The sequence below is a fragment of the Corynebacterium sp. TAE3-ERU30 genome (genome assembly GCF_019209925.1).
Lineage (GTDB): Bacteria > Actinomycetota > Actinomycetes > Mycobacteriales > Mycobacteriaceae > Corynebacterium > Corynebacterium megadyptis.
The window spans coordinates 288,358-346,028 of the sequence record NZ_JAHUTO010000001.1; the positions used below are offsets into that span (position 1 = coordinate 288,358).

A 57,671-nucleotide genomic window follows, 5' to 3' on the forward strand; every position below is an offset into this window, starting at 1 on the left:
CGGCGAAGGACCGGGAGGAATTGTCCTATAAGAAGTGGAGCAAGCGCGTGAGCAAGGTGCTCAACGAGTACGAGCGCTTGCTCAACCCGTCCATCTTCATCGTCGGCGGCGGCATTTCCCGCAAGGCCGATAAATGGGTGCCGCTATTGACCGTGAACACCCCCGTGATCCCCGCCCAGCTGCGTAACCGCGCCGGCATCGTGGGCGCGGCACTCGCGGCCGAGGACAACATCACTCCCTAAACGTAGCTCCCCACACTGCCGAGCCAGTACCACGCTTAGGGGGTGGGGCTAGTGGCAGTACGGAGGGATACTTCTATATACTGGGCGGTTGTTCTTAACCGATGGCCGAACTATGGCCTCTCTTTGCGCCGCTGGTACGCACTACCGGCTAGCGTTTTCGCTGGCCACTAGGGCGAAACCGGCGGTTGCGTTGGTTAGTGATTCAGCGACACCACCCCATGGCGTCGCCGGCAATGCACAACCGCACACGAAGACACAGCGCTCGACACACCGCACACTTTGGGGAGATCTCCGAGTGTCACGACGAGCGAGACAGACGAGAAAGGGCGTACGTGGCAGCCACTGATCCTTCGGACACCGGCACTCCGGCCGAGGCTGGTTCCAAAGCAACAACTGGGCGTGATAATGCCACGGGAGGCACGACTGTGAAGAAGGCAACCGCTAAGAAGGTCGCACGCAAGGCAGCACGCAAGGCAGCCCCGCGCGCGGCCCGCACCGCTGACACCTCGACCTCGGCAGACACCACCGCCGCACGCAGCGAGGCAACCGCCCCCGCATCGAGTTCGACCGCCGCCGGCGGCGAGACCACGGACGCCCCCACCGCCGCGACAGCGACGAAGAAGGCAGCCAAGAAGACGGCGAAGAAGACCGCCAAGAAGAGCGCCAAAAAGACCGCTCGGAAGGCTGCGAAGAAGACCGCCAAGAAAACGGCCAAGAAGACCGCGAAAAAGACGGCAAAAAAGACAACTAAAAAGACCACGAAGAAGACGGCGAAGAAGTCGACTCGCAAGGCCACCGCTGCAGAAAAGGCTGTGGTGGAGGAGGATCTCGAGGAGGATCAGCTCCACGAGCAGGACGTAGACACCGATCTCGACGATGCCGATGTGGACTACGATCCGGATAGCCCCGACTCCGAGGACGAACCCTTCGCCGAGGATGACGCCGATACCGACTCCGAGGACGAGAGTGCCGAGGACGAGGAAGAAGAAGATGATGGCTCCTCGGTGTGGGATGAGGACGAGTCCGCAGCCCTGCGGCAGGCCCGTAAGGATGCCGAGCTCACCGCCTCGGCAGACTCGGTGCGCGCCTATCTGAAGCAGATCGGCAAGGTGGCGCTGCTCAACGCCGAGCAGGAGGTCTCCCTCGCCAAGCGCATCGAGGCCGGGCTTTATGCCACCCACCGTCTTGAGCAGCTGACTGAGGCCTATGCCCAGGGCGATAAGGACGCCAAGCTCACCCCGGCTATGAAGCGCGACCTGCGCTCCATTGCCCGCGATGGCCGCAAAGCCAAGAACCACCTGCTCGAGGCCAACCTGCGCCTGGTGGTGTCTCTAGCGAAGCGCTATACCGGCCGCGGCATGGCGTTTTTGGACCTCATCCAGGAAGGCAACTTGGGCCTGATTCGTGCCGTCGAGAAATTCGACTACACCAAGGGCTATAAGTTCTCCACCTACGCCACGTGGTGGATCCGCCAGGCGATTACCCGCGCCATGGCCGATCAGGCCCGCACCATCCGTATCCCGGTGCACATGGTGGAAGTGATCAACAAGCTGGGCCGCATCCAGCGTGAGCTGCTGCAGGATCTGGGTCGCGAACCCACCCCGCAGGAGCTGGCGAAGGAAATGGACATCACCGAGGACAAGGTGATGGAGATCCAGCAGTACGCCCGCGAGCCGATCTCGCTGGATCAAACCATTGGTGATGAGGGCGATAGCCAGCTCGGTGACTTCATCGAGGATTCCGAGGCCGTGGTGGCCGTGGATGCGGTGTCCTTCACCTTGCTGCAAGACCAGCTGCAGGACGTGCTGCACACGCTCTCCGAGCGTGAGGCCGGCGTGGTGCGCTTGCGCTTCGGGCTGACCGATGGCATGCCGCGCACCCTCGATGAGATCGGCCAGGTCTATGGCGTGACCCGCGAACGTATCCGGCAGATCGAGTCCAAGACCATGTCTAAGCTGCGCCACCCCTCTCGCTCTCAGGTGCTGCGCGACTACCTCGACTAGACGCCCGCTTAAGATCAACGACTACGGCCCCTGCTGCTACTACGCAGCGGGGGCCGTAGTCGTGTGTTCGAGGCTTATAACACTAGGGCGCAGCTGGCCCCGAATCGCGTTGCTCTGGCTGCCCAGCATCACTGCGGGGCTGCTCCGGCTGCATCTGGGGCTGGTGGCTGAAACGTGGCGGCAGCACCGGTGGCGCCGGTGGCTGCTGCCCGAGCGCTGCTGGGGAACCAGCGGCCATCGCCCCCTGCGGCGGGACGCCGGGTTGCGGCTGCGGGTGGCAGGCCCAATAGTCTGCAGCCAAGCCCTGCTTGCCATAGGCCATGCGGCGGTGCAGCGTTTCCAGCGGGCCACGGCGCCCCATGAGCTGCAACGCATAGGCTCCAAGGACCGTCACCGCCCAGATCGCCGCCGCCAAGCCGGTGGCCACGGCGGCACCGTCGCTCTGCCCCCATCCCAGCCCATAAGAGGCGACGAAGATGGTGGCGAGGAGGGACTGGGCCACATATCCGGACATCGAGCGCTGCCCCAGCGCCACCACAGGCGCGATCCATATGGGCAGTGCGCGTTCATAGCTCATGCCCTGGGAAGTCTTGTCCGTGATCCGGCGCTGTATCGGGGCGCAGGCGAGAACGATAATCGCCACGATGCCCGGTCCGGTAATCACACCAAAACCAGTGTTGAGCACCATCCACGTCGCGAGACTCTCCTCGTTGCCCAATAGTCCGATCGCGTTGAGCCCCATGGGCAGCCCCACCGCGAGCATCACCACGATGCCCGCAGCCGCCGCGATCCAGAGCGTGCGCTGATGCTCCTCTGGATGGGTGAGCACCCCGCGGCGTGCCCAGACGAATCCGAGCAGCATCAAGGGAAAGAGCATGGGGATCTCGGTACCCAGGTTCAGCGGCTGCAGCACCAGGAAGAGCGCGCCACCGCCGAGCTGAGAAAGATAGCTGTCGAGGAAGTTCGAGGCGAGCGGCATCCCACCCGATGCCGTGGTGTCGGGGCCGAAGAGATCAAACTGGGAATCGGCAATCATTAAGACAATGGCGATAATCAGATTGCCTATCATCCACATTGCCGATAACACCCCGGCGATAATGAGCAGGGTTTTATCCCGGAAGTTAATCATCAATGCCAGCAATGCCCCAGCTATGCCATAAAAGACCATGATGTCGCCGAAGTAGAGAAACACCATATGCACGGCGCCGAAGATAGCGAGCCACACATAGCGCATCGCGATAGTTTTCCGGGCTGCGCCGAGTGGGTAGCGTCGTCGAGCTAAAGACATGGCGATCAGGCCCACGCCGAATCCCAGCATGGTGGAAAACATCGGCAAGCCGCGCACGTGGGCCAGCATGGATCCAGCGACCACAGCGACCTTATCCGCCGTAGAGCCATCCACCACTCCCCCGAGTTCTTGGACGCTGGCCCCAGCGGGTCCAGCAAGCCACGTGGTGGTGAGGTTCGCGATCGCAATGCCTAAAAGGGTGAATCCGCGGGCGAGATCGGGGGCGAGCATGCGCACTGTCGTCGCGCTGCGCAGGGGTGGATCTGTCGGAGAGGACGCCGCAGTAATCGGGGTACTCATCGCTGGTGACGCTCTTTCTGCTTCCTCGAAGGTGGGGGTTGGAAATAAGAAAAGCCGCGTGAGACGGACTCACGCGGCTGCTTCACGTACTTATTGATTCATGTAGTTCTCGATACAGGTTTCCATCTGATCCTCGGGAACATTCTGGCATTCTTCCACAACACCGCTGAGGAGGGTACCGAAGAAGATCGTGATCACGGCGACAATGACCAGCAGCAGCACGGAGATGACCACCGAAATGATGGACATGGTCACGCGGCGCTTCGGGCCCTGCATCTTGCGGCCCTTCACCCACGCGATAATGCCCAGCACGATGCCAGCAATGGCGAGGAATGGCGCAACCACTAGACCAACGACGGTGACCGCGAGAACCACGGCCGCGATGGACACACCCAGTGCCCACGGAGCGATCTTGTTCACCTGCTCCACGGGATAGCCGTAGTGGCCGCCGGGGTGAGCGCCCTGGTCAGAGTAACCACCCTGATTGGGATACGCGCCCTGATTGGGGTAGCCGCCCGGGCCGGGATAACTGCCCTGCGTGGGATAGCCACTGGGATAGCCACTCTGGTCCGTCTGGCCGGAGTTCTGCACATCCCCAGAGAAGGAGTCACTCGAATTCGGCATCCGGTGCTGTGGCTGGTTATTCGGCCACTCGCCATCATGCCAAGCGTTGTTGGAGTTGCGATCGTTGTTGTCTGCCATATGAGTGTTGTCCTTCCAGACTGTATGCGGCCCTAGCGACGGGAGTACTTCTGAGAAACTATTCCACCTAGGGCACTGTTATCTACAAAAGTTTATCATTGCCTCAGCATCGCGATGGCATATTCACATTAATCACAGCTTCACACTCGGACCCAGCGGGCGAAAGCTGCGCGGGGATTACCACTGGCGCAAGAAATTAATACGCGCCCGCAGCTGTTCCGCCGAACACAATGCCGTGGGCGGGCCGCCGCAGGCTCGCCGCGCCTCATTATGAATAGCGCCGTGGGGCCGGCCCGTGCGTGAACTGGTAATCGAGACCACCGCATTAAGCTGCTTGCGCAGCTCGGGGATCAAAGCGGCGTCCTCATCCGAGCTTTCTGCGCTGCGTGTCGACGCCTGCTCGCTGCCCTGCATTCGCTCTGCCGACGAGGAGGATGTCACCGGATGAGCAGCGGACTGCGCGGACTGGGACATCTCCTCGGCTTGGCGTTTTTTCAGCAACTGCCGCATCTGCTCGGCATCGAGCAGCCCTGGGAGGCCAAGATAGTCTTGCTCTGCCTCGCCGATGCTGGCTGTGCCATAGGTGGAGCCGTCGAAGATGAGCGAGTCCAACTCGGCTTCGGCGCCGAGGGACTGGTAGGAGGGATCTTCCTCGCCGGGCTCGTTTTTTTCTTTATTGGCCTCGGCGAGCAGCTCATCATCCCAGCCCTCCTTGGGCCGGTCGGGCTTGCCCAGCACGTGATCGCGGGAGACCTCGAGCTTTGCGGCCAGGTCGAGTAGCACGGGCACGGAGGGCAAAAACACCGAGGCGTTTTCGCCCGGCATGCGGGAACGGACGAAACGGCCGATGGCCTGAGCGAAGAACAGCGGCGTGGAGGCCGAGGTGGCATAGACGCCCACCGCGAGGCGGGGCACGTCCACGCCCTCGGAGACCATACGCACCGCCACCATCCACTCATCGGTGGAGTTGGAGAATTCCTCGATGCGCTCGGAGGCGCCGGCTTCATCGGAGAGCACCACCGTCACCGGCGTGGAGGAGAGTTTTTCTAGGGCGCGGGCATAGGCGCGTGCCGCAGTTTTATTGGAGGCGATTACCAGCCCGCCGGCATCCGGCATGTTCTGGCGCAGCTGGCCCAACCGGGTGTGCGCCGCCTGCAGCACCGCGGGGATCCAATCACCCTTCGGGTCGAGGGCGGTGCGCCAGGCACGGGCGGTCTGCTCCGCATTCAGTGGCTCGCCGAGCCGGGCAGCGTATTCCTCGCCGGCACTATCGCGCCAGCGGGCCTCGCCCGAATAGGCCAAGAACACCACTGGGCGCACCACGCCGTCACGCAGCGCATTGGAGTAGCCATAGGTGTAATCCGCCGCCGATTTCAGGTTTCCTTCGCCATCGTCTTCGTAGCGCACGAAGGGGATGGCGGCATCGTCGGAGCGGAAGGGAGTACCGGTGAGGCACAGCCGCCGCTCCGCGTCGCGGTAGGCGGTGGCGATGCCATCGCCCCAGCTTTTCGCGTCGCCACCGTGGTGCACCTCGTCCAGAATCACCAAGGTGCGCTTATTGGTGGCCAGTTGATAGTGCTTATAGGGGTGCATGGCCACCTGGGCATAGGTAACCACGATGCCCTGATAGGAGGGGTTAATCGCGCCGCTATTGGAGAAGGCGGGGTCTAAGGTGATGCCATTACGTTGCGCCGAGCCCGCCCACTGCACCTTGAGGTGTTCGGTAGGAACAACCACGATCACGCGATCTACCGTGCGCTTATTGAGCAGCTCTGTAGCGAGCCGCAGCGCGAAGGTGGTTTTACCGGCACCCGGGGTTGCGACCGCAAGGAAGTCCTTGGGCTGGGTGCGCTCATATTTGGTGAGGGCGGCCTGCTGCCAGGCGCGAAGGTTAGCACTCACTTGCGGCGCAGACCTCGGAAAATCTGCTCGCAGTCGGGGCACACGGGAGAACCCGGCTTGGCTTGCTTGGTCACGGGAAAGGTTTCCCCGCACAGGGCCACAACCATTTTGCCGCTCACGGCGGAGTCGACAATCTGATCCTTCTTCACGTAGTGGAAGAACTTCGGCGTGTCGTCGTCGGTGCCGGTGTTCTCCCTGATGTCGGGACGCTCGATGGTAGTTGTCTGAGTACTCACCTGAACCATCATGCCCGAAAAGTGTCGTCTTCTCATCCTCCCCCGTAGGAGGAAGGGCTAGGCTTGAACACGATGACTGAAGATGAGGGAAACGTTGCTGAACCGGCCGAGGATCGCTCGGCCGAGGAGACGGCGTCGACACGCGGCCGCCTCAGCGCTCTGCGACGCCGCATGCGCAAAGCAGAGCTCATCACTGATGCCCGCCGCACCCCGGCACAAAACTATCGCCACCGTAAAACCGTGTACGCGATTTTGCAGGGTTCTCGTATCCCTTTTTTGTTCCTCAGCGCCGCCACCTATTTCTTTTGGGAGAATATGGTGGTCTCCGGTGTGCTTTTTGTGATCTCTACCCTGCTGCCGTGGGTGGCGGTGGTGATTGCCAATGGTGCCGGTGAGCCGGAAGATAAGCGGCATCCGCGCCAGTACAAACCGGAGGTGCGCCGCGCCCAGCGTGCCGCCGAACACCAGGCGCTGAATCAGCATTCTTCGCGCCGCGAGTTGGGCCAGGGCACCGGCGAGTACATCATTATTGACGCAGACGACGACTAGACAAGGCCTTTTTTAGTGACTACCTCTCTCGCCGCGCGCGTGGGTGCCGATCTGGGCGATGTATGCGCCCGCATCGGCTATAGCCACGCCGGTATTGCCAGCTCCCTCGGCCCCGCCGCCTTCGCCGCCCTTGGCCGCGGCGAGCCTGCCGCGGTGCGCCGCGTATTAGCCTCCACCGCGCTGCACGACGCCATCCGGCTCTTTATTCTGCACGATCCCCTACCCCGCGCACGCTGCGAGACTCTGCTTGGCGGGGCGCTTATCGACGCCCTCCTCGAGCTGTCCTGGGCCGAAGAGGACACCGCTGGCCTGCGGGTGCTCATTGATGTCCGCCCCATCGACCGCGGCAAGCGTGGCGGGCTGGTGTTTTCCGATATGGATGCCTCCATGGTGGAGCACATCCCCGGCAAGGATCATGTGCTCGGTGTGGGTGCGGCCTCTTTGTCTCTGGCGGAGGCCGTGCCGCGCTCAGCGGTGTCGAGCGTGCTCGATCTGGGTTGCGGCTCGGGGGTGCAGCTGGTGCTGCAGGCCGACTACGCAGCGAATCTCACCGGCAGCGATATCTCGGAGCGGGCGCTGCGCTTTGCCCACGCCACTCTGGCGGCATCGGGGGTGGATGCGGAGCTGCTGCAGGGGCCGTGGTTCGAGCCGGTGCAGCAGCGTCGTTTCGAGCGCATCGTGGCCAATCCGCCCTTCGTGGTGGGGCCTGCGGCCATTGCACACGTCTACCGTGATTCTGGCGCCGAGCTCGATGGCGCCACCGAGCTCGTGGTGCGCCAGGCCTGCGAGCATCTCGAGGAAGACGGCAGCGCCCACCTCGTGGGGGCATGGGTGTTGAATGCAGACAGCTGGGCGCAGCGGGTGAGTTCGTGGGTGCCGCCTACCGGCTATGCCGTGTGGGTGCTCGAGCGCGATCGCGTGGATGCCCCGCGCTACGTCTCCACCTGGTTGAAGGATGAATCCATCGACCCGCGCAGCGAGGAGGGGCAACGCCGCACCGAGCAGTGGCTCTCCCACTTCGATGCCCACGGCGTCACGGGAGTGGGCTTCGGCTTCATTCATATCCAACGGCTCGCGGAGGACACCCCGAGCGAGGTGATGTGTGAGGATTTCTCGGCCGCCTCCACCGCTGGTTTGGGCGAGGAGGTCGAGGAGTATTTCCTCCGCACCTCCTGGCTGCGCGAACAAGATGCCAGCTCCATGCTGTCGAGCCGCTATCAGCTGCGTCCCGGAGTCTGCATCGATCGCATCAGTCGCACCGACACCGAATCCGGTATCGGGATGAAGGCCGAAAGCATCCATATCGCCCGCACCGAGGGCCCCCGCTTTAGCCACGAAATCGACGAGGCCGTTGCCTCCCTCGTCGCCGGGCTGCACCCACAGGGTCTGCCCCTTGCGGAGATCGTGGAACTCTACGCGGCCACCGAAGAGATCGATCCTGCGGAGATCGTGCAGCCGGTCATCGCCGTGATGGTGGATCTTATCCGCCACGGTCTGGTGCTTCCCGCCGAGTTGCTCGCCGACTAAGACCATCCACCCCACCTACGGCTGAAGGAGTTATATCGCCATGAAAGCAGTATTGACCCGCGTCACCGAGGCCGCCGTCACCGTCGAGGGCCGCACCGTCGGCGCTATCGACTGCCCCACAACCGGTGGGCTCTTGGCCCTCGTGGGAGTCGCCCGCGACGACACCGACGCCGATGTGGAACTCATGGCCCGCAAGATCGCTGAACTTCGGATTCTCGACGGCGAGCGCAGCGTGGAGTCCTGCTCCGCCCCGGTATTGCTCGTCAGCCAATTCACCCTCATGGGGCGGACGAAAAAGGGGCGGCGTCCCTCGTGGTCCGATGCGGCGGGCGGCGCCGAGGCCGAGCCGCGTATCGCGGCGATTGCCGCGCTCCTCCAGCAGCGGGGCATCCCTGTAGAAACCGGACAATTCGGTGCCTATATGAAAGTGTCCTCCGTTAACGATGGCCCGTTTACAGTGTTGGTGGACACCACATCATAGGTAACTAACCACAAATAGGGGGAGCGAGGTGAACGCATCACCCCAGCTCGCAGCGTAGGGGCAGCAGTTTTGCTAGCGGTGGAACTAAATCGGTCGTCGTGGCGTTAAACAAAATGACATTCTCGATGGAGCAGGAGGCGCCAATGAGCTCTGCAGCTGAAGCCGCACGAGCGACCGATAACGAAGCCGGTGATACCCGAGGACGACGCAATCAGACGAATGACAATCCTGCCGCCGATCTCGTCCGTGTGTATCTCAATGGTATTGGCAAGACCGCGCTGCTCACCGCCGAAGACGAAGTAGAACTGGCCAAGGCGATCGAGGTTGGCCTTTATGCCGATTATTTGCTGAAAAACAGCACCGATCTCACCCGCGCGAAAAAGCGCGATCTGAAGATCTTGGCCAAGGAAGGGCGCAAGTCGCGCGCCCACCTGCTCGAGGCGAATCTCCGTCTCGTGGTCTCTTTGGCTAAGCGCTACACCGGTCGCGGTATGCCGCTTTTGGATCTGATCCAGGAGGGAAACCTCGGATTGATCCGTGCCATGGAAAAGTTCGACTACGCCAAAGGTTTTAAATTCTCCACCTACGCCACCTGGTGGATTCGTCAAGCCATTACTCGGGGCATGGCGGATCAGTCCCGCACCATCCGCCTACCCGTGCACTTGGTGGAGCAGGTAAATAAGCTCTCCCGCATCAAGCGCGAGCTTTACCAGCACCTCGGCCGCGAGGCCACCAATGAGGAATTGGCCGAAGAGTCCGGCATTGATGAGGCCAAGATCGAGCTGTTGCTCCGCCAATCCCGCGATCCGGTGAGTCTCGACATGCCGGTGGGCGCCGATGAAGAAGCCCCCTTGGGCGACTTCATTGAAGACTATGACGCCACCGATGCCGAGACCGCCGTGGTGGCCTCCTTGCGGCACTCCGATATTCGCGCGGTACTCGGCACTCTCGAGCAGCGCGAGCAGGATGTGATCAAGCTGCGCTATGGCTTGGACGATGGCGTGCCTCGCACCCTCGATCAGATCGGGCGCCGCTTCGGGCTCTCCCGAGAGCGCGTCCGCCAAATCGAGCGGGAAGTCATGTCGAAGCTGCGCGACGGCGACCGCGCCGACAAGCTACGCGCCTACGCGCTCTAGACGCAGAGGGACTCACGCTGGGCCGCCACCGGCCCAGCGCGCGTCTCTGCACCGGATAGCTGCACGCAGTAAGCTAGATTAAATTACAGGGACTAACAATTGTGATGTCCTCTTATCGCCACAGACCATGGGGCTATAAGAGGAGCGAACAGAGAAGGGCTATAGCTTCGTGAAGGATCTTGTCGATACCACCGAGATGTATTTGCGGACGATCTACGAGCTCGAAGAAGAGGGCATTATTCCCCTTCGGGCACGTATCGCCGAGCGTTTGGAGCAGTCCGGCCCCACCGTGAGCCAGACGGTAGCCCGCATGGAGCGCGACGGGCTGGTGGTGGTCGCCAATGACCGCAGCCTCCATTTGACCTCCGATGGCCGCCAGCGGGCGATCGCGGTGATGCGCAAGCACCGCCTCGCTGAGTGCCTTCTTACTGACGTCATTGGCTACGACATCGAGAAGGTTCACGATGAGGCCTGCCGCTGGGAGCATGTGATGAGCGACGAGGTCGAGCGCCGCCTGCTCGACGTGCTGCCCAATGTGGACCGCTCCCCCTTCGGCAACCCGATCCCAGGTCTCGATCGCCTGGGCCGCCGCGAGCACGTCGAACCGGATCACGGCACCCGCATCGTGGACTTGGCAGAAAACACCGATCACAAGGTGCGGATCGTGCAGGTCAATGAGATCCTCCAAGTCAATGATGACGAGATGAAGCGCCTCATCGCCGCGGGAATTTGCACCGGAAGCACGGTCACGGTCTATCACGACCGCAATGGCGTTACGTTCAAGACCGAGGATAAAGAGGTACGCCTCTCCCCTGCCTTGAGTCACGCCGTGCGTGTCGAAAAGGCCTAGTCCCTCACGTAGTTGTATTCACTTTTCTCCGCCCCTCGTCGATGCCATCATGGTGCCCGCGCGGGGCGGAGAGCTATGTGTACGGTCGCGCTGCGTAGTGTGAGCAGCGCCCCATCGGCAGACGTCCGACGTTTAATTGAGAATGAGTAGGCTGGAGTCTATGAACATTCTGGTCACTGGAGGCGCCGGCTACGTAGGTAGCGTGTGCGCTCAGGTTTTCATTGAACAAGGTCATTCCGTCACCGTCATCGACAACTTCTCCACCGGAAACCGCGAGGCTGTGCCCGCCGAGGCTACGCTCGTGGAAGGCGATGTTCGCGATGTCGCCGCCACTGTGCTCCGCGAGCACAAGATCGACGCCGTGGCCCACTTCGCGGCCCGCTCGCTCGTGGGCGAGTCTGTGGAAAAGCCCGAGGAATACTGGCAACACAATCTCGTCACCACTCTCGCGCTTCTCGACGCCATGCGCGAGAACGGGGTGAACAATCTGGTGTTCTCCTCCACCGCCGCCACCTACGGCGAGCCGAAGACAGTGCCCATCACCGAGGACATGCCCACCGCCCCCACCAACCCCTACGGCGCGACCAAGCTGTCCATCGACTACGCGATCACCAGCTACTGCCATGCCTATGGCCTAGGGGCAACCAGCCTGCGCTACTTCAATGTGGCTGGGGCCTATGGCACGATCGGCGAAAACCGCGAGGTGGAAACCCACCTCATCCCGCTGGTGCTGCAGGTGGCGCTGGGCCACCGCGATAAGATCATGATCTTCGGCGATGACTGGCCCACCGAGGATGGCACCTGCGTGCGCGACTATATTCACATCCGCGATCTCGCGGACGCACACCTTTTGGCACTGGAGTCCAATAGCTCTGGCGAGCACCGCATCTTCAACCTGGGCTCGGGTGAAGGCTACTCGGTGGCCCAGGTGATCGATGCCTGCCGCGAGGTGACCGGCCACCCGATCCCCGCCGAGGTCGCACCCCGGCGCGCCGGTGATCCCGCTACTCTCATCGCCTCCTCGGCCAAGGCGATGGACCAGCTCGGCTGGACCCCCACCCGCACAGATCTGCGCACCATTGTCCAGGATGCGTGGTCCTTTACCTCGCAGCTGGGAGATCGGGCCTATAGCGCGCGGCGTTAACGAGCGTGTCTGCGCCCTAGCACTCCCATAGCGCAGAGCGATAGCGAGAGGCGGCAGCCCAGTGTGGTTGCCGCCTTTCGCGCTGTCAGGGCCTGACTCGGCCGCCTCGGTTCGAGCCAGCGGGGGCTCTCTCCGCTAGGGCTAGCAGCATCGGGCGCGGTGAATGCCGACGCTGGAGCACAGCTGCTCGGCGGCCTCGGTGCAGGCGGTGACCGAGTCTGTGATGAGCCCGTGCATATAGGCATTGAAGAGCAGTTGGGCCAGGGTGTGTCCCTGCTCTTCTTCTTGGGCGCAGCTCAATGCGGCGGGCACGACTGTCATCCACTGCCGGGCTGCGGCTTCGAGGGCGAGCAGGCTGAGTGCATTGGCCCGAATCGTGCCAGAAAAAACGTGCGCGGCTGCCTGGAGGGCCCGGTAGAGCACCATGGAGGAGGTGTTGCCGACCGCGACGATGGCCATATCTCGGAGGGCGCGATCGGCGAGACAGGATCCCAGCAGCTCGAGGAAGGCAAGATCCTCTTTGATCTCCTCCACCGTGACCGCGGCGGGCAGCTGATCGAGCGCGGCGAAGAACTCCTCCACGAGTGCATAGGGGGCGCTGTCTTTGTCCTCACTGTCGTAGAGATCCATCACTTTGTTCTCCAGCGCCCAAGACCAGAGGCGGGATTGCTCCTCGGAGATAGCCTCGGTATCGCGTCGGAATTGCCCAAGGAAACTCTCGCGATCCAGCTCCGGTAGCTCCTCGCCGCGGGCGATGAGTTCCCGCATCGATGAGGTGCGCTCCAAAGGCGGGATCACATCACCGCGCAGATGGTGCTTCCAGGAGGAGATCGCTGCGACCGTATCGGAGACGAACTCCAAACGCACCTGCTCGCCCGCGGCGATCTCATAGGTGGACCACAGGGCCCCGAGCGGAATCTCAGCAGCGCGGCAGTGTGTGTCCACCTGCCGCGCGAGTGCACGGCTATTGCCTTGGCGGACGATGAAGGCAAGGAAGAAATCACTATCGAGGGCGTCGAGAGTCTCGGAGATGGCGTCGATACGCTCGAGATCGCTGAGGCTTAAGCGCGCGATGGGACCGGAGGTGACCGTGGCTGTCGTCTGCCCAGGCTGCGGGGAGCTGAGGTGGAAGCCGGCCAGCACGAGGGAGTCCTGCGGGAAGAAGCCGAGGGTCGCGGGGATGGAGGCGAGAAAGGAACCGGGAGAGAAATGCTGTGTGCTCATGGCAGGTATCGTTGCCGAGGATCGCGCGGACAACAGCCCCTATGCCCGTTTTCGGCGCTGTGCTGTGGATGGCGCCGAGTTATCCACAGCCTCCCGTGTGGCCGCAGTCCTGCCAGTGGGGTGAGATGCGCTATGGTTATCCGGCTATGCGGTATGCGAAGATAGCGCCACCGACGCGTACCCTGCGATGACCCGCACTGGGAATAGCAGGCGCGGCTCTGGCGTTGTTGCTCACATCAGGACAGCATCTGCACGGTGCTGGACGCGTTAGCGGGAGAGAAAAAACACTAAGCTAATAACACAGGCGTAACTAGCGCGCCGGCAGGTGTGTTCCGCCCGCTCTATGACCTAAGGAGGCACGATGGCACGAGACGATTTCTCGATGTACGAACTGGAGTACCCTTCTCCAGAGCTGTCTTCCTCCGCCGAGCGAGACAGCGATGGCGATAGCACTCCGGGGCTGACGATGTTGATTGCTTTGGAGGGCTACGCTGATGCCGGCCGCGCCGTGGAGATGGTATCGCGGCATTTGCTCTCCGCCTTGGACCACCGCCTCATTGCCTCGTTTAACAATGATGAGCTCATTGACTATCGTTCCCGCCGCCCGCCGGTGGCGATCGATCAGCAGCGCGTAGTCGAGATCGATGATCTCAAGCTCACGCTCAATGTGGTGCGCGATACTACCGGCCGGTCCTTTCTGCTGCTCTCCGGCCCGGAGCCGGATTTGCGCTGGCAGGCGTTTAGCAAGGCTGTGGCCGATCTGGCGGAGCGCTATGGTGTGGAACAAACTATTGCGCTCTACGCTGCCCCCATGTCGGTGCCGCATACCCGCCCACTGATTGTGTCGGCCCACGGCAATGATCCGCAGCTGGTTCAGCCGCTCTACACCATGGATTCCCAGATCATCGTGCCCGGCGCGGCGGCGCTGCATATCGAGCGGCTGCTCAATAAGCGGGGCCGCAATGTGGCCGGCTATACCGCGCATGTGCCGCACTATGTCTCCGCCTCGGAGTATCCGGAGGCCGCGTTGAGTCTTTTGCACGCCATTGGTGATGTCGGTGAGCTGGTGCTGCCACTGAAGTCCTTGCAGGCCGATGCCGAGCGGGTCAAGCGCGATTTGGCGGAGCAGACGTTTAACTCCCAGGAGATTCAGCAGGTGGTCTCCTCCCTAGAGGAGCAGTACGACGAGCAGCTGGCGCGCTTCCGCGAAGCTAATCCCCAAGCGCTGATTCCCCGAAACGTGGAGATTCCCTCCTCCGAGGAGCTGGGGGCGGAGTTTGAGGAGTTTCTTGCCTCCGTTGCCAGCGATGCCTCGGCTGCCGCCGACAGCGAGGACAGCGCCCAGGACGCCGCCGAGGATGGGCAGCCCCGCACCCGCTGGCAGGCCATGCTAGAGCGTCTCGGCGGCGAGGAGCACAGTATGTATCACGCCGAGTCCCAGCAGGAGGAGCCCCAGCCGGGCGAGGAGGACTCCGTTGCGGAGGATTCCAACGAGGAAGCCGATAGCGGCGAGGGCGATAGCGAGTCCCACTAAGCGGGCGGACGCCCCGCAGCTACCCTTCGCGCTTGGCTGCGAGGGGCCTGCGGCGCCGCGGCAGCGAGGCTAGGTAGTCTGAGTAAGTGTGAAAACGACGCTAACTCAGTTCCTGCCGGATCTCGCCGAAGTCCCCGAGTCGCTGCTCGATGAATCAGTATTCGATTCCTATCTGCGCTGGGTAGACGATAGCGGGATGAGCCTCTACCCCGCCCAGGAGGAAGCGTCGCTGGGGATTCTCGCCGGCGATAATGTTATTCTCGCCACCCCCACGGGCTCGGGTAAGTCCATGGTGGCGATCGCCGCGGCCTTCATCGCGATGGCTCGTGGCCAGCGCTCCTACTACACCGCCCCCATTAAGGCGTTGGTGAGCGAGAAGTTCTTCGCCCTCTGCGATATTTTCGGTCCCGAGCAGGTGGGGATGATGACCGGCGATGCCACCGTCAATGGCTCGGCGCCCATCATCTGCGCGACCGCGGAAATCGTCGCCAATATCGCCCTCCGCGATGGCGCGGATGCCGCCATCGACCAGGTGATCATGGACGAGTTCCACTACTACTCCGATCCCCAACGCGGCTGGGCGTGGCAGGTGCCGCTGCTCGAGCTGCCCAAGGCCCAGTTTTTGTTAATGTCCGCCACCCTGGGCGATACCACGCACCTAGAAAAGGATCTCAGCGAGCGCACTGGCCGCGATACCACCCTGGTCGCTGGGGCGACGCGGCCAGTTCCGCTGGAGTTTTCCTATGTGTATACCCCGGTACACGAGACCATCGAGAAGCTGATCTCGCAGGACAAAGCCCCCATCTATGTGGTGCACTTCACCCAACGTGAGGCCACCGAGCGCGCCCAAGCGCTGACCTCGCTGAAGGTCATTAACGATGAGGAAAAGAAAAAGATCGCCGAGGAGATCGGCTCCTTCCGCTTCTCTACCCGTTTTGGCACCACCTTGTCCTCGCTGCTGCGCAAGGGCATCGGCATTCACCATGCCGGCATGCTGCCGAAGTATCGCCGCCTCGTCGAACGCCTCTCCCAGACCGGGCTCTTGAAGGTCATTTGCGGCACCGACACCCTGGGCGTGGGCATCAACGTGCCCATTCGCACCGTGTTGATGACGGGGCTGGTGAAATTCGACGGCCAGCGCCAACGCCTCGTGAAATCGCGGGAGTTCCACCAGATCGCCGGGCGCGCGGGCCGGGCCGGCTTCGACACGGTGGGCACCGTGGTTATTGAAGCGCCGGAGCATGAGATCGAAAACTATAAGTTGCGCAAGCGCGCCGGCCAGGATGAGGCGAAGCTGAAGAAGCTCCGCAAAAAGGCCGCCCCGAAGGGCGAGGTGACGTGGACGGACACCACCTATGAGCGGCTTATCGACGCCGAGCCGGAGAACATGCACTCCCAATTTAGGGTGTCGCACTCCATGCTGCTCAACCTGCTCGCCCGCGAGGGCGATGGGCTCCACCACATCACGGAGTTGATCCGGCGCACCCATGACCCGCGCGCTAAACAGAACACCGAGCTACTTACCTCTATCGACTTGATTAAGGGCTTGGTGGCGACAGGTATCGTCGATAAGCATGCGGGGAGTGGCCCGCATGAGGAGCGCTATCAGCTCACCGCCGAGCTGCAGCGAGACTTTGCGCTCAACCAGCCTCTGGCGCCCTTTGCCATCGCCGCACTGGAGGTACTGGACCCGGAATCGGAGACCTTCGCGCTCGATGTGATCTCGGTATTTGAGGCGATTCTGGAAAATCCCCGACAGCTGCTGGTCGGCCAGGAACGCGCCGCGCGCGGGGCGGAGATTCAGGCGCTCAAAGCGGAGGGCTACGACTATCACGATCGCATGGCGATGATCGAGGAGATCACCTATCCGCAGCCGCTGAAGGAGCTGCTGGAGCAGACCTACGACACCTATGCCGAAACCCAGCCCTGGGTAAAAGAGTTTGAGTTAAAGCCGAAGTCTGTGGTGCGGGAAATGATCGACAAGGCCATGACCTTCTCCGATCTCGTCTCCACCTATCAGCTGGCCCGCTCGGAAGGGGTGGTGTTGCGCTATCTCACCGATGCGTGGCGCACCCTCGAGCACTCGGTACCGCCGGAATACCGCACCGAGCAGGTGGACGACATCATTGTGTGGCTGGGCGAGCTGGTGCGGCAGGTCGATTCCTCGCTCTTGGATGAGTGGGCCCACATGGCCGATCCCGACCAGCCCATCGATCAGGACACCGTGGACCAGCAGGTGGCCTTCGGGGTGGAGGATCCGAGCGCGCTCAGCGCGAATCGCCGCGCCTTCACCATCATGGTGCGCAATTACTTCTTCCGCCTCACTCAGCTCTTCGCCTATGAGGAGGAGGACGCCCTCGCCCAGATGGTGGACTATCTCGATGAGGCCCCCGACTTCCCCGCTGCCATGGACGCCTATTTCGACGAATACGCGGACATGGATGTGGGCCCAGAGGCGCGCGGCCCCGAATACTTCCACCTCAGCCAGAATGGGCGCAGCTGGTCGGTGCGGCAAATATTCAAAGACCCCGAGGGCGATAATTCCTTCGCGCTCCAGGGCGTCGTGGATCTCGATGCCTCCGATGCGGCCGGCGAGGTGCAGCTCAGCTCCCTAGAGATCGACTACCACTAAACAGCACCCGCCGGAGAGAGACCACCGCGCTCGCCTCGGAGCACGAACGTTACTGGGCAGCGCGGTGTCGAGCGTAGACACACAAAAGACGACGCTCCATCGGTGGTGATGGGCGTCGTCTCGGTGCGAGAATCGGCTCTTAGCGAGCAGCCTCAATCTCTACAGCTTGGGCAACAGCCTGGACGGTGGCGGCGATCTTCACAGCCTCCCAGACCTGTTCCTTGGTCAGGCCCTCTTCGCGCACGGTCTTGTCGTGGGCGACCGAGCAGTGCTCGCAGCCGTTGATGGTGGACACGGCGAGGGAGTACAGCTCGAAATCCGCCTTATCGATGCCCGGCTTCGCGATGATGTTCATGCGCAGACCGAACTTCACCTTGGCGTAGTCATCGCCCAGCCAGCCCTTGGCGCGGTAGGCAACGTTATTCATCGCCATGATGGTGGCGGAGCCCAAGGCGGCGTCGAAAGCCTCCTCGGAGAGGTGCTCCTTGGCCTCGTCGGCGATCTCGGAGAACACCGTCTCGTTGCGGGTAGCGGCGGCGGAGGCCACGAGGGCGCCCCACAGCTGCTGCTCGTTGAGCTCAGAGGTGCGGGTCAAAGAACCCAGGTTGAGCTTGACGTCCTTGGCGTAATCGGGCAGGGACGAACGCAGGTTATCAATCGACATCTATTACTTCAGACCTTCCTGGAGCACGTCCATCTTGTTGATGTTCTTGGTGGGGTCATTAGCTTCCCAGTTGCAGGCGCAGACCTCTTCGGACTGCAGAGCGTCGAGGGCACGCAGCACCTCGTCGACGTTACGGCCCACAGCGTCCGGGGTCACGGACACGAACTGGATCACACCATCGGGATCGATGATGAAGGTGGCGCGGTCAGCGACACCATCAGCGTTTTCCACACCGAGGGTGCGGATGAGCTCGTGCTTGACGTCGGAGAACATCGGGAAAGGAACGCCCTTGAGCTCCGGGTGGGTGGCACGCCAGTTGAAGTGAGCGAACTCGTTATCGGTGGAGCCGCCCAGCACCTGGGTGTCGCGATCCAGGAACTCCTCGTTCAGCTTGCCGAAGGCAGCGATCTCGGTCGGGCACACGAAGGTGAAGTCCTTGGGGTAGAAGAACACAACCTTCCACTGACCCTCGTACTTGTCGAGGGAGACAGTCTCGAAATAATCCTCGGGAGAGGTGGCGTTGGCCTCGTGCAGGTCGCCGCCCTTAAGAGCAGTGAGCTCGAACTCAGGGAACTTTTCTCCAACGGTCATGATAGCCATGTGTTTTCCTCCAAATATCGCTGATGCGATGTAGCAATGTACAAGCGGTGCAGACAGCCGTGATGGTGACTGCAGTGCAGACAACAACTGTCCGCGGGCTTTAGTTGCAACTCCGATGGCCGCGGCTGACGACCCTTCACCCTAACGTGAGGCATATCACCTCTGTCTGGCTCTGGTAGCCGCCGCATCGTGGCGTACGCGCCGCTCTCTAGGCTTTTTACCCTCCCATTGCTGGGAAAAAGCAGCTCGCTCTCACGGGATGCAGTGGGCTTATAAGCTCCTGCCCCGCCATCTGCGTTGCTGCCATAAGTATGCCACATATTCCGCTGGCGTCAAGAAGTAAAACTTTTCGTCTTGTTATAGAGTAATAAGCATGAACAATAAAGACTACCGCCCGACCCTTGCGCAGCTGCGCACCTTCGTCACCATCGCGGAAAAGCGGCACTTCGGCATCGCCGCCGCCAAACTCAACATCTCTCAGCCTTCGCTCTCCCAAGCGCTCGCCGCCCTCGAATCTGGGCTCGGAGTACAGCTGATCGAACGCTCCACCCGTAAGGTCATCGTCACCCCGATCGGCGCGAAACTGCTTCCCTTCGCCAAGGCCACCTTGGAGCAGGCCAATTCCTTCCTCTCCCAGGCACGCGGCGCCGATGGGCCACTCCAAGGTCCCTTAACGATTGGCATTATTCCCACCGCCGCGCCCTATCTCTTGCCTGAGCTGCTCACCTTGCTCTATCGGGACTATCCCGAACTGGAGCCACGCATCGTCGAAGATCAAACCCACTATCTCGAGGCCATGCTCCGCGATGGCCAGATCGACTGCGCCCTGCTGGCCACCCCAGTCAGCCGCAGCGGTCTCGAAAGCTATTCCCTCTACGACGAGGACTTCGTGATCGCCGTGAACGAAAACGATCCCTTGGCCGGCCGCACTGACGTCACACTGTCGTCGTTGAAGCAGCTACAGCTGCTCTTGCTTGACGACGGCCATTGCCTGCGCGATCAGATCATTGATCTCTGTCGCGTGGCCAAGACTGACCCAGAAGATCAATCCTCGACCTTCACCCGCGCCACCAGCCTCACCACGGTGCTGCAGTGCGTGGGTGCCGGTTTTGGCTCCACCCTTATCCCCGCCTCCGCTCTGAAAGCTGAGGGCGGCCGGCAAGGCGTGGCCATCGCCCACTTCGCCCCCTCGGTGACAGCACAGCGCACCATGCGCTTGGTCTATCGCTCCTCCTCCTTCCGCAGCGAGGACTTCAGCGCGCTCGGCAAGGAAATCACCCGCGCCTACCAGGCCACGGTCGGCACCACCGATCATGCCCCGAGCGCGGACTCGGCGGGCGCCTGAGATGACCACTGGGGCGCGGGCTACTCGCCCCAGGATGCAGCTAGTGGCTAGAATCTAAGTTCTTATGCCTCGCTCTGAACACGGATCCCCTGCAGCATCGTCCTCCGCGCCGAGTAAGAAGGAGCTGCTCGCGCGGCTTGAGAACGTATCGCTTGCCGCCGAGCGCTCTTTCCGGCGGCGACTGCGCAAGGCCCGCTCCCCACGAGCGCTGAACGCGATCGCCGCCGATATCGACTCTGCCGAGCTCTCTGTGCTCGCCATCGATGAGCGGGTGCCGGCGCTGAACTATCCCGAGAGCCTGCCCGTCTCTGCCCGGCGCGAGGACATCAAGGAGGCCATCCGCGATCACCAGGTGGTGATCATCGCGGGTGAAACCGGTTCGGGTAAAACCACCCAGATCCCGAAGATGTGCCTCGAACTCGGCCGAGGCCGGCGCGGGCTCATCGGCCATACCCAGCCGCGGCGTTTGGCCGCCCGCACCGTGGCTGAGCGCATTGCCTCCGAGCTCGATCAGCAGATCGGCGACTCGATTGGCTATGCCATCCGCTTCGATGATCGCGTCTCGGAGACCACTGCGGTCAAGCTGATGACCGACGGCATCCTACTGGCCGAGATGCAGCGCGACCGCTATCTCAACGCCTATGACACGATCATCATCGATGAGGCCCATGAGCGCTCGCTGAATATCGACTTTCTGCTCGGCTATCTCAAACGCCTGCTCCCGAAGCGCCCGGATTTGAAGGTGATTATCACCTCCGCCACGATCGACCCCGAGCGTTTCGCCACGCACTTTGGTGGTGAGTCCACTCCCGCCCCCATCATTGAGGTTTCGGGGCGCACCTACCCGGTGGAGATCCGCTACCGGCCCCTAGAGATCACCCAGGGCGAGAAAACCATCGATATTGATCCCCTCGATGGGCTGCTCGAGGCGATTGAGGAATTAATGCAGGAGGGCCCAGGCGATATCCTGTGTTTCTTTCCCTCCGAGCGCGATATTCGCGACGCCATGGAGGCCATCGAGGCCAAGCGCTATCGCGGCGTGGAGGTCACTCCCCTCTTCGGCCGACTTTCGAATGCCGAGCAGCATCGCGTGTTCTCCCCGCATGCGGGACGACGCATCGTTCTTGCCACCAATATCGCCGAGACCTCCCTGACTGTGCCCGGTATTCACTATGTGATCGACACCGGCACGGCCCGTATTTCTCGCTATTCCACCCGCACCAAGGTGCAGCGGCTTCCCATCGAGGAGATCTCCCAGGCAAGCGCTCGCCAGCGTTCGGGCCGCTGTGGCCGTGTCGCTGAGGGTATCGCGATTCGCCTCTACTCGGAGCAGAATTTCCTCTCCCGCCCCGAGTTCACTGACCCGGAGATATTGCGTACCAACCTCGCCAGCGTCATCTTGCAGATGGCGTCGTTAAGGCTGGGCGCGATCACGGAGTTTCCCTTCGTGCAAGCACCGGAGTACAAGGCGATTCGCGATGGTTTGATGCTGCTGCACGAGCTCGGGGCGCTCGAGCAGGGGGAAAAGGACGGCAACCCGATCCTCACCCCCATCGGCCGGCAGCTGGCGCGGATCCCCTTGGATCCCCGCCTGGCACGCATGCTTATTGCGGGCAATGAGCGCGGCGTCGCCCGCGATGTCATGGTGCTCACGGCCGCACTGACCATTCAGGACGTCCGGGAACGGCCCCTCGAGAAGCAGGCCCAAGCCGATCAGGCCCACGCCCGCTTCAAAGACACCAGCAGTGATTTTCTCAGCCTGCTCAACCTGTGGGACTATATCCAGGCCTCGCGGGCGGAGCTCTCGGGCAATAAGTTCCGCAAGAAAATGCAGAGCGAGTACCTGCACTATATGCGTATCCGCGAGTGGTGGGATCTGGTGCGCCAGCTGGAGCAGGTGGCCCGCCAGCTGGGATGGAAGCGCCACGACGCCCCCACCGAGCCGCAGGCCACCGCCGAGGAGATCATCGCCCGAAATCAGGACACAGAGCATCGCGATGTCACGGGTATTCACATGAGTATGCTCGCCGGTTTGCTCTCGCATATCGGTGTGCGCGAGGAGAAAACCAAGGAGTATCTGGGCACCCGCACCACCCGCTTTCGGATTTTCCCTGGCTCACATGTAGCGAAAAAGCAGCCGGCCTATGTGATGGCCGCTGAGCTGGTGGAGACCTCCCGCCTCTGGGGCCGCACTGTGGCGGAGATCGATCCGCGCTGGGTGGAAAAGCTAGCCAAAGATCTCCTGCGCCATCAGTATTCCGAACCGCATTGGTCCTCGAAGCGGGCCGCCGCGATGGTCTATCAACGCTCCACGCTATGGGGTGTGCCCGTGGTGGTTGACCGGCTCACGGCCTATCACACGGTCGATCGGGCCGCGGCGCGGGATATGTTTATCCGCCACGCCCTCATCGAGGGCGATTGGAACACCCATCACGAGTTCTTCCACTCGAATGCCGCCAAGCTCGACGAGGCCTCCCATCTCGAGGCGAAGGCCCGCCGCCGCGACATCGTGGTGGACGAGGACACTCTCTTCCGCTTCTATGATGAGCGCCTGCCCGAGGATGTGACCACGGGCCCGAGTTTCGATAGCTGGTGGAAGCGCAAGCGGCGCGACGCCGCCGACTATTTGGATTTCGATCCGGCCAAGCTAGTCAACCCCGACGCCGAGGATGTGGCCGAGGAGGCCTTCCCCGATAAATGGCAGCAGGGCTCGCTGGTATTCGACCTCAGCTACGAGTTCGAGCCGGGCTCCGAGTTCGACGGCGTGACCGTGCGTATCCCCATCCCCGTACTCGCCGGAGTCGAGGCCGCCGAATTCGCGTGGCTGGTACCCGGCCTCCGCTCCGAGCTCATCACCGAGCTTTTGCGTAGCTTGCCGAAGCATCTCCGCCGCAGCGTCGTCCCCGCACCTACCTTCGCCGAAAGGGTACTGCCCAGCCTGGTGCCCTATACCTCTACCGTGACCCAGCAGCTGGCCGAGGGGCTAAACAAGCTCGGCGCCACCGGGATTAATCCCGGCGATTTCTCCTTCGAGAAGCTGGATCCGCATCTGCGCATGACCTTCGCCGCCATCGATAAGCGGGGAAAGATCGTGGATCACGATAAGGATCTGGAGGCGTTGAAGAAGCGTCAGGCCGGCCGGATTCAGTCCTCGGTGCGCAAGCGCGCCCACTCCCGTGCTGCCGCTCCCGTGCACAGCTGGGATAAGGACTCGATTGGTGAGATCGCGGAAACGCACGACACCCGGGTGGATGGGCAGAGCTTTACCACCTATCCGGCGCTGGTTATCAAAGATGGCGGCTTGGTGGTGGAGACTATGCCCACCAAGGAGGCCGCCGATGCGGCGATGCTCACCGCGCAATTGACGCTGCTGATGCGCTCTATTTCTGTGAATCAACGCCAGATGCTCAATGGTTTGCCCCTCAAGCAGCGCGTCGCCGTGGAGAACTATCCGCACGGCAAGGCTGCGGGCTTGATTGAGGATGCGCGGGTGACCGCCATTCGTGATCTCATGCTCGCCCACGGCGGACCGGTACGCACCCCCGAGGAGTTCGAGGCCCTTAGCGAGGCGGTGAGCCCAGAGGTTCCTGGACGGGTGCGTTCCATCATCGTGGCGCTTGCCCCGGGCTTGGTGGACTATTCCTATCTGGCTAGCGAGCTCGAGCAGTGGACGGGCGACGCCATTGCGGATATGAAAAAGCAGCTGGAGTTTTTGCTACCGCAGGGAGCGGTGGCCAAACACGGTATCGAGCATCTCCGGCATCTCCCCCGCTATCTGGCGGCGATGCGGATTCGGCTCGATGATATGGAACGCGACCCCGACCGCGATTTCGACTTGCTCGATGAGGTTGAGGCCGTGGAAGACACCCTAGAGAACAAGCTCAACTCGCTACCGGATACGCGGGCCCGCACCCGCGAGGTCAAAGATATTCGGTGGATGATTCAAGAGTTTCGGGTCTCGCTTTTTGCCCAGCGGCTCGGCACCTCTGGCCCGGTTTCGGCCAAGCGCATCGACAAAGCGATTGCCCGCCTGCGCTGATAGTGCGCTGGGCGGGCTACTGTCCGTGGTGAGGGCGAGCTAGAAGGAGTCGGATTTCTTCGCGACGCGACGCATCTTGCGAATTTCTGCCTCGAAGTCATCGGCACTGCTAAAGGAGCGATAGACGGAGGCGAAGCGCAGATAGGCGACCTCATCGAGTTCGCGCAAAGGCTCGAGAATGGCCAAGCCAATGTCATTGGCATTGACTTGTGAGCTGCCGTGGCTGCGCACGGTCTCCTCCACCTCTTGGGCCAGCCGCTTGAGTGCATCATCAGAGACGTCTCGGCCCTGGCAAGCGCGGCGCACACCGGTGATCACCTTCTCGCGGCTAAAGGGCTCGGAGACGCCATTGCGCTTGAGTACCAACAGCATGGCCTTTTCGATGGTGGTGAAACGGCCGCCGCATTCGGAGCATTCACGGCGGCGGCGGATGGCCGATCCGGCATCAATCACGCGGGAGTCGATCACGCGCGAGCTCTGATTCTGGCAAAAGGGACAGTGCATGGTGGCGAATCCTCAATAATCCAATCCGATCAGGTGCCGGCATACACCGCCGACACAGCGGCTCTGAGAACCTCACCTCAACACCGCTATCTGACACGCCAGTCTAGCGAAGCGCGACCCGGCCCCGAGAGCAGCTACCGAGATGGGCACACCGCCCCGGCCTCACTCGCGCCTGCTGTACTAGTGCACACTCGCCGTCTGGGTAACGAGATTCGGCGGGGTGTACGGAGCCTGGCCGTCTTGGGTGCTCATCGCGGCGTGGAAACCACCAGCCAAGAGCACACCCACACAGGTGGACACGAGCGCTTGCTTCAGCACGGCACGCCACGGGGCACCGTGGGAGGAATGAGCTACACCTGCGGAGCAGCCATTCGAACGATCACACGCATCCCCGGCGAGCCGAGAAAACGACGCATCATACACCCCGTGGCCAGCACCACCCGCCCCAGGCGATCGCCGTGGTGTTCTATCTGAATGAGAAAGCGTTCGAACACCACACGCCGAACGGGAGAGCTCTCGGCGTTGCACACCGCTCCAGGTGGCGGCCGGAGACACCACCGCCGGAGAGGACTGCGGGTAGGAAGAGCCCACGCCACGGGCGCTACGAGGTGCAGATACGGGGTTAAGGGAGAGAGTCATGAGAAGTCCTTTCACTGAGCGAGTACATCACTAGGGGCCACTGTAGGAAGAGCGTCGGACGTTCGAAACAATCCTTCACTCACATGTTCGACTATAGACAGTGTGTTCGATAGCGCGCAAGTGCAATCGAACACCGCAGTCATGCTTGCTCTGCTGGGCGAACAGCCGTATGATTTGAAGAGAAAAATGTTCGATTGGGCGTGTTCGAACGCCACGCCCCTTTCGGGCCGTAGCGCACAGTGGGTCATATCGGCCCTTGTCGTGCTCCGCACCTGCTCGCTCATCGCCAGACAACTTTCGAAGGACTCCTCATGGCCCGCACCCCCTCCGAACCTGACTACAGCGCCCTCTCCGAGCGGCAGCGGCGCATTCTCGAAGTGATTCGGGATGCCGTTGTTCTCCGCGGCTATCCGCCGAGCATTCGCGAAATTGGCGATGCCGCCGGACTGCAGTCCACCTCCTCCGTGGCCTATCAACTCAAGGAGCTGGAGAAGAAAGGCTTTTTGCGGCGCGATCCCAATAAACCGCGCGCCGTCGATGTTCGCCATCTACCGGAATCGGCAAAGCGCCCCGGCCCGAAGTCCAAGCGCAGCCAGAAGCCCTCCCCGGCCGATGAGGTTCCGGAAAGCACGTCGAGCACCACCTATATTCCGGTTGTGGGATCCATCGCCGCAGGGTCGCCGATTCTTGCCGAGCAGAACGTCGAAAGCTACTACCCCCTACCGCAGGACATCGTCGGCGATGGTGAGCTCTTTATGCTCCAGGTCGTTGGCGAGTCTATGAAAGACGCCGGCATCCTCAACGGCGACTGGGTGGTTGTCCGCTCCCAGCCCGTAGCCGAGATCGGCGAGTTTGTGGCAGCCATGATCGATGGCGAAGCAACGGTCAAAGAGTTCCATAAGGATCGCAGCGGCGTCTGGCTGGTCCCGCACAATATGGAGTTCGACTGGATCAAGGGCGATGAGGCAGAGATCCTCGGCAAAGTCGTATCTGTGATGCGCAAGCTCTAAGTGGCTCAATCCCCACAGAACGGGCAGCATATGGCCACCTCAGCGCCGATAAACGGGGCACAATCCATGCCTCGCTAGCGCCTGAGACCACATACTCACACCCCACGAACAGAGAATTACCCTCATTCGTGGGGCTTTTACTGTGCACCAGGCGCCGCTGTTGCCAAAGTAACAACATCGGACATCACACTCTGCGGCTGCACGCTAGACGCCGGTGTCACCGCAGCTCATCACAGCAGCACATCCCTCTGTGCCCGCAGCGATGGCGCACCCTACGGGGGCGGAGGACGGACACAATGCGGAGCAATGCCACACCCATGTGTGGAATTTGGCCCGATTCTTTCTAGGTTCCCGCCCGATCGTGCGAAAATGGATCTACATAATTCGATAACAAACCCACATAGTGCAGGCCGCGAACTTTTATTTTCACACACGCAGCCTCGCCCGATGCCCCGACTGTGTGCCACAGCGTCGCCGTTGGTGCCCCGCACAGTGGGTGATTATCTGTATATGGTCTGCCCCAGCTGTTGGCGCGAGCGCGGCTGTATGCGGACGCGTTTGTTCTAACTGAGGAGAAGTGGACACCGATGTACGCCGAAGAACGCCGGAGACAAATTGCCTCCCTGACATCGATCGAAGGCCGCGTGAATGTCACGGAGTTGGCCACCAAGTTTGGTGTCACCGCTGAGACCATTCGCCGCGATCTCGCCGTCCTTGACTCCGAGGGCACCGTGCACCGAGTACATGGCGGCGCGGTGGCGAGCCAAAGCTTCCAGACCGCCGAGTTCAGCGTGGATGCCCGTTCCCGCTCTGCCTCCGGCGCCAAATCCGCCATCGCGCGTGCCGCCATGGAGTTTCTCCCCGATCGCTCGGGCGGCATGTTCCTCGACGCCGGTACCTCTATTTCCGCCCTGTGCGAGCTCATTTCCGAGCACCCCAATGCCCGCGCCTGGTCGATCGTGACGAACTGCCTCGCGCATGCGATGCACTTGGCCAGCAATGGTTTGGATGAGGTGCAGCTTCTCGGCGGCTCCGTTCGCGCCATTACCCAGGCAGTCGTCGGCGATACCGCACTACGCACCCTCGCGCTGATGCGTGCCGACGTAGCCTTCATCGGCACCAATGCCTTAACGCTCGATCACGGCCTCTCCACGGCGGACTCCCAGGAGGCCGCGGTGAAACGCGCCATGATCACCAATGCCCGCAAGGTCGTTGTGCTCTGCGACTCCACCAAACTGGGCAGTGATTATTTGGTGAGCTTCGCCTCGATCACTGATATTGATGTGCTCATTACCGATGCGGGCGCACCGCAGACCTTCGTGGATAATCTGCGCGAACGCGGCGTTCATGTGGTGTGCGCCCAATGATTCTCTGCGTCACCCCCACCCCCGTGCTCCAGCGCGCGGCACGGATCTCCTCCCCCATTGCTCCCGGCGAGGTCAACCACTTCAACGATGTGGGCATCACCGCCGGCGGTACCGGCACCAACGTTGCCTATGCCCTGTATTTGGCAGGCCAGTCCGCCCTAGCTCTCTTCCCAGCCCCACAGATCAGCCACTATATGCGCCTGATCACTGAGATGGGTCTGGCCCATGACTACATCGAGGTGCCTGGCCCGATTCCCATGCACTCTGCCGTGATCGAATCGGATCTCACCACCACCGAGTTCCGGGATCCGCCGATGCCGCTCGATAGCCACCAGCTGGCCATGCTGCGGGATAAGACGGTCGCCGCAGCCGAGCATCACCAATCGGTGCTGCTTACCGGCCCGCTGCCTATTGTGGCCACCCACGGCTGGTATTCGGATGTGCTGCGTAGCCTGTGCCTCTACCACCCCAACAAGAAGGTCTCGATCGCCTCGACGGGGCCGGCACTGCAGGCCGTGCTGCGCCAAGTGGGCACGATTGCCCCGCATTCCGTGATGTGTCACCTCGAAGACATCGCCACCTGGGCGCGCAGCGACGTCGAGGAGCTGCGCTCCCACATCCTGGCGGAGCCGGAGTCCAGCGCTTCAGAGCTGGCTCGCACCTGCCAACCATTGCTCGACGCCGGCATCCACACCCTCCTCATTGGTATTGACCGCCGCCACAGCCTGCTGCTCACGGAATCTATGAGCGCGCTCGGGCGCTACACCGGCACGCCGGGATATATGTCTATCCCGTGGCGCGATAGCCTCGTCGCCGGTTTCCAGCTCGGGGTGTGCGAGGATGCGCCCTGCGCCGAGCAGCTACGGCTCGCTGTGGCCTTCGGCGCCGCCGAGGGCGATAGTCTGCACTCGTTCATGCCCACCAAGGACGGCGCCCGCTGCGACCAGGTGGAGATCATCCCGCTCTAGGGCTGCGCCCCTACGCTCGAGATACCCCATACACACCAACACCGCGCCGGCGACTACGAGAGATATCAGGTAGTCGCCGGCGCGGTGCGTCAAGGCCGCGAAGGCTTAGAGGCCGAGCAGTTCGCGCACTGCGCCCTTGGCCTCGGTGGCACCGGCGGAGTCCAGTGCCACGGCAGCGGCGTGCTGGCACTCCTCGAGAGTGACATGCGCCAGCTGGGCGCCAACGCCGGCAATGGCGGTGGCGGCGGCAGAGAGCGAATTAACGCCAAGGCCGGTGAGCACACACGCCAGTGCCGGGTCGGCAGCGGCCTCGCCGCACACGCCCACGGCCGTGTTCGTTTCCCTACCCTGCTCGCAGGTGCGCTCGATCAGGCGCAGCACGGCGGGCTGCCACGGATCGGTGAGATACGCCAGCTGCGGCGACATGCGATCGGCGGCCATGGTGTACTGCGTGAGGTCATTGGTGCCGATGGAGACGAAGTCCAGATGCGGCATGAGCTTATCCGCCATCAAGGCAGCGGCCGGAACCTCGATCATGGCGCCGGGAATAAGGTTGCGCTCGCGGCACAAGCCGGCGAACCACTTGGCCTCGCGGGCGGTGGCCACCATCGGTGCCATCACCCAAGTGGGAGCGGCTTCATCGCGGCCCAAGCTCTCGCTGGCCAGGGCGATGGCGTCGAGCTGGCGCGTGAGCAGGTCCTCATTTGCGCGGGCGATGCGGAGACCACGCACACCAAGCGCGGGGTTTTCTTCCTCTGCCATATTGGCGAAGGCCACCGGCTTATCCGAGCCGGCGTCGAGGGAGCGCACCACAACCTTGTTGGAGGGGAACACCGACAGCACCTTCTTATACACCTCTGCCTGCTCCTCAACGGAGGGCTCGGAGGTGGCGGACAAGAAGCACATCTCGGTGCGGAAGAGGCCAATGCCCTCGGCCGGGGTTTGGGCGGCGACGCGGGCGGCGTTGCCATCTTGGACATTGGCCAAGAGCTGCACGCGGTGGCCATCCATAGTCTGGGCGGGGCCACGCCAGCGGGCGACGCGCTCGGCCATCTCCCGGGACTTGCGTACCTCGGCGGCGGCAAACTCCGGATCGGCGTGGGTGGACACGGTGCCCATGGCGCCATCGACGAGCACCTCAGTGCCGGATTCGATCTCATGGATGCCCGTGCCCGCGGCGACGATACAGGGCACGCCCAGCTGGCGGGCCAAAATAGCGGTGTGGCTGGTGGGACCGCCCAGCTCGGTAACCAGGGCGGTGAAGTAGGTGGTGTCAAGAGCCGCAGTATCCGCCGGGGAGAGGTCATCGGCAAAAAGCACGACTTCCTTGTTCACGGCCGGCAGGCCGGGCTCTTCCTCGCCGCGCAACTCGGCGATCACGCGGTCGCGGATATCACGAAGGTCGGTCACGCGCTCGGCCATCACGCCACCGGCGGTCTCGAACATGGTGATGAACTTATTGGTGGCAGTCACCACGGCGTACTCGGCCGGGTGGCCGCCACGGATGGCCTTGCGCACGGTCTTCTGCCAACCCTTATCCCGCACCATGCCGGCGGTGGCTTTCAGAATTTCCTTGGCGTGATCGACCGCATCGGCCGAACGGTTCTCGAGACGTTCCGCCACGGTGGCGGCAGCAGTCTGGAAGCGCTCGAACTCGGCGTCGCGCTGGTCCTCTTCGATAACGGGACCCGAGGTGGGCAGAGCGGGGCGTGGACGAATCCACACGGCCTCGGCGTAGCATACGCCCGGCACAACGCCGGTTCCCTTGTATGTGGTGGCCTGGGAGGTATCAGTCATGAGGCGGGGACACCTTTCTTATATGGGCGTCGTGTGACGGTTTGGTTACTATCTGCGCTGTCCATCCTAGGTAAGGGATGCCACGTGCAGTGTTATGCTGCTCACACCGCACCGCGAGACGGCGATAGGTTGATAGTCTGTCGCGCCGATTGATGCCGGTCACTATGACGGGAGCATTGTGTTCGGAGCCTAGGGACCCAATATAGCACGCCCACGATGTCCGAGCGGCAAAAAATGGAACAGAATCCAACATCACACTTTTGACAAACCCACATAAATGGGCGTAAACAGATACATTGAACAACATTCTCAGGACGTCCCCTCCCGAGAAGGGGTGTAGGGCCCGTCACCTGTGCATTGTGGCCCCGCCGGACTGCACCGTCCACGAGGACACGGCGGCAGATGTGGTGTTTCCCACACCGACACTGCTATCGCGTTCCGACTGTGCGTCCTCGCCCCTGACCACACGATCACTAAGGGCTGACACATATGCTTTCTGTCCATCAGCGCAGAGGAGAGATTTCCTCGCTGACGAACACGCAGGGCCACTCCTCGGTGGCCGAGCTGGCGACCCGTTTTAATGTCACCCCAGAAACGATTCGTCGGGATCTCAAACAACTGGAGAATGCTGGATTATTGCAGCGGGTCCATGGCGGCGCCGTGGTGCATCAGTCTGGGCAGCAGTCGCGGCGTTCCTATGCGGCTGCGGAGCTCGAGCGTTCCCGCGAAAAGCGCACCATCGGTGAGCTCGCGGCCACTCTCATCCCGGACGGCCCCGCGGCCATTTTCATGGACGCCGGGACCTCGACAAATACCCTCGCCAGCGTGATGGCTGAGCGTTATAGCGAGCAGTCGTGGACGATTGTGACTAATTCCCTGTCCATCGGCATCACTTTGGCCGCCGCTGGGGTGCCCGGGGTGAATCTGGTGGGCGGCACGATGCGCGCCTTCACCCGCTCGGTCATTGGGGAGCAGGCTGTGGATACCATCTCCGCCTTGCGCGCTGATATCGCCATTATGGGCACGAACGGACTCAGCGAGGCTCATGGGTTGTCTACCCCCGATCCCTCTGAGGCAGCGATCAAAAGAATGATGGTGCAGAATGCTTCCACAGTGATTGCGCTGTGTGACTCGTCGAAATTCGGGCAGGACTACATGGTTACCTTCGCCGATATGAACGATGTGGACTATGTGGTTACCGATGAAAACGTCGACAGCCACTACAGAGACACCTTAGAAGCCCACGGAATAGAGGTCGTGCACCCGTGATCGTCACATTCACCCCCAACCCGAGCCTGGATCGCACGCTGTCGCTCGAGGAGCCGCTCAGCCCCGGCTCTGTGCAGCGTTTGAGCGAAACTATCGATTTCGCTGGCGGCAAGGGAATCAATGTGGCCCATGCCTGCGCCCTCGCCGGCGAGGATACCCTCGCCGTCTTACCTGCCCGCGCCACCGATCCTTTTCTTATGGTCATGCAGGAAACCCCCATTCCCTTCGAGGCCACTCCCTCCTCGGGCACGGTGCGCACGAATATCACCATCACCGATAGTGCCGGGGAGACCACCAAGCTCAACGGCCCCGGCCCCGTGCTCAGCCCGCTCGATGTGGATGCCGCCTTGTCTACGCTCGTCGAGCATGCGGCCAACGCCGATTACATGGTGCTGGCCGGTTCCCTGCCCCGCGGTGTGGACGTGGATTTCTATTGCACCGTGGCCCGCACGCTTCACGACGCCGTCCCGCAGCTTCCGCTCGCCATTGACACCTCCGATGACCCGCTGCGTGCCCTCGCACCGCAGCTGGAATCGCTCCAACTTGATGTGTTGAAGCCCAATGGTATGGAGCTGGGTCAGATTGTGGGTGTCTCTGGCGCCCAGCTTGAGGCCAGCGCCCAGGCGGGCGAGTACGCACCGGTGGCCGAGGCCGCCAGCCATCTCATCGCCCGGGGTCTGGGCACCTGCATCACCACTCTCGGCGCGGCCGGGGCGGTACTGACCACCGCAGAAGGCTCCTGGGTGGCCCGGAGCGAGGCGATCACCCCTGTCTCCACGGTCGGGGCCGGCGACTGCACCCTTGCCGGCTATGCCATGGCCCGTACCCGCGGCGATAGCCCCTGCCATGCCCTGAAGTTGGCGGTGTCCTATGGCACCGCAGCGACTCTCAAGCCGGGCACGATGATTCCGAGCGCCGCGGAGGCCGCAGCCATCCGGGTGGACGTCGACAAGCTATAAAGCGCACCGTAGAGCGAGGACACACCGCTTCATGACAGACTCCATCATCACCGAGTCCGTGGTCTCTGTGGACGTTGACTTAGGGGCGCGGCCCGCGGATGTCATTTCCGCATTGGCCACGCGCATTGCCGACGCCGGTCGGGCGAGTTCCGCCGCGGCGCTGGCCGACGCTGCGCTCGCCCGCGAGAGCTCTGCCGGCACGGGTGTCGCTGGCCGCGTCGCTATCCCCCACTGCCGCAGCTCCGCCGTCACTGAGCCCACCGTGGCCTTCGCGCGGCTGAGCCGTCCCGTGGATTTTTCCGGCCCCGATGGCGACGCCGATCTCATTTTCCTCATCGCCGCACCGGAGGACGGCAACGCCGAACACATGCGTATCCTCTCGCGATTAGCGCGGGCGTTGGTGCAGCAGGATTTCCGCACCGCGCTTCGCGACGCCAGCTCCCGCGAGGACGTGGTGCATGCGGTCACTGCTGCGCTCGCCACCACCAGGCGCCGGGCGCGCAGCACCACCTCTTCCCCGCAGCCGCGGATCCGCCGCATTGTGGCGGTCACCGCCTGCCCCACCGGAATCGCGCATACCTATATGGCCGCCGATGCTCTCAAAGCCGCCGCCGCAGAGCGCGCGGATGTGGACCTGCAGGTAGAGGCCCAAGGCTCCTCTTCGCTCGAGCCACTCGATCCGGCAGTGATCGCCGCAGCCGATGCCGTGATCTTTGCCAGCGATGTAGGCATACACGACCGCCAGCGCTTCGCCGCCACACCCGTGGTCGAGTCTGGGGTGAAGCGAGCAATCAACGAGCCGGCGACGCTGCTGGATGAGGCGCTTGCTGCGGCGGATAACCCCGCGGCACCCACCGTCGCGGAGGCCACTAGCGCCGCCGTCCCCGCCGCACGCCGTGCCGGGCAGGTCGGCTGGCCCATGCGCATGCAGCAGGCAGTGATGACCGGGGTGTCCTATATGATCCCCTTCGTCGCCGCCGGCGGTCTGCTGCTGGCCCTCGGCTATCTGGTGGGCGGGGTGGAGACCTCCAGCTACTGGCAAAGCATCCTCGCCCAATACTCACTCAGCACTCTGCCTCCGGCGGAGTTCATGAGTCAGACTGGCGCTGCCGTCTCCTTCGACCGGCCCGCGCTCGCGGTCTACATCGGCGCCGTGCTTATCGCCACAGGGCAGGCCGCGATGAGCTTCATCGTCGCCGCGCTCTCCGGCTATATCGCCTATGCGCTCGCCGATCGCCCCGGTATTGCCCCTGGTTTTGTGGGCGGCGCGATCTCGGTGGCGGTGGGCGCCGGATTCATCGGCGGGCTAATCACTGGGCTGATTGCCGGCGCGGTGAGCGCATGGATCGCCAGCTGGCGAGTACCGCAGGTGCTGCGCTCGCTCATGCCGGTGGTGATCATTCCACTGCTGAGCACCCTCAGTGTCGGGCTGGTGATGTTCCTGCTGCTAGCACGTCCCCTCGAAGCGGTCATGACGGGGCTTCGCCAGGGCTTGGCAGGCATGTCCGAATCCTCCGCAGTGCTGCTCGGCATCGTGCTCGGGGTGATGATGTGCGTCGATCTGGGTGGCCCAGTGAACAAAGCGGCCTATCTTTTCGCCACCGCTGGGCTCTCCACCGGCGATCAGGCCTCGCTGCACATCATGGCCGCGGTGATGGCGGCAGGCATGGTCCCACCGCTTGCGCTCTCGCTGGCCACGTGGCTGCGCGCCTCCGCGTTTAGCACGGCCGAGGTAGACAACGGCAAGTCGGCGTGGGTGCTGGGGTTGAGCTTCATCTCCGAAGGCGCGATCCCCTTCGCCGCCGCCGATCCGCTGCGCGTAATCCCCTCGATGATGGCCGGCGGTGCGGTCACCGGGGCGCTATCCATGGGCCTCGGCGTGGCCTCCCACGCCCCACATGGCGGCATCTTCGTACTTTTCGCCATCACGCCAATGACCGGCTTTCTCGTCTCTCTGCTCGCCGGAGTAACAGTAAGCACCGTGTGCGTGATCGCTACCAAGACTCTGATCAGATCCCGCTCGGCGCCGCACGGCACCACCGGCGCGGGCTCTGGTCACGAGAGAAATGCCACAGCGCAGGTTTAAGCTGCGGCATCTCTACTGAAACATCCCACCTCGGGTGTTACGCAAGCTGCTTTTATCCACGGATGTGACTATCCTTGGGTGAGAACTATTAAGGCCCCCTGCTTCAAAGTGGGGCTAGCGTAGACACCCTTTTATAGAAAGGACATTATCCATTATGGCTTCTAAGACCGTGACTGTCGGCTCCGCTGTCGGCCTCCACGCCCGCCCCGCCACCATCATCGCCGAGGCTGCCGGTGAATTCGATGAGGACATCTTCCTCAACCTCGTTGGTGACGACGACGAGGACACCGACGCCGCCTCCTCCCTGATGATCATGGCCCTCGGCGCCGAGAAGGGCGATGAGGTTGTTGTCACCTCCGACAACGCCGAGGCTGTGGAGAAGATCGCTGCTCTGATCGAGAAGGATCTCGACGCCGAGTAATTCTTCGCTCACGCAGATACATTTACTGCCGCCCACCACATGGTGGGCGGCAGTTGTCTTTGGCGCAGCTATGCGGACTATGAGCGGCGCTCCGCCGGGGCGTAGCGTCCCTCACCGAGGCTGCGGTAGAGCTTCATCATCACGGGATAGAACACGATGATCCCGGCAGAGCCCCAGGCGATACCTTCCAGCGAGATCGAGCCAATAGACAAGGTGAGATTGCCGATGCCGGCGACCAGCGCCACGGCTGCGGCCATGAGATTGACGGGGTTATTGAAATTGACGCGATTGTCCTGCCAGATCCGCACTCCCAGCATGCCGATCAAGCCATAGAGCACCAAGGTGGCGCCACCCAAGACGCCGACAGGAATGGTGAAAATTAGCGCCCCGAACTTCGGGATAAAGGCCAGCGCCACTGCGGTGAAGGCAGCGACCCAATAGGCGGCGGTGGAATAGACCTTGGTGGCGGCCATAACGCCGATATTCTCCGCATAGGTGGTGGTGCCGGAGCCACCAAAACCACCCGCGAGCATGGTGGCCATACCATCGGCCATGAGCGCATCGCCTGCCAGATCATCCATATCGCGGCCCGTCATTTCGGACACGGCTTTGACGTGGCCCACATTCTCCGCAATAAGCACAATCACCACCGGCAGGGTCACCAGAATCGCGCTGAGCTCGAAGTGCGGGCTGTGGAAGGTAGGCAGCCCCACCCATGGGGCGGCGTCGATAGTGTCCACGGCGCCCTCGGGCAGGTTGCCGGTCAGCGCGGCGAAGATCCAGCCCACCAGCACACCAATGAGGATGCCCAAACGGGAGACCATGCCGCGCCCGGCCACCGTGGCACCGAGAATCACCAGCAGCGTCACAGTGGCCACAAGCGGCTGGGTTTGGAAGTTTCCGGCCGCCGTGGGGGCGAGATTTAGCCCGATCAGTGCCACAATGGCGCCGGTCACCGCCGGCGGCATCACCGCGTCAATCACCTGCTTGCCTGCGGCTTTCACGATCACACCCACCACAACCAGGGTGAGGCCGGCAACGAGCACGCCACCGATTTGGGTGCCGATACCCGAGCCTTGGGTGGCGCTCAGCGGCGCGATGAAGGCAAAAGAGCTGCCCAAATAGGAGGGCAGCCGGTTGCGGGTGACGAGCAAGAAGAGCATCGTGCCCAACCCTGAGAACAACAACGTGGTGTTCACGGGGAAGCCGGTGAGGGTGGGCACCAGCAGGGTCGCGCCGAACATGGCGATCACATGCTGCATGCCAATACCGATGGTGCGCGACCAGCTCAGTCGCTCCTCGGGGGCCACCACAGCACCGGGCAGGATCCTTTTGCCATCGCCATGCACCGACCAGCCGAGGCCCAGCGGCCCCGTTCCGCCGCGGCCGGCACTCTCGCTCGAGCGGGACGAGGTGTCTTGAGATTTCGCGGGATTGTTCACAAACCCCCACTCTATAACGCCCAGCCTGCGCAGCAGAGAGCGCCTCGGCCTAGACGCTGCCCTTAAGGGCCCATCCTCGGCGGTGGCGCTGGCTGATCCGGCGAGGTGGCGTCGATAAGCGCTTGTGCCCTAGTGCGTGTGCACCACGTAGCGGGCGAGCTCCGCGGCCAGCTGGCGGGGCAGACGCACATCCATGGTGGTCCCCTCCTCGCCATACTCCTCGCCCAAGACGGTGGCCTGATCGTGCAGCCGCGCCACCACATCACCATCGGTGAAGGGAATGAGCATCTCCACATGCGCGTCGAGGCTATTGAGGAATAGCTCGATGCGGGCCTGCAGCTCCGGGATTCCCTCGCCCGTGTGGGCGGAGACGAACACGCAATCATCCAGCATGGCCTTCGCCTCGGCGAGCACCAGCGGATCTGCCTGGTCGATCTTGTTCACCACAATGATCTCCGGCGGGGCCTGGGTGTCTTGCTCACGCACGATATCGGTGATCACCTCATTCACGGCCTCGATCTGCTTCAGCGGGAAGGGATCAGAGCCATCAACCACGTGCAGCAGCAGATCGGCCTCGAGGATCTCCTCCAGTGTGGAGCGAAACGCCTCCACCAAGTGGGTGGGCAGATGCCGAACGAAACCGACCGTGTCGGTGAAGATCACGCTGCGACCATCGGCGAGCTCGGCGCGCCGGGTGGTGGGGTCCAGAGTGGCGAATAGCGCATCCTCCACCAGCACACCGGCGCCGGTGAGGGCATTGATCAGCGAGGACTTGCCGGCATTGGTATAGCCGGCGATGGCGATTTGCGGGGTGGTCGAGCGCTGGCGGCGGGCGCGCTTGATATCGCGGGAGGTCTTCATCCCCGCGATCTCCTTGCGCAGCTTGGCCATATCCGAGCGCAGGCGGCGACGGTCCGCCTCAATCTTGGTCTCACCTGGGCCGCGCAGGCCAACGCCACCATTCGACCCGGCGCGACCGCCGGCCTGGCGGGACAGCGCCCCACCCCAACCGCGGACGCGGGTGATGAGGTATTCCATCTGGGCGAGCGCCACCTGCGCCTTACCCTCATTGGACTTCGCGTGTTGGGCGAAGATATCGAGAATGAGCATGGTGCGGTCGACGACCTTCACGTCCAGGGCCTTCTCGAGGGCGATCATCTGGCCCGGGCTGAGTTCGCCATCGCAGACCACGGTGTCGGCGTCGGTGGCCTCCACGAGGTGGCGCAGCTCGGTAACCTTGCCGGCGCCGATATAGGTTCCTGGGTCCGGTTTATCTCGCTTTTGGTAGAGCACCTCGACGACCTCCGAGCCGGCGGTTTCGGCTAGGGCTTGCAGCTCGGCGAGGGTGGCCTCGATTTCGGCGCTGGTGCCCTCGGTCCATACGCCGACGAGGATGACGCGCTCGAGGCGGAGCTTGCGGTACTCCACGTCATAGCCGTCATCGCGCTCGGTGCGGCGGATCTGGGTGTCGCGGGTGATGTGGCGGAAGCGGCCGCGCTCCTCGAGCTCAAGCTCACCGGTGGTGGGGGCCTCGGTGGTGGGGGCCTCGGCGGGTTTGGCAGAAATGAGTCCGGTGTGGTCTCGACCGGCGTCGCGTTCCTCCGGCACCACGGTGGGCCGGTGATCGCGGAATGCCTCAGTCATAAGTTCATCATGAGAATCTGTCATCGTATCCGCGATACTACAGTAGTGCGCGTCTCACCTGCGACATTCCTTCTCACGGGCGCCCTTGTCTGCCCACGGTGGGCACTGCGCCCTTCCCTGCCGCCGCTTATCGACGTCTTAGTCACGCGGTGGCAGCGGGCTGAGGCTGAGGGTGACGATTCCTCCCTTGCTCTCACCTTGGGTGGGGACCTCGCAGGAGCCATGGGCGGTGCAGCTCGCACAGGAGCGGGAGGTGGAACACGCCGATACTTGGAGTTTCCGGGTAAGCAGGTTCATTCTTTCGAGCTGTTCGAGGCCGGCGCGAATAACGGAGGGGCTCAAGCCGGTGGCAGCGGAAATACTGCCGATGGTGCTGCTGCCGTGCAGGATGGCACTGCGGATGGCGCTGAGCGGGCGTACCGGTGCGGTGGAATCAGTGCTGGCTTCGGAGGGGGTCGTCGACGATGGTGCGGTCATGACAATGTCACTGCCTTGAGATAGGAGAAGAAGGACTGGCCGGGCGAAGTATCGCGGGGCCGAGATGGTGCCACGCCGCTCGCCTTGCAGCGAATGGTGCTGGCCACACGATGCGCGTTTATACGCATCGTGCAGGCGCGGCAATGATGGATAGGGCCTAGCTGGGCAGTGGGTTTAGAGGATGAGCCTGAGCACCTGGAAGACGGCGACGGCTAATACCCACGCGGTCAGCAGCTGGAAGCAGATGCCCACCACGGTCCACTTCAGGCCGATTTCTCTGCGCTGTGCGGCCAGCGTGGCCACACACGGGGTATAGGCGAGGATGAAGATCATAAATGCCCAGACTGCGGCGAGAGTATGGCCGCCGGAGGTCTTCTCGAAGTCACCGCGGACGGCCTTCGCCAGCGGCGAGGATGCCTGTTCTGTGGGGGTGTCATCGGTGACATCGTCGAGCGCATAGGTTTGCGCCCAGGAGGCGATCACGGCCTCCTTGGCCACGAATCCGGTAATCAGGGTGCCGGTGATGGACCAGGAACCGAAACCGGCCGGCTCGAATATCGGCGCGATCGTCTCAGAGACCTGGCCGTAGACGCTTTCGCGGGGGCTGAGGTTCTCATCGGCGAAGGAATACTCGTCGGTGACGGGGATGGATTGCAGCAGGAACACCACGGTGACGGTGGCAACGATAATCGTGCCGGCGGTGTGCAAGAAGCCGCGCAAGCGTACCCAGGCCGAGGCCAGGGTCAGCCGCAGCCGGGGCACCTGGTAGTCGGGCAGGTCGATCACGAGCGGATCCGAGGGCATATTGCGCCACAGGGTGCCGCGCATCAATAAACCGGTGCACACAATCAGCACGATCGAGATGAGGTACATGGCAAATACCGTGGTGCCTGCGTGCTGCGGGAAGAAGGTCGCCGCGAGCATCACATACACCGTCAGCCGCGCCGAGCAGGAGGTGAAAGGAATCAGCAGTGCGGTGAGCAGCCGCTGGCGCGGGTTGGGTAGCACGCGCGTGGCCGAGATCGCCGGAACATTGCAGCCATAGCCCACAATCAGTGGGATGAAGGCGGTGCCGGGCAGGCCGATGGTGCGCATGACGCGATCGGTCACCACGGCCGCACGGGCCATATAACCGGAGTCTTCCAACACGGCCAAGCAGATAAACATCAACGCCATCAGCGGGGCGAAGGTGAGCACCATGCCCACACCGGCAATGATGCCATCGACCAGCAGGGCCTCGATCACTCCCCCGCCGAGTCCCACCGCGCCGAGCAGGGATCGAGCGCCATCGCTCACCGGGCCGCTGAAGAGGTTATCGAGGGCGTCTTGCAGCGGCACTGCCACGGTGGTGGTGATCTGGAAGACCAGCCACATCACTCCGAGGAACACGAGCAGCCCCGCCCAGCGGTTCAGCGCCACGGCATCGATCTTCTCCGACATGCTGGGGCCGTGCTCGCCCTCGTTATTCACCGCAGCCTGGACGGCCGCGTCGATATAGGCGAAGCGTTCATCGGCGGCGTCGAACTCATCCGCGGGCGCTTGTCGACGCTGTGTCTTCGGCGTGTTGAGCTCCAATTCCACCGCCTGCGGCAGGGCCTCAACATTCTTCATGCGCCGTGGATCCACGTCGATCACCGGCATGCCCAGTGCCGCGGACAGGGCGCGGGCATCCACCGGCACGCCCTTGGCGGCAGCCATATCGTTTTTACTCAGGGCCACCACAACCCGCAGGGGCTGCTCGGCCAGCTGGGAGATCATGTACAAACTGCGGGCCAAGTTGGAGGCATCCACCACGGCGATCACGCAGTCGGGCTTCTCCTCATCGGGGCCGTCGATGAGCACATCGGCGGTGAGTTGCTCATCGGGGCTGACGGGATCCAAGGAATAGGCGCCGGGGAAATCGATGAGATCGAAGGTATGTCCATTGTGCTTCCACAGCACACGCGAGGTTTCTACCGTGGTGCCCGGCCAGTTACCGGTGCGGGCTTTGGTGCCGGTGAGGGCGTTGAGCAGGGTGGACTTGCCGGCGTTGGGGGATCCGACGAGGGCCACCACAGGGGTTCCCTCGGGGGCGGCGACGCCGTGGGTAGAGCAGTGACAAGACGATGGTGAAGCCACGGGCTGGCCTCTTTTCTTCAAATTATGGGGTGAACGGAACACTCCGTCGGGGGATATGCTCTGGCGGAGCGCAGGATGATGCGGCGCCACATCGTGTACGGCCACGCATGGTGGCGCAGGCACGGGGGCGACAACGCAGATATCAGCTAAGGCTGGGCGTATTAGACCTGCAGACGCATTGCTCGCGCGGTATGGGCATCAAGCGCATAGCGGGAGGAGCCGACGCGGACAACAACGCCGCCGCCGGCTGTGTGGTGAGTGATCTCAATCGAGCAGCCTTCACGGAATCCGAGCTGGGAAAACCGGCGGTAGCACTCGGGGCTGACGTTATCGTGATCGATGCCATCGAGGCGGCCGCGCTGACCTTTCTCCATCTCGGCGAGAATTGCAATCATGGATGACCTCTTATCAGTTTCAAAGGGTGAACTATCTAATCCTAACGCCGCGCGACAAGCCAAGGCTATGCTGGCCGAGTATGAGAATACTCTCAGTGAGTAATGCCTCACCTGCCCAGCATTGATGGACCACACTCGATGCGCGCTGTCGCGGCCCTCACACCCCTCCCGCGGCTTTCCGCCGCCGCGCGCGACCCCGTGGGTGCCCCCGCCACATCGAGCGCTTCTACCCCACCCGCTGAGAGGGAAAAACGCAGGTCATACTGCGCTGTGGTTATTACCACAGAAATCCACGGATTATCTAGGGAAAATACCGTGGGCTGTATTTTTATCTCGTTGTGTCCTTGCCTACCATGAGTCTCATGACCAGTGACCTTAAAAGTATCGGCATGGACTTCCCCGAGTGGCAGGACGCAGTAGAGGCCGCTATCTCCTCCAACCAGCTCGCCGTCACCGGCGAGGTCGGCGATGGCCAGCTTGTGCAGTTCACCGACGCCTCCGGCGCCCAGATCAACATTCTGGCCGCCGAGCCCTTCTCTACCTATGCGGGATTCCTCTCCCCGCTCGTGGCGCGCGGTCATGTCACCATGGTCAATGACGTACTCGGCCAGATCGAGGTGCTCGATGATCACGACGAGACCATCACCACCCTCACCGCCAATATCGCCCAAGGGCCGCTGCTCGTAGAGGAAGGCCAGCAGCGATTCCAAGAGCTGTCCATTACCGCTCTGGGTATTTCTTTGGCCGGTTTTAGCGACCCCGATAGCTATATCGCCTCCAGCACTGGGCTGAAGCTCGGCACGGTCCTCTCGCACGGCGCCGAGATCATCGCCTCCGGAGATGGCTCGACCCCGCCCGACTCCGCCGCCCAGATCGCCTTCCAGGTCTCCCACTCGGAGTACCGCACCAATGCCCTGACCGGGCAGCGCTTCATTTATGTGCGCGTCTCCTCTCCCTTCCCAATGGATCTATGCCTGCCCGCCGATTCTGATCTGCCCGCCCCGGGCACGGTGATTGCTGGGCGTGTGTCTCTGACCGCATCCATCCTTGCCCCCAGTGGTGGCGGCTGCGGCTCCGGCGGCGGTTGCGGTTGCGGCTCGGGAGGCTGCGGCAGCCACTAGCCCGCTGGGCACAGGCGGGGAACAATTCTTGAGCACGACTCGTTGCCCCCATGTCCCCCATCATCTAGTGAGCAACTCGCCGCCGCGAGGACAGAAAGGAGCGCAGTGCGAAACCATTGGCCGTCCCTCGACTGGACCCACTACATACTGCTGGTGTGTTGTGTCGCCCTCATCGTCTTCCTGCGCTTCGAAGGCATCATCTTGGTGCTGCTGGTCTCCGGCGTGGTGTGGTACACCCTGCGCAATCGCCCCGATAGCAAGGAGACGGCCGCCGTGGTCTCCTCCATCCGCTATTCCGCTGAGGATATTCAAGACACCATCAGCGAGTACGAGCGCTTCCTCACCGGCACGGACACCGATTCCATTGCCGATCGCACCTTGCAACGGCCGGCGCTGGCCGATCCCGATTGCACTGACCCAGATATTGAAGAGTTCCACCACGAGTACTCCACGGCCAAGCGCTTCCTTAATCGCCTGAACTCCAAGCTGGAAACCCACGATACGATCCCGCAACTGGAGTCTTTGCTGGCGATCACCGATCGTCGTGCTGCCGCGCTCGAGGAGCGCTATCAAAGCGCCCGGCGCGCCGCACTTCGTCTCGGCCACGACTACAGCTAATCCTTACTCCTCCACTGGGTCTTCGCCGTCAATATATCCCCACTGCCGCAGCAGCGCTTGTGCCTGCTCGAGCGGGTTGTCTGCGGCGTCAATCCAGGTGATACGCGGATCGCGTTTAAACCAGGAGCGCTGGCGGCGCACATAGCGGCGGGTGGCGCGCACCGTGTCTTCATAGGCCTGCTCGGCCGTGATCTCTCCGCGCAGATGCGCCAATACCTGGGCGTAGCCGATCGCCCGCCCAGCCGTCGAGCCGGCAATAAGCCCGCGCTCGCGGAGGCTGCGGACCTCCTCAATGAAGCCGTGGTCAAACATCTCGTGGGTGCGCTGCTCGATACGCGGGCCCAGCCAGTCCATATCGACCGCGAGTCCCAGAAGATGCGTGCCCCACCGCGGCGGATTGTCCTTCGGCGGCTGGGAGGCGGCATAGGGCTTGCCGGTCAGCTCGATGACTTCAAGGGCGCGTACATTGCGCCGCGGGTCATTCTCCTCGATGATCTCCGCTGCCGCGGGATCCACGGCCCGCAGTCGCTCATGCATGCCGGCAGGGCCGATCTCTTCTTGCAGCGCCATATAGCGGGCCCGCACCTGCGGGTCGGTGGGCGGAAACTCCCACTGATCCACCACCGATTGCACATACATCATGGAGCCACCCACCAAGACTGGGACTGTGCCGGAACTCCGGAGATTCTCCACCACCCCGCGCGCGATCTCGCCGTATTCGGCCACCGAGGCGGTGTGGGTGACATCCCAGATATCGAGCAGGTGATGGGTGATTCCGCCGCGCTCTGCTGGGCTGAGCTTGGCGGTTCCGATATCCATCCCGCGGTAGAGCTGCATGGAGTCGATATTGACCACCTCGCCGCCGAGCTGCTGGGCCAGGGCGATACCGAGACTCGACTTGCCGGAGGCGGTGGGGCCAACAATGGCGAGGGGGGTGCACTGGCTCATGCGGCCATCTCCCACTGCGCCACGAAGCGGCCTACCCCGCCAGTGGTGTCTTCTGCGAGTAGCTGCTGCGACGTGACCTGCTCACGCAGCGTCCACAACTGCCTCCAGGGCTTTGGGTCGAGCACCCCAGCCCGATAAAGATCGCGGTCGTGCCACTGCTCGGGGGCATCGCCGCGAAGCAGCTCACGCACATAGCTTTGGGCATCCTCGGCCTCGGGGTGGAAGCCACCGGGGGCCCGCTCGGTCAATGTCACGGGGCCATCGGCGAGCACGATCACCAGCTCGGCGTCGACAAGCGCCTCTATCTCCTCGGCACAGGCAGTGATCTTCTGTTCTTGCTCACCCAGCAGGAGGCGGGCGATGATCTCGCCTAAGAGGTGTCCGTCCTGGGCGCGCGGCAGCTCCACCCCAGGCGCCCAGGCGCTGAGCGAACCGGTGAGCTCGGTGCGGCATTCTGCAGCCGCCGAGCGCACCACAGCGATGCTATCGACAGCGGCGGCGCGCGTGCTCAGGATGCTGCGGGCCGCCTGGCGCAGGCGCGCTGATCCCTCATCATGGGGAGAGACCCCCTCGATCAATGCTGGGGAGGAGGGAATGACCACGATGTGCCGCACAGACAACTCCAGACCTTGACTGATTTTTCCTCGGAAATTTAGCTTAAACCATAGGTGCCGCCACCTAGGGTTCTCCCCTACGTGCCCCCAGCAGAGGTGCTAGGGTTTTTGTCAGTTCGTGTTTATTGGCAGCCGTGCCGCGCGGCAGCGTTACAGACTTATAAGGATTCCTCACGCCATGACTACTCCCCCGAGCCCCACACCAGGTCCGCGTCCAGGCCCCCGCCCCGGCGTCACCCCCGGAGCCATGCCGGGAGCCACGCCCGCGCCGCGCCCCAGCGCGGTAGCACGGCCGGCGGCACCGCATGCTGTGCATATCCCGAAGTCGGATCCGTCCCGCTTCGGCCGCATCGACGAGGACGGCACTGTCGTGCTCATCACCAAGGCCGGTGAGCGCGTGATCGGCTCGTGGCAGGCCGGTTCCCCCGAGGCCGGTTTGGCCCACTACGCACAACGCTTCGCTGATCTCGCCACCGAGGTCGAGCTGCTCGAAGCCCGCCTCAAGGCACATCCGGACGATGCCGCCAATATTCGCACCTCGGCGGCCGCGCTCCGGGAGTCCCTGCCCGAGGCCACCGTGATCGGCGATGTGGACAATCTCGATGATCGCCTCGCGGAGATCATGAACGAGTCCGTGGAGGCCGGTGAGGAAGCCAAACAGCGCAAGGCCGAGCGCCGCGCCCGGGCCATCGCCCGCAAGGAGGAGCTCGCCGCCGAGGCAGAGAGCATCGCCGCGGACTCCACCGAGTGGAAGGCCGCCGGGGATCGCCTGCGCGCCATCTTGGATGAGTGGAAAACCATCCGCGGTATTGATCGCGCCACCGATGATGCGCTGTGGAAGCGCTACTCCAAGGCCCGCGATAGCTTCAACCGCCGCCGCGGCTCGCACTTCGCGGAACTCGACCGCAACCGCGCCGCCGCCCGCCGCACCAAAGAGGCACTGGTGGCCAAGGCTGAGGAACTCAAGGACTCGACCGACTGGAACGCCACCGCTGGGGAGTTCCGCGAGCTGATGAAGCAGTGGAAGGCTGCCGGACGCGCCCCGCGCGAGGTAGATAATGCCCTGTGGGCCTCCTTCAAGGCCGCCCAGGATCACTTCTTCCAGGCCCGCAATGCCCTCAATGAGCAGCGGGACAAGGAGTTCCAAGCCAATGCCGAGGCCAAGGATGCGCTGATCGCGGAATACACCCCGCTGATCACCCCAGAAAAGGACCTCGAGGCCGCCCGCGCCAAGCTGCACGAGCTGCAGGAGAAGTGGGAGGCTATCGGCTATGTGCCGCGGGCGAAGATCCGCGAGTACGACTCCAAGATCAAACAACTCGAGGACAAGGTGGCACGCGCCGCTGATGAGCAGTGGCGTCGCACCGACCCCGAGGTGCAGGCCCGCGCCCAGCAGTTCCTCGACCGCGTGGAAGAGTTCACTAACCAGGCCGCCGAGGCCGAGAAGGCCGGCAAGACCAAGGACGCCGAGAAATACCGCGCCCAGGCCGCCCAATGGCAGGAATGGGCCGACGCCGCCACCCAGGCGGTAGACAACCTCTAGGCCCTCAAGCAGCGTTTCTTCACCCCGCCACCCACGAGACAGCCCACCCGGCTCTCTCGTGGGTGGTGGTCTTTGTGGCGGCAGGTGGCCGCCACGCAGCAGGCATGGGCCCACCGTTTAAGCTGGGTGGACGATGACTGTCTATCACTTCTCCCCCATCACCGCCCTGCCGCGCACCGATGCGATCAATACCAACCTCAAAACCCTCGCGCTGAGCGATGGTTTCCGGGCGCAGATGCTCGCCGGCACCGCTGATCGTTCCCTCTCCGTGGAGCGGCTGTGTTCCTGTCTCATCCCCGCCCCCGATGCGCGCAGCACCATCCTGCTGCTCAGCGCAGATCACGATCTGCAGCTCAGGCCCGCGTCCGCGCTGGATAACAGCGTGGCCCTGCCCACGGCCGCTGCGGGCGCGGCAGAGGCGGACACGGCTACGGCGCACGCCGTGGATGAGGTGGTGGATTTTAGCTATGGCATCATCGTCTCCCTGCCGCTGCTGGAGGACGGCTGCGCCGCCACCGTGGAGCTCATCGCCGATGTGGAGGAACTCGTGCTGCCCGGCGAGGAGATGAGCGAGCAGCAGCGCCAGCGCTACTACTACGCACTCGAGCTGGCGCGGGTATTCGCCGCGCGTGCCGAACGCACTCTGCTCACCACCTGGCTGGAGCAACCGCCCGTGGATACCGGCGATGATCAGGCCCCCACTGAGCTCCCTTATGCGCAGCTATTGCAGAACGCCGGGTTCTCCCCGGTGCTGCACACCGTCCAAGGCTATGTGCCGCTGCCCGTCACCGCCCCCACTAGCGCAAGTTGGGAGCGGCTGCACTCCGCAGTGGCTCAGGATGGCAACGACGCGCCGGTGCGTTTCGAGTACTTCTGCGATGAACTACCCAGCTATGTGCGACAGCAGGTCACTGAGCTTTATGCGCTGGCGGATAGCGACGCGCCGCGGCGCGACTTCGTGGGAGAAAACGAGCGCTGGGACCGTGGCCGCTTAGATGCGATCACTCGCCTCGCCCAGGAAAATGGCACCCGCACCCACTTCGGTCTGCTCCTGAGCGGCCACGGCGAGGCGAGCAGCGTGCTGGCCTTAAGCGTGATCGCCCAAGCCACTGGTTCCCGCGAGGATGTGGCCGAGCAGAACGTCACCGTCACGGCGCGCTCGGTCCGCGGGTGTGGGGCGGGGCTGCTGGTGAAGCAGGAACTGCTGCGCACGCTGCATGCGAAAGACCCGCGGCTAGCGCGGGTCTATACCTCTGTGGAGGTGTCTAATAAGCCGATGCTGGCGGTGAATACGGCGTTGGGCTTCCACCCGATTAGTCGGGCCTCGGCCTATCAGCGTCGTCGCGCGCTGAGCGCCTAATCCTCAGCCTCGGTGGTGTCGGTGTTGCGGGGGCGGTGGCGCTCCGAGGCCTTCTTGCGGCGATCATCGACGAATAGCGGGCTGTCCTCATAGCGGGAGAAGCGCCGCCCCACGCTTGCCTCACGCTGGGCGTCGGCCACGGGATCATCCGAGCCGGCTTCGCGGCGGGCATCTTCAATATCGAGCTGTTCTTCGCTGCGGCGGAAGATCAGCCCCGTCATGATCAGCAAGAAGGCGATCGCCACGATACCGCTTAGAGCGGCACCAAACTCGGTGCCCGAGGAGCCCTCGGCGCGCAGCCGGGTCTGCCCCATCCAGATCATGAACATCGCAGCAGTGCCCGTGATGCCGGCGAATACCCAGTTGATGTAGGTCAGCAGCATGCTTCGCGACGCCACCACCGCGAGGTTGACCACCACCATCGACACCAGCCCCAGAATCACAAAGAGGCGTTCGAGCGGGGTGGCTCCAAATTCGAGGGCCTGATCGTTCATCACCAGGATGTCGAAGCCATTGGCTTTGCCGGTGAAGGGAAGGATAAGGGTGATGAGAAACAGCACGAAAACGGCGATCAGGCTGATCCACGTGGAGCCCATGTCCACCTTTTTCGCTGCCTGCTTCTCAAGGCCTGCGAGATCATCGGCCGAGAGTAGCTTCTTCTCGGCGGGGGTGTTCGCTTTATCCACTAGGGGTTCATCTCCACTGTGTAGTCGATTCCATCCACGTGCGCGACCACGTGGTGTGGCCTGCAGATACTAGAACGGAGGGCGCAGCGGGGTTGCCGGTGCGCACTCCCCACATATTGTAGGCGAGACTCGTCTCCAGCCCTAGGACGAGGGGCGGATACCCGGCAGGCCGAGGCCCACCCCCACTGGCTCGGTCGTGGGCCGCTTCCCGATCTCGGACATGTCGCCTGCCTTGGTGCGGCGGTGGCTCAGCACGCCGGCGTCGGCGAGCAGGAAGTGCGGCGCGGAGTCCGTGACGGTCACCGTCACCACATCGCCTGGGCGGATCTGCTCTGCCATATCCTCACCCTGGGCGTCGATGGGGTTGAAGTGCACCAGGCGGCCATCGCGGGCACGGCCCGAGACGCGCTTGGTGGCGCTGTTCTTCCGGCCACCGCCGGCCTGCACCAGCAGCTCTACCTCGCGGCCATGGAAGGCGGCGTTTTCCTCTTCGCTAATGCGCTCCTGCAGTGCCAGCAGCCGCTCATAGCGGTCTTGGACAATCTCCTTGGGGATCTGATTGGCCATCTCCGCAGCGGGAGTACCTGGGCGCGGCGAGTACTGGAAGGTATAGGCGCTGGAGAAGCGGGACTTCTCTACCACATCGAGGGTGGCTTGGAAATCTTCCTCGGTTTCACCGGGAAAGCCGACAATGATGTCGGTGGTGATGGCGGCGTGCGGGATCTTCTCCCGTACCTCATCGAGGATGCGCAGGAACTTGCTGGTGCGGTAGCTGCGGCGCATCTTCTTTAACACCTCATCGGAGCCGGACTGCAGCGGCATGTGCAGCTGCGGGCACACCGTGGGGGTCTCGGCCATGGCGTCGATAACGTCGCTGGTGAACTCTGCCGGGTGGGGGCTGGTAAAGCGCAGCCGGTCCAGCCCTTCGATCTCCCCGCAGGCGCGCAGCAGCTTGGAAAAGGCGCTGCGATCGCGCTCGAGATCGGGGTCGACGAAGTTCACGCCATAGGCGTTGACGTTTTGCCCCAAAAGGGTCACCTCAGACACGCCCTGATCCACGAGGGCCTGCACCTCGGACAGGATATCGCCGGGGCGCCGGTCCTGTTCCTTGCCGCGGAGGCTGGGAACGATACAGAACGTGCAGGTGTTATTGCAGCCCACCGACACGCTCACCCAGCCGGCATAGGCGGATTCGCGCTTCGCCGGCAGTACTGAGGGGAATTGTTCGAGGGCGTCGACGATCTCGACCTCGGCGTGGCGATTGTGGCGGGAGCGCTCCAGAAGCGTCGGCAGCGAGCCGATATTGTGGGTGCCGAACACCACATCCACCCACGGCGCTTTAGACACCACGGTGTCCTTGTCCTTTTGCGCCAAGCAGCCGCCCACGGCGATCTGCATGCCCGGGTGCTTATCCTTCACCGAGCGCAGATTACCGAGGGTGCCATAGAGGCGCTGATCGGCATTATCGCGCACGGCACACGTATTAAACACCACGAGATCCGGGGTGGCGCCTTCTTCCGCCGGCACGTATCCGGAATCTTCGAGCAGACCGGAAAGACGCTCCGAGTCGTGCACGTTCATCTGGCAGCCGAAGGTACGCACCTCATAGCTGCGGGCGGAGTCGGACACAAGCCTGGCTTTTACACTGTGCTGATTATGGGGGTGAGACACGGGTAGTCATTCTAACGATCTGGGTCGAGCCAACATAATGCAGCAATCGAGGGCCGATGGCCTCAGAGACAGACCACTCCAGCAGCACCCCTGCTATAGCGAGTAGATGGACGCCCCCGCAGGCCGGCGCCACAGCCATGAGGCTTTAGTCTTCGAGTTCTGCGATCCTCGCGTCGAGGGCGGCGATGGCAATACCCATGCTCATGTGTTGGGCGAAACCACGACGAGCGAGGGCGCCGACGATGCGGCGCAGGTACTTATTTCTTTCCGCGAAATCGGCGGGCGGCCGCGCAATAGAACGGGCTTTCTTTTCCGCCACGGCCTCGGCCACGCTGCGCTCATCGCTGTCATCGACCTGCTCCAGCGCCTCGGCGCGGGTATCGGCGGTGATTCCCTTATCTCGGAGTTCGCGGTTGAGGACGGCGCGGCTTTTGCCTTTGCGGTGACGCTGCCGCACCCATTCCGAGGCAAAGAGGGCATCGTCGATGAGGCGTTGGGAGATGAGATCATCGATGACCGCGTCTACGACCTCGGGTGGATAGTCATAGCCGAGTAGCCGTATCCGCATCTCGTGTTCCGAGCGCATGCGGTGGTTGAGGAGAACAAGCGCCTTGGCGCGCACGGTCTGGCGCTCTTCTTCCGCGTGCTCGTCGAAGAGCCCGGGATTGCCCTCGCGCTCATAGCGTTCGAGGGCCTCGGCGAGCGCCCGCAGCTTAGCGTTTTTCTCCTCCCAAGACTCGGCGCTGTGCTGTGTCATTACTCTTCAGAGTCGTCTCCCAGATCGACATCATCAAAGTCCACATTGGGCACCATGTCCACCGGATCGTCGGTAAGCGCGTCATCGTCCTCGAGATTGGCGTATTTGCCCACCTTGAGCTTGCGCAGGATCTTATCCTCGATCTCATTGGCCAGCTCGGGGGTGTCCTTCAAATGCAGGCGCACCTTTTCCCGGCCCTGGCCGAGCTGATCGCCGTCGTAGGTAAACCACGAACCGGATTTCTTCACGATGCCATTTTCCACGGCGAGGTCAATGATCGAGCCCTCGCGGGAGATACCTTCGCCGTAGATGATGTCGAACTCCGCCACCTTAAACGGCGGCGAGACCTTGTTCTTTACCACCTTCAGCTTGGTGCGGTTACCCACCGCATCCTGGCCGTCCTTCAGGGTCTGGATGCGGCGCACATCGCAGCGCACCGAGGAGTAGAACTTCAAGGCCTTACCACCGGTGGTGGTTTCCGGCGAGCCAAACATCACGCCAATCTTCTCGCGCAGCTGGTTAATGAAGATCGCCGTGGTGCCCGCGCTGTAGAGAGCGCCGGTGAGCTTACGCAGTGCCTGGCTCATCAATCGCGCCTGCAGGCCCACGTGGCTATCGCCCATATCGCCTTCGATCTCGGCCTTCGGGGTCAGCGCGGCCACCGAGTCCACCACAATGATGTCGATAGCACCGGAACGCACCAGCATATCGGCGATCTCGAGGGCCTGTTCGCCGGTATCAGGCTGGGATACCAGCAGCTGGTCGGTATCCACGCCCAGTTTGCGGGCATAGTCCGGATCAAGGGCGTGCTCGGCGTCAATAAAGGCGGCGATACCGCCAGCGCGCTGCGCCTCGGCTACCGCGTGCAGCGCCACGGTGGTCTTACCGGAGGACTCCGGACCGTAGATCTCTACAATGCGGCCACGCGGGAAGCCGCCAATACCCAGCGCAATATCGATAGCGGTATTGCCCGAAGAGATCGCTCTAATCGGCGGGCGATTCTCATCACCCAGGCGCATAATTGAGCCCTTGCCAAAGTCCTTCTCAATCAGCGCCATGGCCGATTCGAGGGCCTTGGCCTTATCATTCGACGCACCCTTGGGGGTCTTCGACTTGGTCTTGCGTGCTGCCATTGTTGTCTTGTCTCCTGCTATCGCTTGGTTTTTTCATCGATGCGCCGTCTGGCGCCACGCTACCGGAGGGGTCGAGCCACCGATATCTTCTATAGACGTCTCCGGCTCCTGCAGCGGTTCCGCCACGCGAGTCTCCTCTGGTGGCGCACTGGGCGGCGCGCTCGAGGATCACCCTAGCGCCCGCGTGCGACACTATCGAACAGATTACGGGCACACATGTTCTAATGCAACTTTCGTTATCCCAGTACAGCCCTTCTCGCCGCGCTAGTCATCCACACCCAATTGCCGTTCGGCTGGGACATCAAAATCCGCACAGAGATGCCACCAGATATCACGCAGATCAGTGCCCTCTCCCTCCATGAGCTCGGCGGCAGTCTGCCCCCAGCGGCTGAGCACATGGGAACGCACGATCCACTGACCGTACTGCTGCCCGAACTCGTCTGTGACGAGCTTCAGGAATTGTGTTTCGCGCATAGCGCCCATCGTAACCCGCTTAGGTTTCTCGCCTACAGCGCCCCATCCAGTCCCGCGCGTTGTCGCGCCCTAGGACAACGTCGATAAGCGAAAAGAACTTCTCTGCGCCCCATGTTCATAGGCGCTGTCAACGACTACAGTAAGACACACGTTTTGTTTCTTCTCAGGGGACACTAAGTCGCTGCCGCCTGCTGAGGGTGGCTGCGGTGTGCCGTGTCCGCTGAGATCCGCCCCTATTGTGATTATGTTTTAAGGATTTCCCACTTATGGCCGCCTCTCCCTCCCGCTCCACAGTGCGCGATATCTCCTATATCGCGGTATTTACCGCGTTGATCATCGTCTTCGCGTTCGTCACTATTCCCGGCGCCGCCGGCGTGCCCATCGTGCTGCAGAACGCGATCGTGGTGCTCGCGGGCCTCGTATTGGGTGGTCGTCGCGGTTTCTACACTGCGGGGCTGTTCCTGCTCATCGGCATGCTGGGGCTGCCGGTGCTGGCGGGCGGCCGTTCCACCCTCGCGGCGTTGGCGGGGCCGACGATCGGCTATCTCTTTGGCTATCTCTGCAGCGCGTTCATCGCTGGTGTTATCGCCTATAAGGCGCGGCCGCGCAACAAGAGCAACCTGGTGATCGCGGTGAGCTTCGGTGCCTTCGTGGGTCTGCTCGCCCAGTACCTGCTCGGCGCCATCGGTCTATGGCTGCGCGGCGATATGGCCTTCGGTGAAGCCATCGTCATCCACGGCACCTTCCTGCCCTTGGACGCGCTGAAGTTCGCGGCCGCTGCCGCCATCGCTGTCGGCGTGCACTCGGCATTCCCCGACATCATGGCCGAGGAGAAGCGCCGCCGCGAGCCCTCCCACACCACGATCTAGATGCCGCGCATCGTCTTTTCCTCCGCCAGCATCAGCTTTGATGGCGAGCGGGTGCTCGATCCGATCTCGGTGGAGCTGAAGGAGCAGCGCATCGGCATCATCGGCGCCAATGGCGGCGGCAAATCCAGCTTCATCCGGCTGATCAACGGCCTCGGCGAGCCCACCAGCGGCTCGGTGAGTGTCGACGGGCTCGAGGTCGCCACACACGGCAAGAAGGTACGGCGCAAAGTCGGTTTTGTTTTCACCGACGCCGAAAATCAGATCGTAATGCCCCGCGTGGAAGACGATATTCGCTTTTCTCTCAAGCGCCTCAAGCTCAGCTCGACCGAGCGTGATGCCCGCGTCGAGGAGGTTATGAAGCGTTTCGGGCTGAGCGACTATCGGGAGCACTCCCCGCATACGCTCTCCGGCGGGCAGAAGCAGCTGCTGGCTTTGGCTGCGGTGCTGGTGATGCGCCCGGAGGTGCTCATCGCCGATGAACCGACCACTCTCTTGGATCTGCGCAATCGCGAGCAGCTGCGCCACATTTTCGCCGAGCTGAGCCAGCAGGTCATCGTGGTCACCCACGATCTTGGCTTCATCCGCGACTTCGACCGTGTGCTGTGGATCGATAATCACACCATCCGCGAAGATGGCCCGCCGGCGGAGGTTATCGCCCACTATGAGCGCGCCATGATCGAGGGCTAAGGCCATGCGTTCGGTCCCGCTCAGCATCTACGTTCCCGGCCACACCCCCATGCACCGGCTGCCGGCGGCCGTGAAATTCTGCGGCCTCATCGTCTTCGTGATCGCCGCCGCGGTGTGGGTCTCCTCCCCTGCCCGCGGCGTTATCGCCCTCGCGCTGGTCGCCGCCGGCTATCTGCTTGCCCGCATCCCCGCGCGTATCGCGTGGAATCAATTATGGCCCACACTGCCGCTCTTGCTTCTTCTCGGTGGCTTCCAGTGGTGGCAAAACACGCTTATCGACGCCATCACGCTGGTTCTCCTGCTCTTCGCCTCCATCGCGGCCGCGGTGCTGCTCACCCTCACCACGACCATTGCCGAGATGATGCACTCGCTGGAGTCGATGCTCGCCCCCACTGCGCGCTGGGGTGTGCCAGTAGAGACCATTAGCTTGGCCATCTCGCTGACCATCCGGCTGATCCCGCTGCAGCTCAACGCAGTGAACGAGGTATTGGATGCCCGTAAGGCGCGCGGGGTTGATTTCTCCCTCACCGCGCTTGGCACCCCCGTGGTTATTCGTTCTATTCGCCGCGCCCGCGCCATCGCCGATGCCCTCTGGGCGCGCGGGGTAGGCGATTAATTCCTTCCGTAGACACACAAACGCTGGCCCGCACACATTCCGGTGTGTGGACCAGCGTTAATGCTTGGGTTTAGCAACCCCGTATGCCTTGTGCGCGCCTCTCGCTGCCGCGAGGGCGGGCACGGGACGAGGAGTTATTCGCCGCGGATTTCTCGCATGCGCTGCTGGATGGCGTCGTTGCTCACCGAGTTCGAGGAGGGGCGAGGCGACTCGATGGACTGCTGGGGAGAACCGGACTCGATGGCGTCGCCACGCATATCGGAGCGGATCTGCTCCAGCCGGGAGTGGCCTGCCATCTGTACACCGGCTGCTTCGACCTCGGCCATGCGGCCTTGGACGCTGTTTTCTGCCAGCTCGGCGCGGCCCAGTGCATTGGAGTAGCGGCGCTCGATCTTCTCGCGCACCTGATCCAGGTTCGGGGTATTGCCGCCAGCAGCCACGGAGTTCATGGACTCCAGGGACTCGGTGACCTTCTCCTGCATCTTGGCCTGCTCGAGCTGCGAGAGCAGCTTGGTGCGCTCGGCGACCTTCTGCTGCAGCACCATGGAGTTACGCTCCACGGCCTTCTTGGCCTGGGTAGCCTGCTGCAGAGCTTGATCGTGCAGCTTCTTGGTGTCCTCCACAGACTGCTCAGCGGTGACCAGCTGGGCGGCGAAAGCCTCGGCGGCGTTCTCGTACTCCGAGGCCTTGGCCTCATTGCCCTCGGCGCGGGCCTGATCGGCCAGCTTCAGCGCCTGGCGGGTATTGCCCTGGAGCTTCTCGATCTCGGAGAGACGACGGTTGAGCTGCATCTCCAACTGGCGCTGGTTGCCGATCACGTTGGCAGCCTGCTGCGAGAGCTCCTGGTGCTGACGCTGGGCTTCCTCAATGGCCTGCTGAATCTGAATCTTCGGATCCGCGTTCTCCTCGATCTTCGAGTCGAACAGCGCCATCAAGTACTTCCATGCCTTAGTAAAGGGATTAGCCATAACGCTTTCTCGTCAGCCTTTCTTGCCACAATGTGTATTCCTGCGCTGATTGTACGTCAGCAGGTATCGATCTGGCGCGCGCTCACAGTACTACGCACCACAGCGTCCATCGGTGTCGCACCTAGCTGGTATCGCTGAGCCTATTTAGCTCGGCGATAACTCTAGGCGCAGGGGGACGGTCTTACACTTTCGCCAAGTCCGCCTGCGCAGACTCCACTGCCATTGAGCCAGCGGCCTCGATGAGCACATCCGCGACACGGGTATCGAGTGCATAACAGACCGCAGCCAGCAGCTCGGAGGAGACCTCCTTGCGGCCTCGCTCCAATTCGGAGAGATAGCCTGGGGAGACACTGGAGGCCTCGGCGAGCTCGCGGAGGGTAATGCCCTTATCGGCGCGGAAGGACCGCAAGGCTGCCCCAAGAGCCTCGCGCAATAGCGGCTCCTCGGGACGCGAGGATGCCATGGTCTCCGCGTCTGCCGAGTCGGGGCGCACCCGAGGGGCGCCGAGCGGCTGATCTAAAAGAGCTGTGTAAGTTGCCATCACTTCTTCTAACGTCTCGTGGACACCTTTTGTTCCCCGCGCCATCATCGGCGCGGCACGCGGTGGTGGTTGTGCACCCACTGTAGTTGCTTCGCGTTCACCCCAGCGGCATAGCGTCGATATGCTCGCGGCCCAAGTCGATTGCCTCGGCCACCGCCTGCGCGCGAATCCCCTGCCGGCTATAGCGGCGCGGCGGCGACATCCGGCGCACCCGCACGGCGTGCTCGCCGCTGGCTACGGCCATCCATACTTCCCCGACTGGATGCCCATCCTGGCGTTCCGGGCCTGCCACGCCGGTGAGGGCGATGGCGATATCTGCCCCGCAGGCTGTGCGCGCTCCGCGTGCCATCGCGGCGGCACATTCCGGGGATATAGGGCCGAATAGGTCCAACAGCTGTGGGTCCACACCGGCGAGTTCGCTTTTCAGCTCAGTGGCATAGGTGACCAAGCCACCGCGAAGAACCGCAGAAGCGCCGCTGATATTGGCGAGCGTGCCGGCGAGCATCCCGGCGCTCAAAGATTCACAGCAGGCCAGACTCAACCCGCGCCTCCGCAGCGCGTCGAGCAGCTCTGCAGCTGCGGCGTCGAGAGAGTCCACGCTCTTAATTGGCCTTGCGGCCGTCGATAATGTACTGCACACCTGTGACTACAGTCACCACCACGGCGGCCAGCATCACAACGAAGCTGGGGATATCCATCCACCCAGGCAGCGGCAGCAAATAGAGCCCCACGGCAATGGTTTGTAGCGCGGTCTTGAGCTTGCCGCCCTTGGAGGCCGGAACCACCCTGCCGCGTCGCAGCTGCACCATGCGCCAGAAGGTAATGCCCAGCTCACGCACCACGATGAGGATCGTGACCCACCACGGCAACATGTCAATGAGATTGAGGCACACCAAGGAGGTGATCATCAGCGCCTTATCGGCGATGGGATCGGCGATCTTGCCGAATTCCGTGATCAGCCCGCGTTTACGCGCGATGTCCCCATCGAGCTTATCGGTGAACATCAACAGGGCGAACATGATGAATGCGGCCCATTGCCAGCCATTATTCTGGCCTTGACTCGTCAGCACCAGCCACGCGAAGGCGGGCACGAAAATGATGCGCAGCGATGTCAATACATTCGGCAGATTGAAATTCGAGGGTCGCTGCACGGAGTTAGCTGCTGGGGTGCTGTTGCTCGGGTCCTTCACGCCTTCAACCCTACCTTGCGACCTATAATTTGAAACCATGAAGGTTTTCGCAGTGGAATACTCCTACTCCCCCAGCTCCGAGAAGATCGCCGAGATTCGCCCCGTACACCGCGAGTTTCTCGGCGATCTGAAGCAGCAGGGAAAGCTCATCGGCTCCGGCCCCTACACCGACGGCGAGGGTGGCGCGCTCATTCTCATCGCACTCGAGGATGAGGCGGGTATCGACGATGCCCGCGCGCTCATGGACCGCGACCCCTTCTACACGGGCGGCGCACTGGAGTCCCGTTCCTTTAAAACCTGGAACCCCGTGCTCAACGTCTTCGATATCTAGCGTGAGCTAGTCTCGCCGCCCTGCTCGGGCGCGGCCTCTACGCGGGCACG

53 protein-coding genes and 2 pseudogenes (2 of these 55 only partly in view) are annotated in these 57,671 nt (G+C 62.8%); 27 read left to right on the forward strand and 28 right to left on the reverse strand.

Annotated elements, in window-relative coordinates:
• Positions 1-242, forward strand: partial view of a polyphosphate--glucose phosphotransferase gene (gene ppgK, locus KR227_RS01285; protein WP_218363383.1) — the 3' portion only. It extends 511 nt beyond the left edge of the window; the window shows 242 of its 753 coding nt (coding positions 512-753); the start codon falls outside the window, past its left edge; its stop codon occupies positions 240-242.
• Positions 243-574: 332 nt separating this feature from the next.
• A complete protein-coding gene (locus KR227_RS01290) occupies positions 575-2,245 on the forward strand; it encodes an RNA polymerase sigma factor (RefSeq protein ID WP_370625124.1) in 1,671 nt (556 codons plus the stop codon).
• An 82-nt stretch (positions 2,246-2,327) separates the two neighbouring features.
• Here the strand turns inward: KR227_RS01290 and KR227_RS01295 are convergent, their stop codons facing one another.
• The 5 genes and pseudogenes from KR227_RS01295 to KR227_RS01310 all read right to left on the reverse strand — a co-directional run bounded on the left by KR227_RS01295 (position 2,328) and on the right by KR227_RS01310 (position 6,673).
• Entirely contained in the window at positions 2,328-3,833 is a 1,506-nt protein-coding gene (locus tag KR227_RS01295) for a DUF418 domain-containing protein (RefSeq protein WP_218363384.1), read from the reverse strand.
• 90 nt (positions 3,834-3,923) lie between these two features.
• On the reverse strand, positions 3,924-4,535 hold the full coding sequence (locus tag KR227_RS01300; RefSeq protein ID WP_218363385.1) for a hypothetical protein: 612 nt from the start codon (positions 4,533-4,535) through the stop codon (positions 3,924-3,926).
• 177 nt (positions 4,536-4,712) lie between these two features.
• Positions 4,713-4,889, reverse strand: a pseudogene (locus KR227_RS10885) (ATP-dependent helicase); the annotation flags it as partial.
• Between the two features lie 122 nt (positions 4,890-5,011).
• A pseudogene (locus KR227_RS01305) lies at positions 5,012-6,437 on the reverse strand (DEAD/DEAH box helicase); the annotation flags it as partial.
• Entirely contained in the window at positions 6,434-6,673 is a 240-nt protein-coding gene (locus tag KR227_RS01310) for a DUF3039 domain-containing protein (RefSeq protein WP_151528623.1), read from the reverse strand. The gene KR227_RS01310 and the pseudogene KR227_RS01305, both read right to left, overlap by 4 nt.
• A 72-nt stretch (positions 6,674-6,745) precedes the next feature.
• Between KR227_RS01310 and KR227_RS01315 the strand changes: the two genes are divergently transcribed.
• The 6 genes from KR227_RS01315 to galE all read left to right on the forward strand — a co-directional run bounded on the left by KR227_RS01315 (position 6,746) and on the right by galE (position 12,360).
• Positions 6,746-7,222 (forward strand): DUF3099 domain-containing protein, encoded by a 477-nt coding sequence (locus KR227_RS01315; RefSeq protein ID WP_218363387.1) that lies wholly within the window; start codon positions 6,746-6,748, stop codon positions 7,220-7,222.
• 15 nt (positions 7,223-7,237) lie between these two features.
• Positions 7,238-8,749 (forward strand): methyltransferase, encoded by a 1,512-nt coding sequence (locus tag KR227_RS01320; RefSeq protein WP_218363388.1) that lies wholly within the window; start codon positions 7,238-7,240, stop codon positions 8,747-8,749.
• Positions 8,750-8,789: 40 nt separating this feature from the next.
• Positions 8,790-9,230, forward strand: coding sequence for a D-aminoacyl-tRNA deacylase (gene dtd / locus KR227_RS01325; protein ID WP_218363389.1), 441 nt, complete (start codon positions 8,790-8,792; stop codon positions 9,228-9,230).
• Between the two features lie 143 nt (positions 9,231-9,373).
• Positions 9,374-10,366, forward strand: a complete 993-nt coding sequence (locus KR227_RS01330; protein ID WP_151528619.1) for a sigma-70 family RNA polymerase sigma factor — start codon at positions 9,374-9,376, stop codon at positions 10,364-10,366.
• Positions 10,367-10,535: 169 nt separating this feature from the next.
• Entirely contained in the window at positions 10,536-11,216 is a 681-nt protein-coding gene (locus tag KR227_RS01335) for a metal-dependent transcriptional regulator (RefSeq protein WP_218363390.1), read from the forward strand.
• Positions 11,217-11,376: 160 nt separating this feature from the next.
• Positions 11,377-12,360, forward strand: coding sequence for a UDP-glucose 4-epimerase GalE (gene galE / locus KR227_RS01340; protein WP_218363391.1), 984 nt, complete (start codon positions 11,377-11,379; stop codon positions 12,358-12,360).
• Between the two features lie 141 nt (positions 12,361-12,501).
• Here the strand turns inward: galE and KR227_RS01345 are convergent, their stop codons facing one another.
• Positions 12,502-13,584: a DUF4192 domain-containing protein gene (locus KR227_RS01345; protein ID WP_218363392.1), complete on the reverse strand. Its 1,083-nt coding sequence runs from the start codon at positions 13,582-13,584 to the stop codon at positions 12,502-12,504.
• A 361-nt stretch (positions 13,585-13,945) separates the two neighbouring features.
• On the opposite strand from KR227_RS01345, the gene KR227_RS01350 reads away from it, so the two are divergent.
• Positions 13,946-15,118: a PAC2 family protein gene (locus KR227_RS01350; RefSeq protein ID WP_218363393.1), complete on the forward strand. Its 1,173-nt coding sequence runs from the start codon at positions 13,946-13,948 to the stop codon at positions 15,116-15,118.
• Between the two features lie 88 nt (positions 15,119-15,206).
• Entirely contained in the window at positions 15,207-17,750 is a 2,544-nt protein-coding gene (locus KR227_RS01355; protein ID WP_218363394.1) for a DEAD/DEAH box helicase, read from the forward strand.
• Positions 17,751-17,889: 139 nt separating this feature from the next.
• Here the strand turns inward: KR227_RS01355 and KR227_RS01360 are convergent, their stop codons facing one another.
• Both KR227_RS01360 and KR227_RS01365 read right to left on the reverse strand, forming a co-directional pair.
• Complete coding sequence (locus KR227_RS01360) at positions 17,890-18,414, reverse strand: carboxymuconolactone decarboxylase family protein (protein ID WP_218363395.1); 525 nt, start codon at positions 18,412-18,414, stop codon at positions 17,890-17,892.
• Between the two features lie 3 nt (positions 18,415-18,417).
• Positions 18,418-19,014 (reverse strand): peroxiredoxin, encoded by a 597-nt coding sequence (locus KR227_RS01365; RefSeq protein WP_151548720.1) that lies wholly within the window; start codon positions 19,012-19,014, stop codon positions 18,418-18,420.
• Positions 19,015-19,387: 373 nt separating this feature from the next.
• Between KR227_RS01365 and KR227_RS01370 the strand changes: the two genes are divergently transcribed.
• Positions 19,388-20,359: a LysR substrate-binding domain-containing protein gene (locus tag KR227_RS01370; protein WP_218363396.1), complete on the forward strand. Its 972-nt coding sequence runs from the start codon at positions 19,388-19,390 to the stop codon at positions 20,357-20,359.
• A gap of 64 nt (positions 20,360-20,423) precedes the next feature.
• On the forward strand, positions 20,424-24,398 hold the full coding sequence (gene hrpA, locus KR227_RS01375) for an ATP-dependent RNA helicase HrpA (RefSeq protein WP_218363397.1): 3,975 nt from the start codon (positions 20,424-20,426) through the stop codon (positions 24,396-24,398).
• A 39-nt stretch (positions 24,399-24,437) separates the two neighbouring features.
• Here the strand turns inward: hrpA and nrdR are convergent, their stop codons facing one another.
• Together nrdR and KR227_RS01385 are read right to left on the reverse strand one after the other, a co-directional pair.
• On the reverse strand, positions 24,438-24,902 hold the full coding sequence (gene nrdR / locus KR227_RS01380) for a transcriptional regulator NrdR (protein WP_151548723.1): 465 nt from the start codon (positions 24,900-24,902) through the stop codon (positions 24,438-24,440).
• 180 nt (positions 24,903-25,082) lie between these two features.
• Positions 25,083-25,220, reverse strand: a complete 138-nt coding sequence (locus KR227_RS01385; protein ID WP_218363398.1) for a hypothetical protein — start codon at positions 25,218-25,220, stop codon at positions 25,083-25,085.
• A 632-nt stretch (positions 25,221-25,852) separates the two neighbouring features.
• Here KR227_RS01385 and lexA point away from each other — a divergent pair.
• From lexA to KR227_RS01400, 3 genes are all read left to right on the forward strand, one after another.
• On the forward strand, positions 25,853-26,551 hold the full coding sequence (lexA, locus tag KR227_RS01390) for a transcriptional repressor LexA (RefSeq protein WP_218363399.1): 699 nt from the start codon (positions 25,853-25,855) through the stop codon (positions 26,549-26,551).
• A gap of 587 nt (positions 26,552-27,138) precedes the next feature.
• The gene (locus KR227_RS01395; protein WP_218363400.1) at positions 27,139-27,918 is read left to right on the forward strand and encodes a DeoR/GlpR family DNA-binding transcription regulator; all 780 of its coding nucleotides are present in this window, start codon (positions 27,139-27,141) and stop codon (positions 27,916-27,918) included.
• Positions 27,915-28,886, forward strand: coding sequence for a 1-phosphofructokinase family hexose kinase (locus tag KR227_RS01400; RefSeq protein ID WP_218363401.1), 972 nt, complete (start codon positions 27,915-27,917; stop codon positions 28,884-28,886). Before KR227_RS01395 ends, KR227_RS01400 begins: the two co-directional genes overlap by 4 nt.
• Before the next feature lie 105 nt (positions 28,887-28,991).
• Here the strand turns inward: KR227_RS01400 and ptsP are convergent, their stop codons facing one another.
• Positions 28,992-30,683, reverse strand: coding sequence for a phosphoenolpyruvate--protein phosphotransferase (ptsP, locus tag KR227_RS01405; RefSeq protein ID WP_218363402.1), 1,692 nt, complete (start codon positions 30,681-30,683; stop codon positions 28,992-28,994).
• A 489-nt stretch (positions 30,684-31,172) separates the two neighbouring features.
• Between ptsP and KR227_RS01410 the strand changes: the two genes are divergently transcribed.
• The 4 genes from KR227_RS01410 (at position 31,173) to KR227_RS01425 (ending at position 35,418) form a co-directional block, all read left to right on the forward strand.
• Complete coding sequence (locus KR227_RS01410; protein WP_218363403.1) at positions 31,173-31,952, forward strand: DeoR/GlpR family DNA-binding transcription regulator; 780 nt, start codon at positions 31,173-31,175, stop codon at positions 31,950-31,952.
• A complete protein-coding gene (locus tag KR227_RS01415) occupies positions 31,949-32,911 on the forward strand; it encodes a 1-phosphofructokinase family hexose kinase (RefSeq protein ID WP_218363404.1) in 963 nt (320 codons plus the stop codon). The genes KR227_RS01410 and KR227_RS01415 overlap by 4 nt, the downstream gene beginning before the upstream one ends.
• Before the next feature lie 31 nt (positions 32,912-32,942).
• Positions 32,943-34,997 (forward strand): fructose-specific PTS transporter subunit EIIC, encoded by a 2,055-nt coding sequence (locus KR227_RS01420; protein WP_218363405.1) that lies wholly within the window; start codon positions 32,943-32,945, stop codon positions 34,995-34,997.
• A 154-nt stretch (positions 34,998-35,151) separates the two neighbouring features.
• Positions 35,152-35,418: an HPr family phosphocarrier protein gene (locus KR227_RS01425; protein WP_151528602.1), complete on the forward strand. Its 267-nt coding sequence runs from the start codon at positions 35,152-35,154 to the stop codon at positions 35,416-35,418.
• 77 nt (positions 35,419-35,495) lie between these two features.
• Here KR227_RS01425 and KR227_RS01430 read toward each other — a convergent pair whose 3' ends face one another.
• From KR227_RS01430 to KR227_RS01450, 5 genes are all read right to left on the reverse strand, one after another.
• The gene (locus tag KR227_RS01430; protein WP_218363662.1) at positions 35,496-36,785 is read right to left on the reverse strand and encodes a uracil-xanthine permease family protein; all 1,290 of its coding nucleotides are present in this window, start codon (positions 36,783-36,785) and stop codon (positions 35,496-35,498) included.
• 204 nt (positions 36,786-36,989) lie between these two features.
• The gene (hflX, locus tag KR227_RS01435) at positions 36,990-38,528 is read right to left on the reverse strand and encodes a GTPase HflX (protein ID WP_218363406.1); all 1,539 of its coding nucleotides are present in this window, start codon (positions 38,526-38,528) and stop codon (positions 36,990-36,992) included.
• A gap of 114 nt (positions 38,529-38,642) precedes the next feature.
• Entirely contained in the window at positions 38,643-38,981 is a 339-nt protein-coding gene (locus KR227_RS01440) for a FeoC-like transcriptional regulator (RefSeq protein WP_218363407.1), read from the reverse strand.
• Positions 38,982-39,155: 174 nt separating this feature from the next.
• Positions 39,156-41,036: a ferrous iron transport protein B gene (feoB, locus tag KR227_RS01445; protein WP_218363663.1), complete on the reverse strand. Its 1,881-nt coding sequence runs from the start codon at positions 41,034-41,036 to the stop codon at positions 39,156-39,158.
• 224 nt (positions 41,037-41,260) lie between these two features.
• Positions 41,261-41,494: a ferrous iron transport protein A gene (locus tag KR227_RS01450; RefSeq protein WP_151528598.1), complete on the reverse strand. Its 234-nt coding sequence runs from the start codon at positions 41,492-41,494 to the stop codon at positions 41,261-41,263.
• Positions 41,495-41,856: 362 nt separating this feature from the next.
• On the opposite strand from KR227_RS01450, the gene KR227_RS01455 reads away from it, so the two are divergent.
• Together KR227_RS01455 and KR227_RS01460 are read left to right on the forward strand one after the other, a co-directional pair.
• Positions 41,857-42,615, forward strand: a complete 759-nt coding sequence (locus KR227_RS01455; RefSeq protein WP_218363408.1) for a hypothetical protein — start codon at positions 41,857-41,859, stop codon at positions 42,613-42,615.
• A gap of 105 nt (positions 42,616-42,720) precedes the next feature.
• Complete coding sequence (locus tag KR227_RS01460) at positions 42,721-43,233, forward strand: hypothetical protein (protein WP_151528596.1); 513 nt, start codon at positions 42,721-42,723, stop codon at positions 43,231-43,233.
• 3 nt (positions 43,234-43,236) lie between these two features.
• Here the strand turns inward: KR227_RS01460 and miaA are convergent, their stop codons facing one another.
• Positions 43,237-44,181: a tRNA (adenosine(37)-N6)-dimethylallyltransferase MiaA gene (gene miaA / locus KR227_RS01465; protein WP_218363409.1), complete on the reverse strand. Its 945-nt coding sequence runs from the start codon at positions 44,179-44,181 to the stop codon at positions 43,237-43,239.
• Positions 44,178-44,801, reverse strand: coding sequence for a hypothetical protein (locus KR227_RS01470; RefSeq protein ID WP_218363410.1), 624 nt, complete (start codon positions 44,799-44,801; stop codon positions 44,178-44,180). Before KR227_RS01470 ends, miaA begins: the two co-directional genes overlap by 4 nt.
• Positions 44,802-44,973: 172 nt before the next feature.
• On the opposite strand from KR227_RS01470, the gene KR227_RS01475 reads away from it, so the two are divergent.
• Positions 44,974-46,338, forward strand: a complete 1,365-nt coding sequence (locus tag KR227_RS01475) for a DUF349 domain-containing protein (RefSeq protein WP_218363411.1) — start codon at positions 44,974-44,976, stop codon at positions 46,336-46,338.
• 133 nt (positions 46,339-46,471) lie between these two features.
• Entirely contained in the window at positions 46,472-47,698 is a 1,227-nt protein-coding gene (locus KR227_RS01480; RefSeq protein WP_218363412.1) for a hypothetical protein, read from the forward strand.
• On the opposite strand, the gene KR227_RS01485 is transcribed toward KR227_RS01480, so the two are convergent.
• From KR227_RS01485 to KR227_RS01505, 5 genes are all read right to left on the reverse strand, one after another.
• On the reverse strand, positions 47,695-48,384 hold the full coding sequence (locus KR227_RS01485) for a hypothetical protein (protein WP_218363413.1): 690 nt from the start codon (positions 48,382-48,384) through the stop codon (positions 47,695-47,697). The two genes, KR227_RS01480 and KR227_RS01485, sit on opposite strands and share 4 nt — an antisense overlap.
• Positions 48,385-48,525: 141 nt before the next feature.
• Entirely contained in the window at positions 48,526-50,055 is a 1,530-nt protein-coding gene (gene miaB, locus KR227_RS01490; protein ID WP_370625126.1) for a tRNA (N6-isopentenyl adenosine(37)-C2)-methylthiotransferase MiaB, read from the reverse strand.
• 145 nt (positions 50,056-50,200) lie between these two features.
• The gene (locus KR227_RS01495) at positions 50,201-50,812 is read right to left on the reverse strand and encodes a regulatory protein RecX (protein WP_218363415.1); all 612 of its coding nucleotides are present in this window, start codon (positions 50,810-50,812) and stop codon (positions 50,201-50,203) included.
• A complete protein-coding gene (recA, locus tag KR227_RS01500) occupies positions 50,812-51,945 on the reverse strand; it encodes a recombinase RecA (protein ID WP_218363416.1) in 1,134 nt (377 codons plus the stop codon). The genes KR227_RS01495 and recA overlap by 1 nt, the downstream gene beginning before the upstream one ends.
• 264 nt (positions 51,946-52,209) lie before the next feature.
• Positions 52,210-52,419 carry a DUF3046 domain-containing protein gene (locus tag KR227_RS01505; protein WP_218363417.1) on the reverse strand — a complete coding sequence of 70 codons (210 nt, stop codon included), beginning with the start codon at positions 52,417-52,419 and terminating at the stop codon, positions 52,210-52,212.
• Between the two features lie 266 nt (positions 52,420-52,685).
• Here KR227_RS01505 and KR227_RS01510 point away from each other — a divergent pair, with 266 nt between their 5' ends.
• Genes KR227_RS01510 through KR227_RS01520 form a run of 3 tightly spaced genes read left to right on the forward strand, consistent with a single transcriptional unit; the run spans position 52,686 to position 54,591 of the window.
• Positions 52,686-53,288, forward strand: coding sequence for a biotin transporter BioY (locus tag KR227_RS01510; RefSeq protein ID WP_218363418.1), 603 nt, complete (start codon positions 52,686-52,688; stop codon positions 53,286-53,288).
• Positions 53,289-53,975, forward strand: coding sequence for an energy-coupling factor ABC transporter ATP-binding protein (locus KR227_RS01515; protein WP_218363419.1), 687 nt, complete (start codon positions 53,289-53,291; stop codon positions 53,973-53,975).
• 4 nt (positions 53,976-53,979) lie between these two features.
• Complete coding sequence (locus KR227_RS01520) at positions 53,980-54,591, forward strand: energy-coupling factor transporter transmembrane protein EcfT (RefSeq protein WP_218363420.1); 612 nt, start codon at positions 53,980-53,982, stop codon at positions 54,589-54,591.
• A 134-nt stretch (positions 54,592-54,725) separates the two neighbouring features.
• Here KR227_RS01520 and KR227_RS01525 read toward each other — a convergent pair whose 3' ends face one another.
• The 4 genes from KR227_RS01525 to pgsA all read right to left on the reverse strand — a co-directional run bounded on the left by KR227_RS01525 (position 54,726) and on the right by pgsA (position 57,329).
• Positions 54,726-55,559, reverse strand: a complete 834-nt coding sequence (locus KR227_RS01525; RefSeq protein ID WP_218363421.1) for a PspA/IM30 family protein — start codon at positions 55,557-55,559, stop codon at positions 54,726-54,728.
• A gap of 181 nt (positions 55,560-55,740) precedes the next feature.
• A complete protein-coding gene (locus KR227_RS01530; RefSeq protein ID WP_151528582.1) occupies positions 55,741-56,100 on the reverse strand; it encodes a helix-turn-helix domain-containing protein in 360 nt (119 codons plus the stop codon).
• 97 nt (positions 56,101-56,197) lie between these two features.
• Positions 56,198-56,698 carry a CinA family protein gene (locus tag KR227_RS01535; protein WP_370625127.1) on the reverse strand — a complete coding sequence of 167 codons (501 nt, stop codon included), beginning with the start codon at positions 56,696-56,698 and terminating at the stop codon, positions 56,198-56,200.
• A 4-nt stretch (positions 56,699-56,702) separates the two neighbouring features.
• The gene (gene pgsA, locus KR227_RS01540; RefSeq protein WP_255549004.1) at positions 56,703-57,329 is read right to left on the reverse strand and encodes a CDP-diacylglycerol--glycerol-3-phosphate 3-phosphatidyltransferase; all 627 of its coding nucleotides are present in this window, start codon (positions 57,327-57,329) and stop codon (positions 56,703-56,705) included.
• Here pgsA and KR227_RS01545 point away from each other — a divergent pair.
• Positions 57,328-57,621: a YciI family protein gene (locus tag KR227_RS01545; RefSeq protein WP_151528579.1), complete on the forward strand. Its 294-nt coding sequence runs from the start codon at positions 57,328-57,330 to the stop codon at positions 57,619-57,621. The two genes, pgsA and KR227_RS01545, sit on opposite strands and share 2 nt — an antisense overlap.
• On the opposite strand, the gene KR227_RS01550 is transcribed toward KR227_RS01545, so the two are convergent.
• A protein-coding gene (locus tag KR227_RS01550; protein ID WP_255549005.1) for a TerC family protein crosses the window boundary here: on the reverse strand, positions 57,618-57,671 show its final stretch. It continues 1,053 nt past the right edge of the window; 54 of the gene's 1,107 nt are visible here — the last part of the coding sequence; its start codon lies off the right edge, out of view; the stop codon is at positions 57,618-57,620. The genes KR227_RS01545 and KR227_RS01550 overlap by 4 nt on opposite strands.

Bases quoted from the DNA above. Each gene is read 5' to 3' on its own strand.
- KR227_RS01295 (WP_218363384.1), bottom strand. From the start codon at position 3,833: ATGAGTACCCCGATTACTGCGGCGTCCTCTCCGACAGATCCACCCCTG.
- KR227_RS01300 (WP_218363385.1), bottom strand. From the start codon at position 4,535: ATGGCAGACAACAACGATCGCAACTCCAACAACGCTTGGCATGATGGC.
- KR227_RS01315 (WP_218363387.1), top strand. From the start codon at position 6,746: ATGACTGAAGATGAGGGAAACGTTGCTGAACCGGCCGAGGATCGCTCG.
- dtd (WP_218363389.1), top strand. From the start codon at position 8,790: ATGAAAGCAGTATTGACCCGCGTCACCGAGGCCGCCGTCACCGTCGAG.
- KR227_RS01330 (WP_151528619.1), top strand. From the start codon at position 9,374: ATGAGCTCTGCAGCTGAAGCCGCACGAGCGACCGATAACGAAGCCGGT.
- galE (WP_218363391.1), top strand. From the start codon at position 11,377: ATGAACATTCTGGTCACTGGAGGCGCCGGCTACGTAGGTAGCGTGTGC.
- KR227_RS01345 (WP_218363392.1), bottom strand. From the start codon at position 13,584: ATGAGCACACAGCATTTCTCTCCCGGTTCCTTTCTCGCCTCCATCCCC.
- KR227_RS01350 (WP_218363393.1), top strand. From the start codon at position 13,946: ATGGCACGAGACGATTTCTCGATGTACGAACTGGAGTACCCTTCTCCA.
- KR227_RS01360 (WP_218363395.1), bottom strand. From the start codon at position 18,414: ATGTCGATTGATAACCTGCGTTCGTCCCTGCCCGATTACGCCAAGGAC.
- KR227_RS01365 (WP_151548720.1), bottom strand. From the start codon at position 19,014: ATGGCTATCATGACCGTTGGAGAAAAGTTCCCTGAGTTCGAGCTCACT.
- KR227_RS01370 (WP_218363396.1), top strand. From the start codon at position 19,388: ATGAACAATAAAGACTACCGCCCGACCCTTGCGCAGCTGCGCACCTTC.
- hrpA (WP_218363397.1), top strand. From the start codon at position 20,424: ATGCCTCGCTCTGAACACGGATCCCCTGCAGCATCGTCCTCCGCGCCG.
- nrdR (WP_151548723.1), bottom strand. From the start codon at position 24,902: ATGCACTGTCCCTTTTGCCAGAATCAGAGCTCGCGCGTGATCGACTCC.
- lexA (WP_218363399.1), top strand. From the start codon at position 25,853: ATGGCCCGCACCCCCTCCGAACCTGACTACAGCGCCCTCTCCGAGCGG.
- KR227_RS01395 (WP_218363400.1), top strand. From the start codon at position 27,139: ATGTACGCCGAAGAACGCCGGAGACAAATTGCCTCCCTGACATCGATC.
- KR227_RS01400 (WP_218363401.1), top strand. From the start codon at position 27,915: ATGATTCTCTGCGTCACCCCCACCCCCGTGCTCCAGCGCGCGGCACGG.
- ptsP (WP_218363402.1), bottom strand. From the start codon at position 30,683: ATGACTGATACCTCCCAGGCCACCACATACAAGGGAACCGGCGTTGTG.
- KR227_RS01410 (WP_218363403.1), top strand. From the start codon at position 31,173: ATGCTTTCTGTCCATCAGCGCAGAGGAGAGATTTCCTCGCTGACGAAC.
- KR227_RS01420 (WP_218363405.1), top strand. From the start codon at position 32,943: ATGACAGACTCCATCATCACCGAGTCCGTGGTCTCTGTGGACGTTGAC.
- KR227_RS01425 (WP_151528602.1), top strand. From the start codon at position 35,152: ATGGCTTCTAAGACCGTGACTGTCGGCTCCGCTGTCGGCCTCCACGCC.
- hflX (WP_218363406.1), bottom strand. From the start codon at position 38,528: ATGACAGATTCTCATGATGAACTTATGACTGAGGCATTCCGCGATCAC.
- KR227_RS01440 (WP_218363407.1), bottom strand. From the start codon at position 38,981: ATGACCGCACCATCGTCGACGACCCCCTCCGAAGCCAGCACTGATTCC.
- KR227_RS01450 (WP_151528598.1), bottom strand. From the start codon at position 41,494: ATGATTGCAATTCTCGCCGAGATGGAGAAAGGTCAGCGCGGCCGCCTC.
- KR227_RS01455 (WP_218363408.1), top strand. From the start codon at position 41,857: ATGACCAGTGACCTTAAAAGTATCGGCATGGACTTCCCCGAGTGGCAG.
- miaA (WP_218363409.1), bottom strand. From the start codon at position 44,181: ATGAGCCAGTGCACCCCCCTCGCCATTGTTGGCCCCACCGCCTCCGGC.
- KR227_RS01475 (WP_218363411.1), top strand. From the start codon at position 44,974: ATGACTACTCCCCCGAGCCCCACACCAGGTCCGCGTCCAGGCCCCCGC.
- KR227_RS01480 (WP_218363412.1), top strand. From the start codon at position 46,472: ATGACTGTCTATCACTTCTCCCCCATCACCGCCCTGCCGCGCACCGAT.
- KR227_RS01495 (WP_218363415.1), bottom strand. From the start codon at position 50,812: ATGACACAGCACAGCGCCGAGTCTTGGGAGGAGAAAAACGCTAAGCTG.
- recA (WP_218363416.1), bottom strand. From the start codon at position 51,945: ATGGCAGCACGCAAGACCAAGTCGAAGACCCCCAAGGGTGCGTCGAAT.
- KR227_RS01505 (WP_218363417.1), bottom strand. From the start codon at position 52,419: ATGCGCGAAACACAATTCCTGAAGCTCGTCACAGACGAGTTCGGGCAG.
- KR227_RS01510 (WP_218363418.1), top strand. From the start codon at position 52,686: ATGGCCGCCTCTCCCTCCCGCTCCACAGTGCGCGATATCTCCTATATC.
- KR227_RS01515 (WP_218363419.1), top strand. From the start codon at position 53,289: ATGCCGCGCATCGTCTTTTCCTCCGCCAGCATCAGCTTTGATGGCGAG.
- KR227_RS01520 (WP_218363420.1), top strand. From the start codon at position 53,980: ATGCGTTCGGTCCCGCTCAGCATCTACGTTCCCGGCCACACCCCCATG.
- KR227_RS01525 (WP_218363421.1), bottom strand. From the start codon at position 55,559: ATGGCTAATCCCTTTACTAAGGCATGGAAGTACTTGATGGCGCTGTTC.
- KR227_RS01530 (WP_151528582.1), bottom strand. From the start codon at position 56,100: ATGGCAACTTACACAGCTCTTTTAGATCAGCCGCTCGGCGCCCCTCGG.
- KR227_RS01545 (WP_151528579.1), top strand. From the start codon at position 57,328: ATGAAGGTTTTCGCAGTGGAATACTCCTACTCCCCCAGCTCCGAGAAG.
- pgsA (WP_255549004.1), bottom strand. From the start codon at position 57,329: ATGGTTTCAAATTATAGGTCGCAAGGTAGGGTTGAAGGCGTGAAGGAC.